This is a genomic window from Billgrantia endophytica (assembly GCF_002879615.1).
Taxonomy (GTDB): domain Bacteria; phylum Pseudomonadota; class Gammaproteobacteria; order Pseudomonadales; family Halomonadaceae; genus Halomonas; species Halomonas endophytica.
In genome coordinates this window covers 1-57,671 of the sequence record NZ_PNRF01000050.1, presented here as the reverse complement: position 1 = coordinate 57,671, position 57,671 = coordinate 1, and the positions used below count along the sequence as shown (strand labels likewise).

53 protein-coding genes and 1 pseudogene are annotated in these 57,671 nt (G+C 47.4%); 42 read left to right on the top strand and 12 right to left on the bottom strand.

The window, feature by feature from the left end; translation table 11 throughout:
- Positions 1 to 28: 28 nt before the first annotated feature.
- From C1H69_RS23395 to C1H69_RS23365, 20 genes are all read left to right on the top strand, one after another.
- The gene (locus C1H69_RS23395; protein WP_133155020.1) at positions 29 to 415 is read left to right on the top strand and encodes a hypothetical protein; all 387 of its coding nucleotides are present in this window, start codon (positions 29 to 31) and stop codon (positions 413 to 415) included.
- A gap of 27 nt (positions 416 to 442) precedes the next feature.
- Positions 443 to 943 carry a hypothetical protein gene (locus tag C1H69_RS23390; protein WP_133155019.1) on the top strand — a complete coding sequence of 167 codons (501 nt, stop codon included), beginning with the start codon at positions 443 to 445 and terminating at the stop codon, positions 941 to 943.
- Between the two features lie 65 nt (positions 944 to 1,008).
- Positions 1,009 to 1,278 (top strand): hypothetical protein, encoded by a 270-nt coding sequence (locus tag C1H69_RS23385; RefSeq protein WP_133155018.1) that lies wholly within the window; start codon positions 1,009 to 1,011, stop codon positions 1,276 to 1,278.
- Positions 1,275 to 1,985 (top strand): hypothetical protein, encoded by a 711-nt coding sequence (locus C1H69_RS23380; RefSeq protein WP_133155017.1) that lies wholly within the window; start codon positions 1,275 to 1,277, stop codon positions 1,983 to 1,985. The genes C1H69_RS23385 and C1H69_RS23380 overlap by 4 nt, the downstream gene beginning before the upstream one ends.
- A 2,031-nt stretch (positions 1,986 to 4,016) precedes the next feature.
- The gene (mobC, locus tag C1H69_RS22970) at positions 4,017 to 4,781 is read left to right on the top strand and encodes a plasmid mobilization relaxosome protein MobC (RefSeq protein WP_102655708.1); all 765 of its coding nucleotides are present in this window, start codon (positions 4,017 to 4,019) and stop codon (positions 4,779 to 4,781) included.
- Positions 4,771 to 6,666: a relaxase/mobilization nuclease domain-containing protein gene (locus C1H69_RS22965; protein ID WP_102655707.1), complete on the top strand. Its 1,896-nt coding sequence runs from the start codon at positions 4,771 to 4,773 to the stop codon at positions 6,664 to 6,666. The genes mobC and C1H69_RS22965 overlap by 11 nt, the downstream gene beginning before the upstream one ends.
- Before the next feature lie 617 nt (positions 6,667 to 7,283).
- A complete protein-coding gene (locus tag C1H69_RS22960; protein WP_102655706.1) occupies positions 7,284 to 7,547 on the top strand; it encodes a hypothetical protein in 264 nt (87 codons plus the stop codon).
- Positions 7,548 to 7,599: 52 nt separating this feature from the next.
- Positions 7,600 to 7,893 carry a hypothetical protein gene (locus C1H69_RS22955; protein WP_102655705.1) on the top strand — a complete coding sequence of 98 codons (294 nt, stop codon included), beginning with the start codon at positions 7,600 to 7,602 and terminating at the stop codon, positions 7,891 to 7,893.
- The gene (locus C1H69_RS22950; protein WP_102655704.1) at positions 7,877 to 8,215 is read left to right on the top strand and encodes a hypothetical protein; all 339 of its coding nucleotides are present in this window, start codon (positions 7,877 to 7,879) and stop codon (positions 8,213 to 8,215) included. Before C1H69_RS22955 ends, C1H69_RS22950 begins: the two co-directional genes overlap by 17 nt.
- 94 nt (positions 8,216 to 8,309) lie before the next feature.
- Complete coding sequence (locus C1H69_RS22945; protein WP_102655703.1) at positions 8,310 to 8,864, top strand: hypothetical protein; 555 nt, start codon at positions 8,310 to 8,312, stop codon at positions 8,862 to 8,864.
- 266 nt (positions 8,865 to 9,130) lie between these two features.
- On the top strand, positions 9,131 to 10,753 hold the full coding sequence (locus C1H69_RS24490; protein ID WP_102655702.1) for a flagellin N-terminal helical domain-containing protein: 1,623 nt from the start codon (positions 9,131 to 9,133) through the stop codon (positions 10,751 to 10,753).
- Positions 10,754 to 11,510: 757 nt separating this feature from the next.
- Positions 11,511 to 11,975 (top strand): hypothetical protein, encoded by a 465-nt coding sequence (locus tag C1H69_RS22935; RefSeq protein WP_102655701.1) that lies wholly within the window; start codon positions 11,511 to 11,513, stop codon positions 11,973 to 11,975.
- Positions 11,972 to 12,220, top strand: coding sequence for a hypothetical protein (locus tag C1H69_RS22930; RefSeq protein ID WP_133155016.1), 249 nt, complete (start codon positions 11,972 to 11,974; stop codon positions 12,218 to 12,220). Before C1H69_RS22935 ends, C1H69_RS22930 begins: the two co-directional genes overlap by 4 nt.
- A gap of 71 nt (positions 12,221 to 12,291) precedes the next feature.
- Entirely contained in the window at positions 12,292 to 12,531 is a 240-nt protein-coding gene (locus C1H69_RS22925; RefSeq protein ID WP_102655699.1) for a hypothetical protein, read from the top strand.
- A 179-nt stretch (positions 12,532 to 12,710) separates the two neighbouring features.
- Positions 12,711 to 13,061 carry a hypothetical protein gene (locus C1H69_RS23375; RefSeq protein WP_133155015.1) on the top strand — a complete coding sequence of 117 codons (351 nt, stop codon included), beginning with the start codon at positions 12,711 to 12,713 and terminating at the stop codon, positions 13,059 to 13,061.
- Positions 13,062 to 13,113: 52 nt separating this feature from the next.
- Entirely contained in the window at positions 13,114 to 13,554 is a 441-nt protein-coding gene (locus C1H69_RS22920; RefSeq protein ID WP_102655698.1) for a hypothetical protein, read from the top strand.
- Positions 13,555 to 13,767: 213 nt separating this feature from the next.
- Positions 13,768 to 14,355, top strand: coding sequence for a hypothetical protein (locus C1H69_RS23370; protein ID WP_133155014.1), 588 nt, complete (start codon positions 13,768 to 13,770; stop codon positions 14,353 to 14,355).
- A gap of 71 nt (positions 14,356 to 14,426) precedes the next feature.
- Positions 14,427 to 15,074 carry a hypothetical protein gene (locus C1H69_RS22915; RefSeq protein ID WP_133155013.1) on the top strand — a complete coding sequence of 216 codons (648 nt, stop codon included), beginning with the start codon at positions 14,427 to 14,429 and terminating at the stop codon, positions 15,072 to 15,074.
- Positions 15,075 to 15,138: 64 nt separating this feature from the next.
- Positions 15,139 to 15,867, top strand: a complete 729-nt coding sequence (locus C1H69_RS22910) for a hypothetical protein (protein WP_102655696.1) — start codon at positions 15,139 to 15,141, stop codon at positions 15,865 to 15,867.
- 250 nt (positions 15,868 to 16,117) lie between these two features.
- The gene (locus C1H69_RS23365) at positions 16,118 to 17,209 is read left to right on the top strand and encodes a hypothetical protein (protein WP_133155012.1); all 1,092 of its coding nucleotides are present in this window, start codon (positions 16,118 to 16,120) and stop codon (positions 17,207 to 17,209) included.
- 156 nt (positions 17,210 to 17,365) lie between these two features.
- Here the strand turns inward: C1H69_RS23365 and C1H69_RS22900 are convergent, their stop codons facing one another.
- Positions 17,366 to 17,755, bottom strand: coding sequence for a hypothetical protein (locus C1H69_RS22900; RefSeq protein WP_102655694.1), 390 nt, complete (start codon positions 17,753 to 17,755; stop codon positions 17,366 to 17,368).
- 192 nt (positions 17,756 to 17,947) lie between these two features.
- Here C1H69_RS22900 and C1H69_RS22895 point away from each other — a divergent pair, with 192 nt between their 5' ends.
- The 13 genes from C1H69_RS22895 to C1H69_RS22835 all read left to right on the top strand — a co-directional run bounded on the left by C1H69_RS22895 (position 17,948) and on the right by C1H69_RS22835 (position 30,522).
- Positions 17,948 to 18,265 carry a hypothetical protein gene (locus tag C1H69_RS22895; RefSeq protein ID WP_102655693.1) on the top strand — a complete coding sequence of 106 codons (318 nt, stop codon included), beginning with the start codon at positions 17,948 to 17,950 and terminating at the stop codon, positions 18,263 to 18,265.
- 231 nt (positions 18,266 to 18,496) lie between these two features.
- Positions 18,497 to 19,057: a hypothetical protein gene (locus tag C1H69_RS22890; protein ID WP_102655692.1), complete on the top strand. Its 561-nt coding sequence runs from the start codon at positions 18,497 to 18,499 to the stop codon at positions 19,055 to 19,057.
- Between the two features lie 114 nt (positions 19,058 to 19,171).
- Entirely contained in the window at positions 19,172 to 19,765 is a 594-nt protein-coding gene (locus C1H69_RS22885; protein ID WP_102655691.1) for a hypothetical protein, read from the top strand.
- A gap of 113 nt (positions 19,766 to 19,878) precedes the next feature.
- Complete coding sequence (locus C1H69_RS22880; protein WP_102655690.1) at positions 19,879 to 20,328, top strand: hypothetical protein; 450 nt, start codon at positions 19,879 to 19,881, stop codon at positions 20,326 to 20,328.
- Complete coding sequence (locus C1H69_RS22875; protein ID WP_133155011.1) at positions 20,297 to 21,166, top strand: hypothetical protein; 870 nt, start codon at positions 20,297 to 20,299, stop codon at positions 21,164 to 21,166. The genes C1H69_RS22880 and C1H69_RS22875 overlap by 32 nt, the downstream gene beginning before the upstream one ends.
- Positions 21,167 to 21,252: 86 nt before the next feature.
- On the top strand, positions 21,253 to 21,876 hold the full coding sequence (locus C1H69_RS22870) for an ATP-binding cassette domain-containing protein (protein ID WP_102655688.1): 624 nt from the start codon (positions 21,253 to 21,255) through the stop codon (positions 21,874 to 21,876).
- 312 nt (positions 21,877 to 22,188) lie between these two features.
- The gene (locus C1H69_RS23755) at positions 22,189 to 23,145 is read left to right on the top strand and encodes a hypothetical protein (RefSeq protein ID WP_165789570.1); all 957 of its coding nucleotides are present in this window, start codon (positions 22,189 to 22,191) and stop codon (positions 23,143 to 23,145) included.
- Positions 23,142 to 23,585, top strand: coding sequence for a hypothetical protein (locus C1H69_RS22860; protein WP_102655686.1), 444 nt, complete (start codon positions 23,142 to 23,144; stop codon positions 23,583 to 23,585). The genes C1H69_RS23755 and C1H69_RS22860 overlap by 4 nt, the downstream gene beginning before the upstream one ends.
- A 48-nt stretch (positions 23,586 to 23,633) precedes the next feature.
- Positions 23,634 to 24,587 carry a hypothetical protein gene (locus C1H69_RS22855; RefSeq protein WP_102655685.1) on the top strand — a complete coding sequence of 318 codons (954 nt, stop codon included), beginning with the start codon at positions 23,634 to 23,636 and terminating at the stop codon, positions 24,585 to 24,587.
- A 779-nt stretch (positions 24,588 to 25,366) separates the two neighbouring features.
- Entirely contained in the window at positions 25,367 to 26,212 is an 846-nt protein-coding gene (locus tag C1H69_RS22850; RefSeq protein WP_102655684.1) for a helicase RepA family protein, read from the top strand.
- Positions 26,209 to 27,117 carry a replication protein C, IncQ-type gene (locus tag C1H69_RS22845; RefSeq protein WP_102655683.1) on the top strand — a complete coding sequence of 303 codons (909 nt, stop codon included), beginning with the start codon at positions 26,209 to 26,211 and terminating at the stop codon, positions 27,115 to 27,117. Before C1H69_RS22850 ends, C1H69_RS22845 begins: the two co-directional genes overlap by 4 nt.
- A gap of 946 nt (positions 27,118 to 28,063) precedes the next feature.
- A complete protein-coding gene (locus C1H69_RS23360; RefSeq protein WP_133155010.1) occupies positions 28,064 to 29,929 on the top strand; it encodes a hypothetical protein in 1,866 nt (621 codons plus the stop codon).
- A 119-nt stretch (positions 29,930 to 30,048) separates the two neighbouring features.
- Positions 30,049 to 30,522, top strand: coding sequence for a hypothetical protein (locus C1H69_RS22835; RefSeq protein ID WP_102655681.1), 474 nt, complete (start codon positions 30,049 to 30,051; stop codon positions 30,520 to 30,522).
- 70 nt (positions 30,523 to 30,592) lie between these two features.
- Here C1H69_RS22835 and C1H69_RS22830 read toward each other — a convergent pair whose 3' ends face one another.
- The 3 genes from C1H69_RS22830 to C1H69_RS22820 form a co-directional block, all read right to left on the bottom strand.
- A complete protein-coding gene (locus C1H69_RS22830; RefSeq protein ID WP_338066191.1) occupies positions 30,593 to 31,099 on the bottom strand; it encodes a histone-like nucleoid-structuring protein, MvaT/MvaU family in 507 nt (168 codons plus the stop codon).
- 346 nt (positions 31,100 to 31,445) lie between these two features.
- On the bottom strand, positions 31,446 to 31,988 hold the full coding sequence (locus tag C1H69_RS23975) for a histone-like nucleoid-structuring protein, MvaT/MvaU family (protein WP_205738597.1): 543 nt from the start codon (positions 31,986 to 31,988) through the stop codon (positions 31,446 to 31,448).
- A 231-nt stretch (positions 31,989 to 32,219) separates the two neighbouring features.
- Positions 32,220 to 34,658: a DotA/TraY family protein gene (locus C1H69_RS22820; RefSeq protein ID WP_102655680.1), complete on the bottom strand. Its 2,439-nt coding sequence runs from the start codon at positions 34,656 to 34,658 to the stop codon at positions 32,220 to 32,222.
- 533 nt (positions 34,659 to 35,191) lie between these two features.
- Here C1H69_RS22820 and C1H69_RS22815 point away from each other — a divergent pair.
- Positions 35,192 to 35,428: pseudogene (locus C1H69_RS22815) on the top strand (type I phosphoribosyltransferase); the annotation flags it as partial.
- A gap of 450 nt (positions 35,429 to 35,878) precedes the next feature.
- On the opposite strand, the gene C1H69_RS22810 reads toward C1H69_RS22815, so the two are convergent.
- Both C1H69_RS22810 and C1H69_RS22805 read right to left on the bottom strand, forming a co-directional pair.
- On the bottom strand, positions 35,879 to 37,579 hold the full coding sequence (locus C1H69_RS22810) for an AMP-binding protein (RefSeq protein ID WP_102655679.1): 1,701 nt from the start codon (positions 37,577 to 37,579) through the stop codon (positions 35,879 to 35,881).
- Between the two features lie 105 nt (positions 37,580 to 37,684).
- On the bottom strand, positions 37,685 to 38,125 hold the full coding sequence (locus tag C1H69_RS22805; RefSeq protein ID WP_102655678.1) for a MerR family transcriptional regulator: 441 nt from the start codon (positions 38,123 to 38,125) through the stop codon (positions 37,685 to 37,687).
- A 195-nt stretch (positions 38,126 to 38,320) separates the two neighbouring features.
- Here C1H69_RS22805 and C1H69_RS22800 point away from each other — a divergent pair, with 195 nt between their 5' ends.
- The 5 genes from C1H69_RS22800 to C1H69_RS22780 all read left to right on the top strand — a co-directional run bounded on the left by C1H69_RS22800 (position 38,321) and on the right by C1H69_RS22780 (position 44,426).
- Entirely contained in the window at positions 38,321 to 39,487 is a 1,167-nt protein-coding gene (locus C1H69_RS22800) for an acyl-CoA dehydrogenase family protein (protein ID WP_102655677.1), read from the top strand.
- Between the two features lie 36 nt (positions 39,488 to 39,523).
- Positions 39,524 to 40,678 carry an enoyl-CoA hydratase/isomerase family protein gene (locus C1H69_RS22795; RefSeq protein WP_102655676.1) on the top strand — a complete coding sequence of 385 codons (1,155 nt, stop codon included), beginning with the start codon at positions 39,524 to 39,526 and terminating at the stop codon, positions 40,676 to 40,678.
- A gap of 69 nt (positions 40,679 to 40,747) precedes the next feature.
- Positions 40,748 to 41,650, top strand: a complete 903-nt coding sequence (gene mmsB / locus C1H69_RS22790) for a 3-hydroxyisobutyrate dehydrogenase (RefSeq protein WP_102655675.1) — start codon at positions 40,748 to 40,750, stop codon at positions 41,648 to 41,650.
- A 344-nt stretch (positions 41,651 to 41,994) separates the two neighbouring features.
- Positions 41,995 to 43,176 carry an acyl-CoA dehydrogenase gene (locus C1H69_RS22785; RefSeq protein ID WP_102655674.1) on the top strand — a complete coding sequence of 394 codons (1,182 nt, stop codon included), beginning with the start codon at positions 41,995 to 41,997 and terminating at the stop codon, positions 43,174 to 43,176.
- 29 nt (positions 43,177 to 43,205) lie between these two features.
- The gene (locus C1H69_RS22780; protein ID WP_102655673.1) at positions 43,206 to 44,426 is read left to right on the top strand and encodes a CaiB/BaiF CoA transferase family protein; all 1,221 of its coding nucleotides are present in this window, start codon (positions 43,206 to 43,208) and stop codon (positions 44,424 to 44,426) included.
- A 77-nt stretch (positions 44,427 to 44,503) separates the two neighbouring features.
- Here C1H69_RS22780 and C1H69_RS22775 read toward each other — a convergent pair whose 3' ends face one another.
- Both C1H69_RS22775 and ppsR read right to left on the bottom strand, forming a co-directional pair.
- Positions 44,504 to 45,283 carry a DUF3750 domain-containing protein gene (locus C1H69_RS22775; protein ID WP_102655672.1) on the bottom strand — a complete coding sequence of 260 codons (780 nt, stop codon included), beginning with the start codon at positions 45,281 to 45,283 and terminating at the stop codon, positions 44,504 to 44,506.
- A gap of 5 nt (positions 45,284 to 45,288) precedes the next feature.
- Positions 45,289 to 46,122, bottom strand: coding sequence for a posphoenolpyruvate synthetase regulatory kinase/phosphorylase PpsR (gene ppsR, locus C1H69_RS22770; RefSeq protein WP_102655671.1), 834 nt, complete (start codon positions 46,120 to 46,122; stop codon positions 45,289 to 45,291).
- Positions 46,123 to 46,369: 247 nt separating this feature from the next.
- Between ppsR and ppsA the strand changes: the two genes are divergently transcribed.
- Positions 46,370 to 48,742, top strand: a complete 2,373-nt coding sequence (ppsA, locus tag C1H69_RS22765; protein ID WP_102655670.1) for a phosphoenolpyruvate synthase — start codon at positions 46,370 to 46,372, stop codon at positions 48,740 to 48,742.
- Positions 48,743 to 48,902: 160 nt separating this feature from the next.
- Positions 48,903 to 50,675 carry a gamma-glutamyltransferase gene (ggt, locus tag C1H69_RS22760; RefSeq protein WP_165789572.1) on the top strand — a complete coding sequence of 591 codons (1,773 nt, stop codon included), beginning with the start codon at positions 48,903 to 48,905 and terminating at the stop codon, positions 50,673 to 50,675.
- A gap of 20 nt (positions 50,676 to 50,695) precedes the next feature.
- On the opposite strand, the gene C1H69_RS22755 is transcribed toward ggt, so the two are convergent.
- The 4 genes from C1H69_RS22755 to acnB form a co-directional block, all read right to left on the bottom strand.
- On the bottom strand, positions 50,696 to 52,579 hold the full coding sequence (locus C1H69_RS22755; RefSeq protein ID WP_205738596.1) for a glycerophosphodiester phosphodiesterase family protein: 1,884 nt from the start codon (positions 52,577 to 52,579) through the stop codon (positions 50,696 to 50,698).
- 69 nt (positions 52,580 to 52,648) lie between these two features.
- Positions 52,649 to 53,137 carry a ribonuclease E activity regulator RraA gene (rraA, locus tag C1H69_RS22750; protein WP_102655667.1) on the bottom strand — a complete coding sequence of 163 codons (489 nt, stop codon included), beginning with the start codon at positions 53,135 to 53,137 and terminating at the stop codon, positions 52,649 to 52,651.
- Between the two features lie 195 nt (positions 53,138 to 53,332).
- Positions 53,333 to 53,935: a porin family protein gene (locus C1H69_RS22745; protein ID WP_102655666.1), complete on the bottom strand. Its 603-nt coding sequence runs from the start codon at positions 53,933 to 53,935 to the stop codon at positions 53,333 to 53,335.
- Between the two features lie 308 nt (positions 53,936 to 54,243).
- Entirely contained in the window at positions 54,244 to 56,847 is a 2,604-nt protein-coding gene (gene acnB / locus C1H69_RS22740) for a bifunctional aconitate hydratase 2/2-methylisocitrate dehydratase (RefSeq protein ID WP_102655665.1), read from the bottom strand.
- 223 nt (positions 56,848 to 57,070) lie between these two features.
- Between acnB and C1H69_RS22735 the strand changes: the two genes are divergently transcribed.
- Positions 57,071 to 57,547, top strand: a complete 477-nt coding sequence (locus C1H69_RS22735; RefSeq protein WP_240610056.1) for a DUF1289 domain-containing protein — start codon at positions 57,071 to 57,073, stop codon at positions 57,545 to 57,547.
- The last annotated feature ends 124 nt before the right edge of the window (positions 57,548 to 57,671 follow it).

Below are 57,671 nucleotides of genomic sequence, written 5' to 3'. Positions count from 1 at the left end.
ACAAACAAAACAAAAAAGGAGAAAGATTATGAATACATTAACTAATATTTACAGCACAGCACTAGAAGCAAAAGCAACCAGTATTAAAATTGAAGGTAGCGAGAGAAAGCTATTCTCAACTAATACACCAGAAACAATATCATTCAACATAGATGGGCAATGGGTAAGACAGCAAGCTTTAGAAAAAGAATTAAATGGTAATGCTTTTAAAAATACCATTTCAGCCATTACAAACAACATATCTATTTCTAAAAGCGAAACAAAAGAAAAGGTTTTCTTTGAAAAAGCTATGTCTCTGGACAGTGTGGCTCTTTCAGTAACTAGATTGAATAAAAATCTGATTATTGAGCTTGATAGCAACAAAGAAGAAACAAGCGAAGATGATTCAATCCTATACTTTGCAAAAGCAGCTTAAACAACAATAATAACAAGGAGAAAAACAATGAGCAAACTACAATGCACAATACTAGCAATACCACTTATAGCAGGGATAACCCTATTTGGTTTCAAGTTCAATGAGTCACAGAGCCAAAGAGAAGCAGTAGATATCAGACAATCAATAGCTGAAACATTCAATAATGAAACATACAAGGATGCCGACATAGCTACTGTATTTGAAATAGGTAGTATAATAGGGTCATATCAAATAATGAATCGCCTTGTTGAAAAAGATGAAGTCATTGTTGAAAGCAATAAATTTCAAGAAGGCAACAATCTACATAACAGTATAGTTAGCTACAACAAAGAGTATTTCCAAGTTCATCAGGTTAGCGACAAAGCTTGCGACATAATGAAGAAAAGCAGTAAACCAATGGAAGGACTATATAGCTGTGAAGACAACACAGTTAAAATAAAAAATATTGATAATAAATGGGTATACGGAGAGGGAGCTAGTTTCCCAATGACAAAAGAAATAGTTAGAGTATATGCAGTAAATCAATAATATTATAGAAAATAAAGCCCGCACGGTTGCGGGCAATAAAGAAAACAAAAACAAGGAGCAAGACAATGAAAAACAAAATGATGAAAATAGCAGTCAATATAATAGGTTTAATGATATTACTAGCTATATTTTTAATCGCAAATACAGGTTTTTTTGAAGTTGGAAACTATATAATAACAACTTATGTAGATGCTACTGGTTCAGCAATGATTTTGGCGACTTTAGTGCTTTCAGTGTCGTTTACAGCTACATTTTTATTTTGTATATACAATATATTAAATATTTATTTTAGAGGAATAGATAGAATTTTTAATAAAAAAGGAGCAAGACAATGAAAAACAAAATGATGAAAACAGTAGGAATAGCTTTAGTATCAACTTCAATGTTGGTAGCAAATGGGGTGGTGGCACACGAAAATACTGAGAGTGTTACTAATAATGAGGAATCTTCAAAAGTTTATATTCTAGCAACACTTAATAAAGGTATGGGTGTTTTATCAAGAGGATTATCTTCTAATAGTTCTTCTAAAGATGAAAATTATAACTTTACGTTGCCGCCAGTCCCAGGCTTAATAACTTTGAGTTCAATTACAGTTTCAGCTACAAAATATATTGCTAGTTATTTTACTAGTGAGGATAATAATGAGATAAGTAGTATAGAAGGAACCCTTTTTAATTCAACAGAAGATTTTAAGATCAATGCTTCTAGTGTAAGTGTAACCACCATATCTAATACAAAAAACTATGAAGATTTATTTACAGATAAAGATAGTAAAGTCACCACTTTTACAAGCCAAGATGGAACACTTGAAATCAAAGTGACGGAGAGAGATGGTGGTAAAGAAAACACAGACCATGTAAATTTCAAAGTGACAAGAACTGTGCATCTTAGCACACAAGCTAATACTTTAGATGAAAGGATGAAAGAGCAAGGCTATAAAATATATGAGCCAGAAGGAAAGATTGAAAATTTCTTTCTTGGAAGAGGCACAGTTTATAAAAGTAAAGATGGAGCTAGAATAGTCAATGTTTTAGATAAGTGATACCAAGCCCGCTTATGCGGGCTTTTCTTTTGCCCGCAATCCAGCCACACAGCCACCACACGGCCTTTCAGTAGTAGAGCAGGGCAACGACAGCACTTAACCACCTGAAGCCAGTAGAGAGCTTCACAGGGAAGGGAATAGCAATCCCCTGGACATAGAGACACCCCCCCGTTGACGACAAAAGGATCTCGCACCGCTCACATCGAGGATACCCCCGCTTGATGACAGCCACGGCCACCAAGCCCGCTTCTCCCGCCTATGCTCGCAGGCTCGCAAGGGCAGGAACCCTAACCCATACTCACACACCAACAGGCTCACAGGCTCGCCACAGCTTCAGATAGATGCATCATAGGCTCTCGCCTTTCTTCGCTATTGTTTCGCCAAACCCCATGGCTCAACAAAAGCTCTGAAAGGCTCGACTTCTAAAAGCTCTGCTCGCAAGCTCGCATAAAACCTTTCTCCCCTTGCTCGCAAGCTCACAAAGGGAACCCCTACCACAATCGCTATATGAAGCTCAGGTTCGCAAGCTCACCACAGCTTCACATAGCTCCCAAAACACAAAGGCTAGGCTTCGCCCAGCCCACTTTATAAAACCCAGCAAAGAGCAAAATAGAAGCTTGTAGCAATGAAACCTAACACCATTGCTCTCAATATAACCCCTTTGTTGAAAGAAATTCAGTCATTCCCAAACCCATCACTTCAAGGAGATTAGAAGCCTACTTTAAGGAACAAGCAATAAACGTATATGCGACCTACAAGAAACTTGAGGCGACTGAAACCCTCTTATTGATAACAAAATTTCTGTTGTTGAAAGCAATATTATATTGATAGCAACGTATATATTTAACGAAAAGTATATGTGCCAGCAAGCACCATTATTGTCTTCAAAATGTATATTCATCTTGCTTACAGGATAGGGTAATGATTACAACCATATTGAATTCAATGAAGGGGAAAATTAAAAGACTTTCCAGAATGGATTCCAGACTTTCCAGAATTATTAGAAAGACTTTCCAGTTTTAAGATTCTCAAGGATTTTCAAAGATTCTTGGAAATCCTTGAAAATCTCTAGAAATCCTTGGAGCGGTTTATAAGAGACTTGAAAGCAATGAAAAGGAGAGGCTAGGGTATATATTTTAGGTTTGGTATACGTGTGTATTGAAAGCAATGATTTTGGTGGCAAGGGTATATATTTTACGAAAAGCATTATTCTATTAAACCGATCATCCGCCCTTCAATAACTAAAAAAGGCATTGTTTAAAGGTATATGTTTTGCAAACACTATATACAAGCATAAACCAGCGAACTCTCTTAAATGCTAGTATGGCAAGCTTACCTGCCTAAATGGTAATAATTCTTGAATATATCTAAATAGGGGATAATAAATATAGGGGATTTTTTCATAGCTAAATAGCACAACATACGGGCATTCAATTTTTAAGATAAAAACACAATTTACCGACTAATAGGCCAAATAGGGGAAGGTGGTATTTTCATATTGACTGGTAATTATCTATCAATGGTGTAAAACTGTTTTTCAGAAATAGCAGTTTACAGATAAGTTAGTGAATACTAACTAATTTTGTGACTATTTCTTATTATAACAAAGAGCAAGGCTATCTTTTTTCCCCTATTCGCTTCGCTCATAGTTGAAAAAAGAACCACTCGTTCGGCTCGCCACTTCGTGTCTTCACCTTCACTTCGTTGCCTTGCAAGGGGCTCTGCCCCGTTGACCCCGCAGCCTTCGGCTGGCTTCGTTGACCCCAAACCCAGACACATTCAGGGAATGTTCCACCGCCTAAAGGTTAGGCGGTATAAACCATGTTGCTAACAATCCGAGGCGGATTGTAATGCAACATCAATACTATATATGTGATATAATAGTGTTTAAAGTTGAGGCAACTTTATATTGCCACCAATAAATATTGAAGACAACTTTAAATTGCTTTCAATAAGTGACGAACTAAATAAGCTTTATATACTCTTATAATAAAGAGTAAACAATAACAACAATAAAGGAGAGCAAATCTGATGGAACAGATTGAAGAGAAAAACAAAGCCCCAAGATACAAAACAGTCAAGATAAGAGTCAGTCAAAATGAATATACATTGATTAAAGAGATTGCTGGCGAAACCAATGTGTCTACACAGATAAGAGATATGTTTCTTGATGAGCAAGAGTTTGCTTTCAAGAATATGCCAAAAATAAATAACCACCTGCTAAGGGAGGTGGCGATGATAGTTAATAACGTTAATCAGTTAGCAAGAGCCGTTAATGAAAATAAAGGTAGAGCTAGAGAAGAAGAGTCTTTGTATTCAATGGAGTTGTTAGCAACGATAGAAAAGCAGGTTCAGGAAATACTTGATTGTAATGTAATGAAGGTTAAGGGTCAGAGAGAATTTAAAAAGTTGATATCAAGTAATGAAACTATTAGAGAGTTTAGCCCAATCAATGAAAATAGAAAAAGAGAAATCAAGATATGTTTCAACCAAGAACAGTATGAGCAATTGATATCAAAGTCTGAAGAGCTTGGTGGCAAACCAGTTGCTAGGGTAATGAGAGAATATTTTATTTCACAGGCAGAGAGAGTTAAAAAAGCTATACCGCCAGCTAAGTATGAAATGGTATCAGAGCTTAATACAGCAGGCACCGCTTTAAACTATATAGCGAAGGGAGTTAACGAAAGAAGGAAGGCAGGGGTTAGCTTAGTTCTCCATTCCGTTATGGCTCAACTTGAAATGGTTCAAGGATTGATAGAGAAGATACACAACAAGGAGACTACAAATGATTTTTAGATACTTCCCATACGGCAGTAAAAAATTCGCACTAAAATGCAAGCTTACTGGTAACAAAGGTGGCTTGAATGCGATTAACTATGTTAGAGGCAACAAAGACCATGCTGGTGAATTCAGAAAGGTTCTTCCTGAGTTAATGAAAGGTGATCCAGAGTTGATGGCTCACATTCTCTCGGAAGGGAAATATGCCAATGAATATATATCTGGTGCATTGAGGTTTACAGAAAGAGATTTGAGTAAAGAGTTCCTGCATAAAATAATCGAAGAACACGAAAGAATGTCTTTACCAGGGCTGGAACGACACCAGTATGCAAGCCTATGGTATCTACATAGAGATAAGGATGATATTGAGCTTCACTTTATTTATTCAAAGGAAGAGTTAACGACAGGTAAGAAACTTGCACCTTATGTTTACTATAAAATGGGTAGCAAAGAGAAAAACTGGGATTACTACAAAATGGATCACTGGCAAAATGCTATCAATGCTGAATACAATTTAGGAGATCCAAAGCACCCATTGAATAGGCAAGCGATATCAGAAGCAGATATAAGACTTCCATTTGCATCTAAAAACTCGCTGGAAGCCATCAATGAAGAGGTTGAAAGGAGAATCAATAGAGGTCTTATTAAAGATAGGGCATCGCTTCTAACTGAGTTGGAAGGCATTGATGGAGTTATTGAGGTTAGCCGTATCACCAAGAAAGCAATCAGTGTGAAGGTGGAGGGCAGGAAAGCACCAATCAGGCTCAAGGGAACTGTTTATGAGGAAGGCTTTACATCGGAGAACTTTACTTCCACAGCCTTAGAGAAGGAGGCTGAAGCCTATGATGCTGACAGGGAAGATCGAGCTAAAAGAGAGAGAGCTAAGGCTGAGAAAATATATAGGTATCAAGCCAAGGAAAATAAAGAGAAGTTCAAGCCGAATGAAGGAAAGGTTTTGAAAGCTAAATTCTACACCCTAGTTGACGACAAGATCCTTTCTGGCGAGCTTACCAGCAGGAAAGAAATAGTGGAGTTCCTGAAGGACCAGGATAAGGTTATTGAGGTGGTAGACACACACAAACACCATATCAGTATCTACTATGAGGGTGGAGCAAGACCGTTCAGGATGGAAGGTGAGCCGTTCCAGAGAGAGGGTAGTATTGATAACTATCTAAATACCCTTCTTGGCAACAAGGCAGACAGTGATAAAAAAATAGAGGAAAGAAGAAGGCAAGAGGAAGAGTATTACTTTAGTAAAGAGTTTGGAAATCTTGATTTTGTAAGGCTGAAGGATACTCGCTGGAATGAGTTTGCAAAATCTTTCGATAATATGGAGAACTTAAAAGAACATTTGAGTTCAAATAATGATACAATAGCATGGAGTGAAAGAGAAGATAATATCAAAACCAGCATTGAAGCTGATAGCGATATGACGGAGTTTGATTTATCAATATTCAGAGCTTATGCAGAAGACCCGCATTTTGAAATCAAGGATGATAAAAACAACAATAAGGAGATAGAGAATGACAGAGATTACAAAGCAGATAGAGAAAGAACAGAAAGAATTATTAGAGAGCTTGTCACAAAGCGACCTAGCAGATCGCTTTCAAAATACTTTAAAGATACTGTTGACGGAATTAAAGACACAATCAGAGGTTTCGGCAGAAGTTATAGAAGAGGTCTCAAAAATATACGACAGCTTAGACAGCAGATTGAGTCAAGTAGAGAGAAATCAGAAAGACTTCAACAACAGATTGACTCAGATAGAGAGCAATCGAGAAAAAGAGATGCAGATTTTAAACAGTCTCTCTCAAACTTTGAAAGAGAAGTTTTAATAGTTCAAGAGAAGATGGCGACATACAAACCAGAGTCAAAGAAAAATTTCACCAGACCAAAGATTTAATTTGTTCCAATTGTCAATAACTAAAAGCCACCTTAATAGGTGGCTTTCTTTATGGTGGCTTCGCCACCTAGGTATTGAAGAACAGGGTATTTGCATGAGAAGTGTTAACGTATGTATTAAGTAATTGCCATCTTGGTTTAATATGATATAATGTATTTATAAATATCCATTTGATATTTTATTTTTAGTCAAGTAGTGAGTTTATATAAATCCTTACCGCTATTATTTGCTCGCTACGGAAAGGCCACCTGAAAGGGTGGCTTTTTTTATGCCTATATTTCAGATATATTTTAAATAATTTCATACTTCATTCATACATATAGCACTTTGGCTATATATAAAATATATATAATTATTTGCATTTATTTGTTATTTGTGATATAATAGTATTATAGTGAGAAATGAAGAGTTTCCATTATAACCCCTTTTAGTTTTGTTTAGGTATAAATTGTGGTAGCGATAATCAGCCTCCATCTATAACAAGAATAGTTGCCACAGTGTAGAAAATGACCACTTTAACGAGTGGTCATTTTTTTTGCCTGCAATCCTCAAAAAACTGGATCTCCACAGCATTTGTGATATAATATAAACATAGCAAATCAACAGGGGAAGCAACAATGTTCATTGTTCACAACGACAACCAAAAGCACATCTTCCAGACCTTCAGCCAGCTTGATACTGCTAAGTTAGGTGCCGTATCTCTCTTCGCTACAGAGGAAGAGGCGATGGAGAAGGTTTGTGCCAAGGCTGAAATCATCTTCCTTGAGAAGCTGGAAGCTATCGGCCACATGGCAGAAGAAACGAATGTCATTGATAGTTCAGGTTGCTCAGCGAACATGCCTTTCCCTATCGAAGAAGTGATTAACACCTTCCATCACTAAAATAAAAGGTCGCTGTCCAGCACGGCGACCAACTACTAAAAAGGAGTTCCAAATGTTTATCATCAACCAGTTCGGTCACTATTTTGAAATTGACTCCAATCTTGATGTTGACACCAATGCTTTCTATGATTGCCTTTTCTTCGATACAGAAGAAGCGATGTTAGAGAAGGTTTGCGAACAACAAGATTTAGAAATGGAAGAAGTAGAAGGTTCTACACTTTCTGTAGTTGAGAAAAAAGGTTCTATCTTCGTTATCAATGACCGCTGTGATAAGAAAGAGGTTGAGTTGAAGTATTTATCAGTGAATATCAGCTTTAAGGGGAATAATAATGGACATTCAAAATAAAGTATATTCCGTTCTTGCTAGCAACTCTTGGTATGTTGATATCAACAGCATTGAAGGCAATTTTGTAGAGTTTCAAATTACCTTTGAAGGTGTGGTATTCAATCGAGTGTTGAAGGTGAAGGAGATTGAAGGTAAAGACCTTGTTGCTTTCAAGAAGAAGGGGCTTACCTTCATCGAAGATATCACCGCAGATGCCAGTAACTCGCTTCGCTTCGAGAACCTGTCACAGCAGGACTTCATTAAGATGATAGATCTGGTGGCCACAGCCTTCATAGAAGCTCTAGAAGAAGCATACAGGGAGCGACAACAGGCAGTGGCCTAACACCATACCCACACGACGAAGACCCGCCAGAGAGCGGGTTTTCTAGCTTCTGGTGGTGCTGTATACTTCAGCCTTCATCAAAGGGGGGCAGGCAATGCAAAGCGAGTATGACGTTGAAGAAAATTTTGCTATCAATGTATCGGTTTGCGAAGTGGTTTCGCATAGCAAGAGAAAGGTAGCTGTTACAGTTGCTTCTAAAGACGATAAGCAATACGGCTTTGAAGATATTGTTGAAACAGATGGCACAAGCTTCAACTTCCTATCAGAAGAAACAAGCAATACCTTCGGGGGCAATTCCGCACAAGACAAAGTAGTAAAGGAATTACAAGAAGCTTTTGGAATTAACGAAGAACAAGCTGATGACCTTGCTTTTGAAATGCTTCAAGCAATGTCTTACCAAGAGACAGAAGAAAAGGTAAACGTCTTTTTTGAGAATGTTGAAATCAAAAGTATAGGCGATAAAGAGTCAATCATTTCATATGAAGGTAAAGACTACACGGTTAATAATGTTGGTGTAATGGAAGAAGATGAATGCTTCAAGCTATTTACAGACACATATGAAATTCGTGACATTGAGTTGATGGATGAAGGGCATGTTGTCTGGAACTACATACCCGCTATTCTGTCACGGCTCGCACAGATGCGGTGACACCCTACCTTTCTACAGCCTGAAGAGTTAGCCCGCCTAGAGCGGGCATTTTTGTAGCTATCTACCGCACAGAGAGGCCGACACAGGGCAGGCCACGGCTTACCCTATGGATAGGCACCCCCTGGAGCTTATCGGCCAGCACAGGGGCTTCTAGAAAGAAAATAGACGATCAAGAACAGTCACTTAGGGAAAAGTCAAAAAAAATCCTTAAGAAACAGCAGCATAAGCCGATACAGGAGGGATCATTCACATCTTTGGTTGCTGTCATGGTTGTTATCAACACAAACATTCTTTCGTCACAAGGACAACAGAACCAGCAGAGGGCAAATTCCAGCCTTTCTACAGCTATGGAACGGCTTTCGTCTGGTATGAGGGTCAACAGTGCCAAGGACGATGCTGCAGGGCAGGCTATCGGCAACAGGATGACAAGCCAGATCCGAGGTCAGGCACAGGCGATGAGGAATGCCAATGACGGTGTATCGCTCATACAGACCGCACAGGGCGGGCTTGACCAGATCAATAGCAATCTTCAGCGAGTTCGTGAGCTCACAGTTCAGGGCTTGAATGGCACTCTCAGCGACAGTGATAAGCAAGCTATCTTGAGCGAAATTGATAGCAATTTCAAAGTGATAGACCGACTAACTGATTCAACCGACTTCAATGGTATACCGTTATTAAATGGTGTAGCTGGTGAGGTAATGATTCAGGTAGGGGCGAACCAGGGCGAGAGCCTTCCTATAAGCCTTTCTGAGCCAGATTCTTCAGTGGAAGAGCTAGGGCTAGAGGGGTTCACCTTAGAGGGCATAGAAGGGGTTTTTGGCGATCCTATTGAAGTCAACCTTGATGACCCTTCTGTTTCCATTCAAATAGATGGTATTCCCGTTTCAGATCAAGCGACACTCCATAATCATAATGGAGGTTATATTGTTGCTGACAAAGAAAATGGACTTGAGCTCTATTATGCTAATGATTTTGAAGCTACTACTAATTCCACAACTGGCGAAACAATAGTTAATTTAAATGCTGGTGAGAAGTTATATAATGAATTTCAAAATGAAAATGGAAATATAATTACTGATCATATTGATACTCTTGATTTTTATGATATAGTAATGATACCTGGAGATAATACACCATTACCGGAAGAAAATTATACTTTTGTTAACGATAACGAAGGCAATATCTATATTAAAGAAGATGTAGGTGGTGATTTTATTTATCACTCAGCAGAAGTCAGCTTTAGAATTTCAGAAGATGGGTATACTGAAGTGGAAACTAAAATAGTTAACACAGTAAGTGATGTTGGCTCAACTTCAGAAATAACATCTTTAGTGGATTTAAATAATGATAATGATATACTAATACAATATTTTAGTAACCGTGCAGAAGTCACCGACCCACATCGGATAATGAAAGACACATCTAATGGCGACTTTATTATAGAAATTGAAGAGAGCGAAGATGTTTTTAATTATTATGTTTTGAGATCAACAGGTTATGCTCCCCCTGACGGAACCGTTGATAAAAGAAATCTTGTTGGTGATGTTGTGCCTTTCGAGTCTTTTGATCTCAATTCGCCAGTTGAGATATTAACGAGTGCCAGCTTTGAAGCGGGGCAGAGCCCCTTGGAAGCAATAGATGAAGCAATTGCTTTGATTGATAGCAAAAGAAGCTATCTAGGGGCAACAGAAAACCGTTTAGGTTCAGTCATTGAAAATCTTACTGTGACAAATCAAAACTTAACTGAAGCCCGTTCCCGTATTCTTGATGCCAACTATGCTATTGAAGTGGCGAATATGACGAAGGCTCAGATACTACAGCAAGCATCCACTTCGATTCTGGCACAAGCTAACCAAGTGCCAGAGGTGGCCTTGTCCCTTCTGGATTAACACAAGCTCGCACCCAGCAGGCTTCAACAAGGGTGAGCAAGCCAAGGCATAGGACGTATGAAGGTGTATATACCGTTATCTATCAAGTGGCCTTGTCAGTCACCACCTGGGGATCTTGAATCAGGGTCGAAGGTGTCGTTCCTGAGTATTTAATAACAATTCGTATTTCTATCTAGAGAAGTCTGCCATCGAGAGCAGGCTTTTTCGTTGCTGTCAACCACCACACACCTTTGAAGGCAACAATAGCTTTAAGCTTTTAAAGATATTGTGTTGATAGTAAGTGGCAATTAAACGGTTGATTTGGTTAAAAAACCATCAATCGAGAAGGGGGCTAGAAGACGTTTTCTCATGGCACCCTAAGCCTTACCCTTCCTAGGGGAGAAAATCGCTCACAGGCAATTTCTCGCAGTTCTGAGAGCATCCACGGTTTACTCTCTAGTAGGAGGGTAGGGAGCCGAACAGGGCCTTTAGTGCTTCATAGGAAGTAAATCAAGTGAAAAAACCTATTTCCGATTGTAATTTATGATCGTGATTTCACATATCAATAGTCTATGACGATCAATCATTTTATTTTGTAAAAATATCTGAAGCTAAGTGCTTGATAACAAATGCTTTAAATTCAAAGCTGGCACCGCTTCATAAAATAAGTGCTTTTCAGGGATTGACAGATCAGTTTTTAGCCGTTCCATAAACTTGACTTTTGACTTATAAACCGGTTTAATACTCACCAGTTCAACGACATTACTCAAGGAAGTATATGGAATACGAAGTTGATATTACGGAGCCAAAGAAGTTTGAGTTTGATATCAATATTCATTTTAACATTGATGGCAACCCGCACACGATCCGCATTGAAGATGTGTTAGGTGGTTATCCTTGGAAGAACTACCAAGAGATCGACACTTGTGCAGTGGTGGACTTGGCAAGCTATGGCCATTTACTAGGGTTTACTAGAAACCCTTTCAAAGTCGTTATTTCAGTGCTTGAGAAAGATAAAGAGAACTATGACTTTAGCTCGCTTCGCTCTGAAACACTTATTGATAGCGAATACAGCTACATTACTTTAAATAAGCTGAAAGGAAAGCTCCAGGGCGATGATAAAGAACTAGAGATATTCAAGCTTCTAAGAAGTGTTCTCCAAGTCGGCTTTAGCTTCTTGGAACAACATATCGAAAAGAAGAGGGTAGAAGAGCAATTTAACAAACAGGAGAATTTAAAGTGATGATTAAGCTGGATGGTGTTGCTATCAATATTGACCTTACCACCATAGAAGCGGTGGAGACTGAAGAGCTAAGAGATAGACATGCCCTAGAAAAGCTCACAAAGCAGGCTGTAGCCGATTGCTTCAGGCAGGAGGGTATAGAGTTTGATATCAATACAGAGAACCACCAGGAGGCTTACAGGCAGGCACTATTCAATAGCAACATAATAGCTGAGCAGGTAATTGCAGAGAGAGGGGAGGGCTAATAATAGAAGGTTAGGTAGGTAAGGTGTAGTAACATTGAAAATAAACTAAACCAAAAGAGAAGGAGATTGATATGGAGCTATCAAATGAAAGCATTGAGCAGTTGAAAAGTGTTGACTTCAACAAGGTCGTCGGTGTGCTACAGCATAGTATTATGGACACACTTGCAGGTTACTGCATTGAAGAAATGTATCTCCCTGATGATTTTGATACAGAAGAGGTGCGAGAGTGGATCGAGGAAAATCTTATTGATGGAGCCGTCGAGAAGCTAATCAAAGAGGCTGATGCACTTGGTGTGTTGGGCAACTCATAAAAGGAGATTGAATCTGTAGTCAAACAATTAAGTTTAGCTGTTGTTGAAAAAGCGATTGAAGAAACTAGCACACCACTAAATGATGAAGATTCACTAACAGCAAAAGAAGTGTTTCTAAATTTTTCAAATTACAGCAAGTAAGTTTAAGTATAAATTGAAAATAAAATAAGGGGAATATTATGAAGACCAAAAACAAAGGCATGTCATATCATAAGAAATTTAAAGCAATAAAGAAGATTATAGATAACATTGAGGTTACTGAAGCAAAAGGTTCGCTTAATAATATAAATGTCACCTGCAAATACAAAAAGGAAGATTTTTCTTTCACGTTAAAAAATCAGGAGGTTAATACATCATTAAACCCAAAAAAAAGTCTATTTAATGAAATACGGAAGATAGATAGTGATTATACGGCGGTTTTACAAGCTATCTTGGTTTATATATATATGAGTTTGTGCGAAGAGATAATTCCCAGTATTAAGCATAGAGATGATTACAGAAATGTTAGAATAAATTTAAGAGTTTGTTAGTAGAAGGTATAAGTTAAATTCTAAATTGAAGACAAAATAAAGGAGAGGCATTATGAAGATAACTGAAAGTATGGGTGTTTATTCCACAGATGTTAGTTCAATCACTAATGAAATCAAAGCCAATGCATTTGAGCTTCTTGATAGTGTTGATTTTGATGACAAAGTAAATGATGATTATGAAGACATAATCAGTTTCATTAGGCACGGCGATATTGAATACATCGCTAAAATAGAAGAGGGGCAGTTTAAATGTTATTTCTGCTACACAGAAGGGGAGTGCGAAATCATTGATCTCAATGAGAGGTTAACTGATAGTGATCCAGAATATAAACATTCACAGCAAGAGGGTTTGGAGATCTTGGGTTATTATGAGTTGTGGAAATCTATACCTGACGAGCATTTCCCTGAATATGCAAGAGGTGATTGTGACGAAGAGGCTTTTAATTACTCTTTAATGTTGTTTATGATAGGTGTTTATTATAAATACCTATAAGAAAACAAAAATGCTTGATAATGCTGATGAAGATATCTCTTTTGAAGACAATAAAGAGAGCCTTTAAAGTCCCTTGGTAGTGTGTTTTATAGTTACGTTATATTGCTTTTATAAGTAAAATATGATATAATGATGTTAATATTTAAATAGTAGAGAAAGCATTTAATTCTTTGCTGTTTGATATATAAAAACATAATAACAAAAGGAGAGTATATGAGTCATAGAATAAATAGAGACGTTGGTTTTTATGAAGGTAATGAGGGTTTACAAGCCAGAGTAACCGTTGACTACAAAACAGATACCGTAGCAGTTGATTACACGTTAACCCTTGGCGAAAGGGAAGATGGTTTATACGGAGTTACAGAAGCTAAACTAGATGGTGGTTTTATAGCAGATGAATACTATAAAAATAATCCAATCGGTGGTCCTGAAAATACACAGTCACCGGAAGAATATTTTGCTGACAACGGTATTGATATCAACGAAGTCAACCAAACAGCAGAAAAGTATATTCAAGCAGAAGCGAACCCTAATAAATTTTCATTTAAAGAAATAAAGGAAGATTTAAAACAAGGAGTTCGTGAGTATTTCAAAGGAAGTGAAGGCGAGAGTGTTAGCACATTAAAAACAAAGAAGTTTAAAGAGAAAGCACTTACAAGCTTTAATAACAGTGACAAGATATCTACTGTTATGATTGATATCAAAAACACGAAAGACCTAAATGATGTTTTCAATAAAGAGTTTAAGAAGTGTAAGAAGAGTGCTGTCAATAAAGAAGCATATAAAAGTTTGTCAATGTAAATAAAGATTAAGGAACTTCTTAGTCTTAAAGTTGTTTAATATATAACCAAAAATAATATAGGAGAATAATTATGAGAAAAGAATATAAAAGTGGTGATATGCAATATAATTTCAGTGAAGCCATTTCTGAAGATACAATAAAGGCAAATCTGTTTAATCCAAATGTTTTTGATTATGATAGAGATGTAGTTATTGAAAAGAATAGTTCTTTAACTAGTCTAGATTTAATGAATCAAGTTTCTGAAATCGAGTATTTTGAAGGTGTCGATATAAAAAAATTAGTAGATGATATTAACGAAGATCTTAAAAACCATATGCAACTTAACGAGCTTCAAGACTCTATAACAATTGAAATTAGGGACTTTGAGTACGATATCTCGAACGATAAGGTTATGCCACATACTAAATTTAATATTGTTTACGATGAAGAAATCTATAATATGTTCTTAACTATTCATCAAGAAGTTGATACTGATTTTAAATTCCATATTAACATGGATAAATTAGATGATATTTTAGGCTCTCATTCTGTTTTTGATAAACTTGCTGATAATATGGAAAATAAATATGGCGAGGATATCACCAGAGATACTTTACAATCTGTGCTTATAGAGATTGATAAATGTGTAGCGAGTGATACTTCTTTAATATTAGAAGAATATAACCAGAAACAAGAAGCGAAGCAGAAGAAAAGTAAAAGCCTTGGAATGTCAATGTAAACCAATCAGAACTCAAAGCCCGTAATTATGCGGGCTTTTTTTAACAACAAAACAGGAGAATACAATGGAAAAAGAATTTGAAATCAAAATAAAACAAGCTGATAAGCAAGCGATGAGAGCAATATTCAGGACAAAGCACAGCGACTTAGAACTAGATTTACCTTTAGATAATGGTGCCTTCGATTTTAATGTAATCGAGAATACTTCTAACTCTATTTTAAACCAAGATAAAGAAGGCCAAGAAAGACGTAGAGACTCCAATATGTTTATCGAGTCTGTTTCCACAATCATACACGACAGGTTCTATAAAGAGATTGAGCTACATGGAGAGCCTAGAACAGATCTTGCAGAACTTATGGAAAGTGTTCAAGATGATATCCAGAAAGGCTTCAATAACAAGCTGAAAGAACTAGGTGTGAACCAGAATGTTGATGATATTGAAGTCAAGTTTACTGACGGCTCCACTACCTTTAATGACTATTCTGGTGGAGACGTTCATCAATTCTGCTTTGAAGTTTCGCATCTAAATAAACTGAGTAAATTTGAAATCTTTGTTAGTGAAGAGAATCCTAGTATCAAAAGGGAAGGCTTGCAAAAAGACTATGGAACAATCTTTGGTAGCAATGAAAGGTTCAACTATGTAATGGATCAGATAGATGTTCAGATAGAACAGCAAATCAAAGAAGAACAAGAAATGGATTTTGAACCACACTTTGATGCTCCCGAAAAAGAGCCAGAGCCAAAATCCAAGAAGAGCAAAAAACGTGATAGAGGTCATGGGTTCTCTATGTAATACTAGCCCGCTACCAAGCGGGCTTTTATATTGCCTACAACCACCCTACAAGCAACGAAAAACTAGAAGGTGAGTGATGACACTACCCAGGGGCTAGAACGGCTCACAGAGCCTTACAGAAGCACCACAAAAAGGTTCCATACACTCATTCTCAATACCTAAGCGAGCAAAGCGAGCGACTTAAAGAGTAGGGAACTTAATAAATTAAAAATGGTATAATACTCACACTAATAATAAATAGGAGAAAAATATGGACAAATCAATACAAAACCTTAATCGTTTTTTAGACGATTCAGGCTATCAGATATCAACGACAATCACAGACGATAGATTATCTGACAAAAATACATTGAATGTATATCTATCGAATAAACTATCTGAAACAGCAGAAGCATTAGGTCACGAAGATCCATTCGAGACACACCACACAAAGCTTGAAGTTGAATTCAACGATACAGGCAAAATCAAAACCTATAATGAAGACTTGATAGTTCAAGATAGAGACTTCTTTGATAGGGTATCAGAGCTTGCAAACACAAGCCCTGAAGCAATTTTAGATACTGTCAGGGAGAGGGCAGAGTGGAGCTTTAACAACTTCATACGAAGCGATTTTAAAGACTTCAGTATGGAACAGTGGAATGAGCTTTTTGACGGAAGGGAAGATGGACTTGAAGTATTTTGTGAAGAAACAGGAGAAACCTATTTAAAAGAAGTTGATTCAACATCTATCCACTTTGCTGTATCCGTTAAGCAAGCAGATAAGCATTTAGAATTAGGTTATAATGTCGGTGATAACGAAAAGCAATTTGAAAAAGAGTTTTTCTTAGAACAGCACGGCGACACACTTAAAGAAAGTTTTAATGAAGAACAAATTGATTACATACTTTCTCAAGTTAATAATACTGTCAATGACCACCTTTATTTCAATGCTGATGCTCCTAGAATGACAAATGAAGAACATATGATAGCAACAGAATTCTTTGGTATCACTGATATTGAAATCAATAAAGTGAAAACTATTAAGAACGATAACGGAAACTATAACTGTATCACCACCGTAGACTATCAAAGTGATAAATACATTCTTAATCTTGAAGCCGAAAAAGAAGGCGATTCATACACTGTTGATATGAAGAGTTTAGAGAACGATAGCAAAGACAATAAAGCTTTCAAAGAAAAAGTATCGAATAATTTTAATGATGATTTTATTGCTGACAACTTCAACTTCGATGATATTGAGAATGCAATTAAAGAGAATCTGGAGAGAGGGATAGTGGAATTGAAAATGGATGAGAAATTATCAAAAAAGAAAAGTAGCCCTTGCCCTGACATTGACTTCTAACACCAGCCCGCTACTATAGCGGGCTTTAAACTGTATATCTTGACAGTGATAGGTAGGTTGGTATAATCCGCCACTCAGTTCCCAACTGACCTGACACCCCTAGTCAGGATTCGCCTAGCTTCCCCAGCTAGGCTTTTTTTTGGCTGGTAGAGTAGGTCACTTGAAGTAGAGAAAAAGCCCTGTGGTGTCTTCAAAGAGGCTTTGGAGCATATCGCAATACACATCATCATACTCTTTGAGAACAACAGCGGTATTCTCCACCGCACGGAAGAAAATCATACGGTAGGTGTCAGAACCAAGACAGTAGATGATCCGCACGACATTAGGGCGAACACCTTCAATCTCTTCTGCTTTACCTTCAAACTTGATATCAACAATAGTATCTCCTTCATTCCCCATATCCACCGCAGAGCCTTCAACTTTACCGCCAGCACCCATAGCAGGACGACCACCGATAAGTTTTAGTGCTACATGCCCGCCAAACTGGCTAAGGATGGTGTGAGCAATTTGTTTATGGTGAAGTTGTTCCTGTTCAAGCCGTTCCATGTTTTAACTCCCTTGCTGGTTTATGGTGCTATTATAGATCGAACCGTTAAGTGATGCAGCAGCCTAATACCAAATAAATCATCTTTCTTTTAGATGATATAGAAATAAAATTTAATACCTGCATACACAAAAAAGAATAAATGTGATATGATAATCTCATAGTTTAATTATAAAGTGCAGGAGAGGTTTTTAATGTCTAATTTTGAGATCAAAAAAATAAGTAAACCTGTTGTAATCAAGATAATGAAGTCAGGTAATAGCACCGACTACCTTATAAAACAGGCATACTCAATCAATCAGCTAGAAGTGGAAGTTCAACACAACTGTTATGCCTTCAATGATGGTTCTGTTGCTTTCAGTGATTTTGATACAAGAAACCTTAAATCGTTAAATGATGAAACAGAGAAGCAGTTGGCTTCTTATTTTGGTGACAAAGGTAAAGCATTTGAAGCTATGGAGCTAATAACTATGGAGGTTGATGAAGCCTTTGATAGCATTTTAAAAGATTAAGATTCTTCTCCTAGTAGTATCTATTCCCCTTCATACGGAGGGGTTTTTTATTACCTAACATTCATTTCTCAATAACTCTTGCGAAGCAAGATAAAAGATATATTCCTTTATGTATAACATATCAATTATAGGTTCTATTTAATGATATAATATATACTTTATAATTTGGAACTTTATAATATACATATAGTCATAATTATAACATTATTTATAATAACAAGGAGAATATATATGTCAATTTTTCACGGTAACAAAAGTAGAATAGCAAAAAGTCTTGGATATAACACTTATGGTGTTGGCATAAGGGTTCACAATAGAGATTACGAAAGAAGCATTGATAACTACTTTAAGAGAGGAAAGGGCGAGTTAGACATTAAAATGATTGAAAGAGATTCTGATTATGGTGTCTTTGAGCTTACGATGAATTCAAAAACAATGGATAAGCCAATCACCACACAGATAGAAACTAGAATAGATGGTTTACAATCAATAGATAAGCCTATGGAGCTAGTTAACCAGGTAACAGATTTTCTACAAGAAGCGACTAAAGATATTTTTGTTAAAAGTAGGGGAGCCAAAGCTGTTCTTTCACCTGATAATAGAAGCAATGATATCAAGAAAGACTTTATAAAAATGGAAGCAATGGCTACAAAGGTTCAAGAAAAAATCAGCAATGCATTAACCTACGGCTGTGAGCTATCAAATAAAATGGATAAAGAAAAGGTTCAAGACTATAAAGCCAAAAACCAAAACAATTTATCATACAGCTTAAATTTCAGACCTGCTATGTAAAACGATACCCCGCTAAAAAGCGGGGTTTGTGACCTAGCTTCGCCAAATTGAAATAATGATTTAAATGTGATATAATAATACGGTTAATAAAAACAAAAACAAGGAGAAAAATTTATGAAAAACTATGTTCTGTTTAAGTCTACGTATAGTAGAGACAAGATAGACGATATATTTGAAGAAAACATTGAGGTATCAGAGAAGAGCTTATACACAAAAGAAGACCAGAATGAAACTAATAATATGGTTTATGTTGATGGCTGGGATGTTTATCTCTACTTCGATGGCTTCAACATAGGTGTAAACGATGATCTAAATGAAATCATGTGGTCAAGAGTTGACGACGAAACAAAGCAATTGGTTGTTACTGTAAAAGGTGCAAAAAAAATACAAGTAGAGCAGGCACCGGAAGCTATTAAGCAACTTGAGAAAGGTGGTTCAGTTCTAGAGAAAATATATAATTTTGGAGTAGATGTTGAAAAACTTGATCCAGAAAACAAAGAACAAGCTAAAAAAATAGAGTTAATGAGAAAGGATCATGTCAATTATATAAATGAATTCACTGCTTTTGTGAAAAACCCTGATAACAGTTACACAAGTGTTTACTACAGAGTAATTCATCATGATGATGGTAAGCTTGCAGATCTAACAGATAAAGTGGATCTAACCAAGGAACAATACGAAAAGATAATCTATCTATTTAAGAAGTAATATAAGGCTCTTCGAGCCTAGGTATTGAATAAGGAATGCTTGGATTGCTAAGTCAGGCATTTTTATTGCTGGTGTGATATAATGACACAACAATAATAACAAGGAGAACATATATGAAACAGGAAGAATACTTAGTGGAAAGGAAATTAAAGAAAGAGTCGATTATTGAGCAAGTGCTATCAGGCATATCCATTCTTGATACCAAAACACTTAAAAGAAAGAACCAGGATGTAGGCTCGCAAGAAAGGCTTCTTAAAACCATCATTGACTTCAATAACGTCGAATACACTTTAATGCTAGATGCATACAAAGTTAGTGATATAGAAATTGTCTTGTATGCCGACCTTGATTCAGCTTATGAGCTATCTACTCAAGCAACGGCATTCACAGCAGATAACAAGAACTTCATTATTGATATCAAAAGCATTTGCCACGACCTCAATAATGGTGACTTACCTTCAGGAACAGTGATAAATGAAGTAGTCGAAGAGGCTCTTTTCAGGATTCAGGAGAAGATTCAAACCTTCATTGATGACAAGACCCAATACAAGCAGGCCAGTTGAGGCCACCAGCACCACCAGGAACCCGCTCAAAAGCGGGTTTCTTGCTCCTATGCCATCAAACCTTGACCATCGGCCACAGGACAGCCCAGGAAAGCCCCTAGGAGCCTTTTACAGGGATGCCGGCACGAACCCCCCTATGGTATGCTTCTGGCCTTTCATCGAGCAGGCAGGGGAAGGGTGGAGCCGTATGGACTACATGCAGGCGATGGAGATCGCTAACGGGGTTGTCATCAATGGTTTCAGACAGCCTAAGCCGGAGCTAATCCCTACACAGGAATGCTCAGGGGATCTCTACACCCTCAAGGTTGCTCTCAAAATCGAGGGCATGGAGTTCTTTATCTACCAAGACCTTCTTGATGATGGCAACAAGTTCTTCAGAAACCCATTCAATGAAGACAGCATAGATAAAGAAGAGAATACACCACTCTTCAACAAAATCATGCTTATCCTACGGATGAAAGGAGTGAGCGAACATCAATCAGCGATGTTCACTCCGATAGTCTATGATCTCATTGCCGACAAGGCTTATAAAAGCTATCTAGAAGACTATGCAAAGAAAGAGAAGGTCATGACCCTAGGTAAGTTCATTTCTTACTTTGGAATGGATGAAACCGAGGCTCAAAGTATTGCTTCACTTCTATCAGATAACACAAAAGAAGTGCAGGAACTTAAATCCGCTATCATGCAACTAACCCCGCATTCTCTTTTTCATGAGCCTATCGAGCGAAACCTAGGAAGCTGGCAGCTAAACACAAGTAAAGGCAAAATGAGTCCTGAAGAATTTAAACGAAGTCTTATACTCGATTACGGAAAACCACAGTCAGACTTATTTAGCTAAACTCTCAACATGCCTATATATCATTAAATGATAAAATGTGATATAATGATATAGATTGATAATAACAATAAAAGGAGATAGGCCAGATGGAAGATTATTCAAAGACTTTTATGAAAATAAAATTTATAAGAGATTATTTCACGTTTAAACAAGGACAGGAAATAGAGATAAGCCAGGGTAAGATAAACATCATCGTTGGAGACAACGGTGCTGGTAAAACCACTTTCAAAAATATATTCAAGAAACAGACCAGATTGCTGTCAGAAGGTAAATACTTTGCTTTTGAAAATATGATGAATCAAAACACAATAGAAAATACTGCTGAAGGTTTTAGGGTATCCAAAAGTGCTTTAGTTGACTCCAAAAGAGAAATATATCTAACCCACTTAAATCAAAAATCACATGGACAGGCTTGGAAGATAGAGCTATTCAGGCTTAGAAAAAAATGTAGTGATAATACCTTTATCCTACTGGACGAGCCAGAGACAGCACTTTCAGTTGAAGCTCAGATCGAGTTATGTAAAGCCATCACGGACATGAAAAGAAAATATAAGAACTTTGGTTGCTTAATAGCTACACACTCAATGCTGATAACAGAGCTAATAGGTGAAAGAGTTATTGAGATACCGAGTGGTGAGAATATTTCTACAAGAGAGTATCTTGATAAGAAGAGTAGGCTGATTGAAGAAGCAAGAAACTACTGCTTATAAATAAAAATGCCTTCACTCGTTAGAGTGAAGGCTAATTCCATTTATTTAATTCCTTTTACTTTTTATCATCCATCCTTGGATAGCAATTCCTTTTGCAGTAAATAAAGGGAAAACAACAACATTACAGCACAACATTACAAGGAGAAATTGTTTTATTGTTTAAACATTATAAGCTGCATTTAAAAATAAATAAAGTCTTCATTTGTTTTGATTGTTGTTGTTAACATAGTTCGTGCAAATAACTATATCTATTAGTTGATGACAAAAACGATAAATTGTGATATAATGATAATAAAAGACAAGGAGAATGGTATGTCATTTAAAAAATTGAATTCAAGGAAAAATCCGCAACATCGAGTTAAACTCTCTTCGCTTCAAGCAGAAGATTTAAGGGAGCTAGGTCTAACAAAAAAGGATCTAAATAATTTATGTTGGAGAGAGTTAAATAGAAGGCTTCGTGTTGAAGAGTATGATTACAAGAGAAACAAGAATATTTATAACTCATTGCGAGTTGTGGCTTGGGATATAGCTTTACTTATTAAGGGGCATTTTAAAGAGGTTGTCTTCAAAGGTGCTGAATACAACAAGCCTAGAGGTAAGGTAGAGCTTGCATTCAAAAGCATTGATGATCTACCGAGCTTCATGAGGAAAGAGATGGGTATTCAAGCTGGGCAAGAACAAGAATTGCCTTTTATTGATTTACTATTAGCAATTGAAACCTTCACGAAGATTAGAAGCGAGAAAAGGCTTAACCTACCTAACCATCTATCCATTTTTTACAGTGATAGATATCAGAAGCATGTGTTACCAATTAACATGATACAAGATCCACAAGAGAGAACAGATGCTATCCACTCGATAACCCATTTTGAGAGCAACATCGAGGGCATCGAGGGCATCGAGGGCATCGAGGGCATCGAGGGCATCGAGGGCATCGAGGGCATCGAGGGCGAGACTACAAAACAGCCCCTGGAGCCTAGGGAGGTTCAAGAGGGTATGGATGCCATACCTTACGAAAAAGAAGGCTCTGAGAAGCTTACAGAAGCCGTTCAGGAAGCACCTAGGCAAGAGCAAGGCAAGGAAGTAGCTGATGACCTACCAGAGTTCGACCTGCCGACAATAGAAGATATGGTTAACAAGAAGCCTGATACTAATGAAGAGCCAGACAGTATGGATATTCCTGTATTTATAAATAGAGATGAAATGGTAAATAAGCTACATCAAATGTCATCAAAATTACGTGGAACAACACAAGGAGAAAATGAATGAAAGGGAAGTTTAATGAGTTCGAGAATAAACAAATAGAAGCTGGCCTTGCTAAAAGATTTTTCCAAAGAAGGAAAAGAATGATTGTTGCCAATCTTGTAGGCAAGCCCGAATACAGAGAAACACAGGTTCTATCTAACATGACTTCTATTATACTGTCGTTAATCGAGCTTGAAGATAAATATGAAAGATACAAGATTAACCAGCTTGATAGCATTATGGACGTGTTAAGTAATAATGATCCAGAGTTTTATCAGGTATCAGGAGAGATTTTTAAGTTGACAGCAAAATCAAATGATTTACAGAAAGATATTTTCAGTAAAAAGAAATATGGTTGTATACCTGATGATCTAATCGGGAGGAAGGACGTTATTAACTTTAAACTCAATGCATTAAAAGAAGTTCAAAAAAGAGTATATAATAAATCAAATGAAGGGAATTAAATTAAATAGTTGCTGTCAATTAAATATCAACAATAAAAGGAGAATACTATGAGAGTAAATTTTACACCTAGAGGACTTGATGAAGATATCAACACTCCACACCAAAAAATAGCTGAAAGGTTAACTTTAACTGAATACAGTGAGTTTAAATCAATCAGTAAGGTGTATGACTTCGCTGAAAAGCACTATGAGAAAGCTCAGGAGCTTGAGCCAGGATTATCAGGCAAGAAGCCTGCTTCACAGACAAGGAAACCCCGCAGGAAGGCTATACCAGAGCTAGAGAGTGGCATATCAGGCTTTGACCCTGATGCACAGGAAGATATGGAGGAAGATAGCCCCCATAAGGTTTATAGGAAGTTCGATAAAAAGGGTGTCGAGCTACCGCTAGTTTTGCAACTAACCGAAGAAGAGTATATGAAGGAGCATGAGAGGGCTGTAGATAAGCTGATGCAGAGTGCTTCTATATCTAACGGCGATCCGAACCTAAAACCCTATGATACTATCATGAGAACTCTTCTTTCTATGATGGATCATAGAGGATACATAAACGACTATCTTACAATAGACCAAAATAGAAAAACTCTAGAGTTCGATAAATCTGAGCTAAAGAGAGATGCATTATACGTTAAGAAGGAAAAAGAGCATAAAAAGCAGATAGAACAAGATTACAAGGTGATATCTGGTGAGATGGATAGCATGGAGCTTGATAAGCCAAGCCAAGAGATCCTAAGAGATATCAATGCTATGACTGATTTTGCTGTCAACAATAATGGCAACAACGTAAGTGAAATGAATAAGGAGCAGAAGAGGTTCTTCACCGATATTCTAAAGCCTATGGAGCAGAAAATATCAAAGCATGAAAATAAAGGCATGGATTTAAGGAAGCCTGATGGTAGCCTAGACCCTAACAAGCTTGGACAGCTTTACGTTGAAACTAAGAAGCAAGCGATAGATAAGCACCAAAAAAAGGCAAAAAGAAAAGAAAACACCCTATCAATGTAGGGTGAGGGCTGATAAACGACAGGGAGGTTGTTATGAAAGAAACAGAAAGTAAAGTGGATAGTGAGTTATTGAATGAGGTGCTGGAAGGGTATGAAGGTGTGCTATTAAGACTTCAGAGCTTGATTCAAACAATCAAAGATAGATAAATATACCGCCTAGCTGGCGGTATTCTTTTTGTAAAATATATACGTTATTTCATAAAGACTGTATAAAGCTATTAGTGTCATACCGTAAAAGATAAAGTTATTAAAGTGTCCTGTCTTATAATACCAATACAGTGCAACAACTAAACCTATTAAAAAAAAGGAAGTGCCGATAATAATTTCACGATGCACTTTCTTTTTAAATTGACCACCTTCTATTGTCTTCAACTTTATTTAACTCCTTTATTAAAGTATGCCATAATCCTTTATAGCTTGGTGGTATTGTATCACATAGGGGTATAGCTAAATAATAAAGTAATCAGATTTTTAAAATAATGTAAAAGTTAACACTGTTCAAGCAAATTTATTGCTACCAACAATCTGTTTGTTATCAATATTATAGCATTTTAACTAGTAATATACGTTTTAATAATATCATGATAAAGCCTTTCAACTTGATTGCAATGTTTAGAAAAGTGCTTATATATGACACTATTTGAGTAAATAATTTATTTTTTTATAATTATATGCAAGACTTTCCATCTAATATGTGATATAATCATATTTAATCAATACAACTTATTCAAAATAATAAAAATCAACAAGGAAGTTGATAATAACAAACAGGAGATAACAATGAGAAAAGATGTAATAGAAAAAACAGGTTCATTACCTTACCTTGATATAAAAAATGTATTAGCTTCGGAGCCGGAGAAATTAGACTTTGTATTACCAGGGTTACTTGCTGGCACCGTTGGAGCCATCGTTTCTCCAGGTGGTGTAGGCAAATCCGCTTATGTGCTTGCTAAAATGAAAGAGATATCTCAACAGGGTAGAGCAGTATACTTATCCCTTGAAGACAATCTAGAAATGCTTAAGCATCGAATGCATGCATTACATTATAGTTCAACGGATGAAGAAAAAGCTTTAATAGAAGACCCTTCTAGGTTTTTCATAGCTCCATTAGAAGATCGTGCAGTTAAGATTGAAAATGATGACTGGTTTTCTATGATTAAAGAAATTGCTACCAATAGCAGAGCTATTTTCATAGACACTTTAAGAAAGTTTCACAATAGTAATGAAAACGACTCAAGCGAGATGACTCTTATTACAGACAGACTTTCTCAAATAGCTGTTGCTAGCAATTGTTGCCCGATATACATCCATCATACTAGCAAGAGTGGTCAAGGAGGCTCACAGCAAGCTTCTAGAGGCTCTTCGGTGCTAGTGGACAATATCAAGTGGCAACAGTATTTGGAGGCTATGACAGAAGCAGAAGCAAAGGTGTTTGGTATCAAAAATATGAAACACTATTTTAAAGTAGGAACAAGTAAAATCAATGCAGGAATACAGCCAGATCCTACTTGGTATAAAAGGGTTTCAGACCCAAGGCCAAATTTTGACGGTTACTATGCACAAGAAGTAAGTTTCAACAAGGAAGTTGAGGCCAATAATAACAAGGATGGAGAATATAGAATATGAATAAAATACAAAACCACAAGGAGATTACTTTTGCTATGCAGGACAGAGCATCAAGTTTAATGTCTATTTTTAAATATATACCTAAGATTAAGGCTAAAGAAGATAGGCCCAAGTATAGTGTTAAATCTGAATTCAATAATAGAAAAATTGAGATAACTTGTTTTGATATGCTTGATACAACGGATCAGGCAGTGTTGTTGGCAATAATAGCTTTGGCACCGATTAAGGATGAAGATAATAGAAGACCTATTATTGATATTATGACACCTGAAGATGAGAGAAGCGAGTTGGCATCAATTTTAATTAACGGCTTTAATTCTTCTTTTAATCCTTTTGGTGAGTTAATAAAAGAATATTCAAAATGTGCAGTCATAAATTGCTCTATAAACCGAATTGTAAATATACTTGGTATGTCGGAAGGTATAAAGAGCAGAGAAATAATAGCTAATTCTATTAAAAGGCTGGCTTTAACTAGTTATACAATTACTGCGAACTGCAATGATGGAGTTGATCTATCCGATGAATTTACACAACCTTTCATTTTTTACCATAAAGTAGGAAAACAATACACTATTTCTTTAAATGGAATTTTTACAAGTGCCTTTAATAAGCAGTATTCAAGAATACAGTTAGATGAAAGAAGAGAGATAGGCAGTAAAAACAGTTTAGCACAGCTTATACACTCTCATTTTTGTGCTACTGTTCCAAATGGAGAAAAAGGGCATAAGTTTTTCTGCACTACACTTATTGAGAGATTTATGCATAAAGACTATCTCGCCAAAGATGAAAAGAGAGTTAGAAGAACAGTTAAAGAAGCTATCGAAAAAATTGATAAATTGGATGGATGGAAAGTTGTAACGAAAGGAGAGGGGAAGAACCTTATCTTCCATGTCACTAGAACATAATTTATCGAGCCCTGTTGCCAGCAGGGCTTTTTTATACCCTTTATTCCAAGCCCGTTCTGAGAGCACCCCCGCCCGTTCTGAGAGCACCCCCGCCCGTTCTGAGAGCACCCTTATTTTAAAAATATCGTTATATTTAAAGCTCTTTTACTTCAAATATGAAAATCCTTAAAATGTCCCTTAAGAATCTATTAAGATTCTTTTAAGATAGCAATCAGGTTTTAAATGCCTTGCTTTCTTAAACAGCGAAGCAATATTATCTATTTAGCTCACTTTCAACTCATGATTTTGATGATATAAAATCCGCTAAAGTGGGAACCTTTAGCTTAGTCCTAGTAGATATACTTCGACACTCAGCAATAAATCTATTTTAATTATAAAGAATGTAATAACTAGAATAATTTAAACCCAAGCCCCTATAATCCCTTATTCAATGACCCGAGCGGAGCGAGCTAAAGCTATTAACCACTACTCTTTAATTAAATAATTATTTCAAATATTTGAGATTGTTTGGTTTGCTTCGCAAACATAGCTATTGAGAGATGAGAATTTGGCTTGGCTTTTGATTTGTTATAGTTTTTAGTTTTTATTAGAGCAAGGCTGGTTTGCTTCGCAAACGAGTTATTGAGTATTGAATTATTGTAGTGTTGAAGGGTAGGGTTAGTTTTCCACCACGATTGCTTCAAAAAGCCATCCTGGGGAGTTTTTATAGCTTGTGGCTAGGTAGGGAGGCTCAGAGTCTTATTCGCCCTGAGAGGCTGAATAGGAAGCTTTGATGGTAGGTTTTAGCTTGGTGTGTCAGGTTTTCAGTTCTCTAGCTTCATCGGAGTTTATTTAGATAGGTTTTTTGGAGATGTAGTATTTTGAAAAACTAACCTAATATAGCAAATAATATTTATTTGTGATATAATGACATGGTTGAATTTAACAATAATAATAGGAGATAAATATGAGGAAAATTCTTTTAAGTGCTATAGGGGTAGCTACCTTATCAGCACTATTCACAACACAAGTCTTAGCTCAACAGTATTACTTTAGATATCCAGTTTATGGTGTATCAGCATCAACAGATCCTTCTAATGGTGATACAACCAATCCTGATAATCCAGGCGATAGCTCAACTGACCTTTCTCTATATAACATTGAATTTACAACCGAAGAAATTTCTTTTACGGCTGAAGCTGATGGGGACGTAGATACTACTAGACAGTTTAGTATCACACTGACTAGTGATATAGATGAGATAAGCTTACCAAATAATGACTTTGAAAGCTCTTGGTTTGATAGAATGTGGAAAGACTTCATTGATATTGATTACTCTACTATCTACACAGAAGGAGAGTTAACTATTCTAATGGAGGCATTTGATACAGAAGGGAATCCAATATACACAACTCAAGCAGTTGATATGTCTGATGTAAGCTTTGACTCTTTTATTAAAAGTAGAGATGATTATTATGGATTATTGGTAAGAGGAAATAGGTATTCTAATGAGCTTTACTTTGAGCCTATTGGTGAAAATATTGATACTAACCAGCCTATAAATATTGAAATACAAACATCTAGGGATGGTGTAATAAATAACAGCGGTTCATTCGATGTGAATGGAAGCTTTTACTTTAATGAAAATGATCAGTTAGAAAATATTAGTGTTAGCAGTTCTTCTGGTTATAATTTACATTCTGTTGGTGGAACTAATGATAAAGGTTTAGGTGTTCTTTTAGATCACTTAGCATTAACTAAAGATGCTGAATACATTGTAATAAATTTTGAAGCTGTAGATACTCAAGGTGATATAGTTACTTCTCAAGGTTCTTTACTGAATAGCACTGCACTAAGTAATATCTTATGGTATCACTACTATCCTTATCCAGGTGATTCTTGTGATACAGGCTATACATCAAGAAATACAATGATTAATGGGCAGATAGAAAGTATGTGTTTTGTTGATGCTATTGATAGCAATACAATGGCTGACCAATATATAGATAAGTTCAACTGTCCCACTACTGAATACTATGAATATATCTATGTAGAGCCAGAAAATAGCGGTGTCACTTACAGCTATCCTTCAGGATCTAAATTCTATGATGCTTGTGTTCTTGATACTTATTATGAAGAACCACTGGAAAACGGCTATGTTGTAATCAACAATCAGTCATTCAACGACAACAGAGAATTGAGTTTCGATTATAGCTCAAGAGGCGATATCGCAATTGATGAAAATCAGCCAGTCGAGATATCACTTACAACGAGTGCTGGTAATGACAGCTTCAGCGAATACTTAGATGGTTCATCTAGCTCAGTTGTTGATTACGATGTTAGCTCTATCTACGTAAACGGAGAAAGCTTAGAAATACAGATATCTTCTACGGACATAAACGGAAACACTGAATCAAGAACTGTATTCGTTTTAATGCCTGAAATTCAAGAGGCAGGTGAGATAGCAATGATAGAAGAGTTTAGAAGGGTGGCACCAACAAACAGGTTTATGTTGACTCTTGATTCTCAAGATGTAGACACAAGTAACCCTGTTATGGTCACTGCTTACTTTAGTGACTATGAAGGTGCTATGGATGTTGGATTCAGTCAAAGTCAGGTCTACTTCAGTGGTGATTTATTCTTCGACACCATGGGTGATATTGAAAGCTACACTCATGATAATGTAACTATTTACAGCAACACTATTGAATTCAATGCTGGCAATATAGACTTGATTAGTGACTTTTCTAACTCTGATAGCTTCGACTTAATAATTGAAGCCACCGATAAAGACGGCAATATCATTCAATTGACCGATTCCGTTTCTATCTAATCTTGGAAGTAAATTCACCTAGCCCCGCTTTGTGCGGGGCTTTTTATCCCTATCAACCAAAAAGCCCGAATTTATGATATAATAGGTCATATGACTACAATTAAAAAAAGGAGAACACAATGTTATTGAAGATAAAGCTCTCAATTGCCCTTGCACTAGCATTAGGGGTTTCTAGCACGGCACAAGCTCAATCTATGGCAGGCGACTTAACTGATAACGAGTTGAGGCAAAATGCAATGCAAGTTAAGCAAAACAAAAATAGATACAACGTCAATAGAATGATGGAAGGGATAGAAGCAATGAGCCAAAGAGCAGGAGTTAGTAAGTGCTTAGATTGGGCTAAATATGCCCCTGACGACCATCCACAGCACAACCCATACATCTACAAGGCTCTAAGCGATATCAGCAGGTATGGCAGGTTATATATGGTTTCAAGAGGGCAGTTGCACCCAAACGATAAACACATGGAAGAGAAGGGATTGGAGGCAATTGATTTCTGCAACAGTATGATACCTCAACTCCCTTCACAGTATCGTGTTAATGCTAACCCCAACATCGCAGGAGGAAGGACACAGGGAAGCTTTGGATGGTAAATTGATGCATACCTACCAGATACTATAAAGCCCGCCTAAAAGCGGGCTTTTCATTGCCTCAAGAAGGGGGTTAGGCTTCAGCCTTATCCTTGCCTTTACCTTCAGTCTTTTCTTCCTTCTTCTGGCCTTTAGACTTAGGCTCAGATTTTTCTTCAGACTTGTTTTCTTCCTTGCCGTCAATAGGAGGGGTTACATCGGGAGTTTCTTGGTTGTCGGCATCATCGTTAATGAGCCATCCTTCAACCACTTCATCACCGTGTTCATCCTTCCAAATTTTCAACTGCTTTTGGTTTCCGCCTCTTGTTTCTACTACTTCACCAGTAATAGGGTTCTTGTAGATTTTCAGCTTGCGAGGCTTACGAGTGGATTTTTTCTTTGACTCAGGCTCAGCATTCGGGAAGAGCAACTCTTTCACTTCACTTGCAGACTTGCCATACTCTTTCATGAGCATTTCAAGCTGTTCTTTAAACTCAAGCTCTTTCTTCAGGTTATCATTGTTTTCAAGCTCAAGAAGTTCTTGCTGAAGTTGCTTGAGCATTTGTTCTTTCTGAGCATACGTATTGATAAGTGAAGACATTCTGCTTTCCTTCTTGATTTAGTAAATTAAGTGCCAACGATTAAAATATTAGCATCGTGGAACTAGCCATGCAACTTCTTTAAGAACTTTTTTACAACTTTTTTCTTCCGCTTTATATGTAGCCTTACATAATAGGTTTATCTATCGTTTACTGCGGGGCTAAAGTTCCAAATATTAACACCAGCTATTGATAACAATAAGCATCCTAATAAAAGTCCAAGCTTTCCATTAAGCGGAATCGTTTTTTGTAAAATATATACGTTTATCAGTTTAGTGATAGGGGAGAGGGGTAGGGCAGGACATAAGAAAGCCCGCACAATGGCGGGCTTTTGCTACCTTGTTGCTCTCAACGGTTGGCTTTAGCAGAAGGAGCAAACTGAAACTTCGGCTTATGACCTTTAGGCTTTGGCTTCATGCCTACTGGCAGTTCTCGCTTTGTCTCCCGTTTAGCAGGCTTTTTGGAGGCTTCCTTCTTGACTTCAGCCTTGGGTTCTTCAGGGGCAGGAGCCACTTCAGGAGCAACTTCTTTGGTGTCGTCTACCACCCAGCCTTCTACCGTATCGCCACCGTGTTCTTTTTTCCAGAGCTTCAGGACACGATGATTCATACCCTTGGTTTCTACCACTTCGCCAGTGTGTGGATTGTGATAAACCTTGAGCTTGCGAGGCTTGCGAGTTTTCTTTGTCTTGCCATCTTCGCTATAAGCTTCGGGAGCCACCACTTTGAGGACAAAGGCTTGATCCACACCATATTCAGCCATCAGGGCTTCAAGCTTGTCTTTGAATTCAAGATCCTTTTGAATCTCGCTATTCTCTTTCATAGAGAGAAGTTCGCCTTCGAGTTGCTTAAGCAGTTGTTCTTTCTTGATGTAAGAAATAAGCATAGACATAGTAGTTTCCTTCTTTCTTTTTTGGTGTTTGTGTTTGCTTCCAATGTTTAAATAATAGCATTGGTAGTTATGCTATGCAGCCCCTTAAATTTAAAAAATATAACTTTTTTAGTTAGTATTTAGTCGAGCACTGGTAATTAACTGGTTGTAAACGATGCTCATAGAAAAGCCCGCTATAAAAGCGGGCTTTTTTATACCTTAATAGGTGGCAACCATTGGTTGCCGACCTTTTTATTTACCTTTACTGAGCTTAGCTCCAATTTTACCACCAGCTTTCTGTCCGAATATTCCAACAGACTTGCCTATTGTATCAGCAGGGTTGTCTATGTGGCTTCTTCCTGATTGCTCGAACTTATCCATGGTATTGCCATCAAAATTATTGCCAAAGGTTCTAGTTAGACCACCTAGGAACCACTCTAATGCATCATCAGGGAAAGTCATAATAATCTTAAATATGTTGTGCATAAAAACAGTTATTATTGTAAACCAAGTGGTTATTAGCATACCAATAGCTAGTAGATTGCTTCCAAACGTGCTATCGGCAGCCATCCAGAATATCTGATTCAAGAAAACAAAGCCGACTGAAAGCATTACCATTGATAACAATAAACCGATAACCAAGAATACAGGCTTTAATATCAATGCTGCCAATAGTGCTATTTTCCTTTCCATTCTAGCACCAGCTATACCTTCACCTTCTGGTGTTGCCATCAATGTGACCGCCAGAGGTGAGGTAAATATAGCCTCAGAATACATTAGTAACCAGCTTAAGAATGCCATTGCCCATATTAACGTTGGTAGCAATGGTATTCCATAAGCCATACCTAGACCAGGAACAAATACAAGTGTTAATAGCTTATCAACGTGTGCCATAAAGCCTAGTGCCACAGTTCCTAATCCTGCTGCCACACCAGAAGCAATTGGTAATGCACCACCTGCATTTTTAATTCCTACAGCTATTCCTTCTAGTATGACCTTAGCTGTATCCCATATGGTTTTAATGTAAACAATGTTAATACCTAAGTTCATTGTTGTAGCAATCGGGTCAGGTAACAAGAAAGCTCCGCCTTGATAACCATTACTATCAACTCCATCGGCTATTTCAGTAAAGCCTAGGTTATCCCTTACATTGCCACCAAAACCTAATATTCTAAGACTTGTTATTGCGGCAGAAGTGGCTACCCCATCTTGAGAACCATCAGTGTTTATCATAAAACTGCTAGATACAGATCTCGCAACTACATTTTCTAACTCTTCAGGATTACAATTTCTAGTTCCTGTGCATATTGAATACACTGAATCTTGAAAATTATCACTTCCTTGTAGGCTTCTATCAGATATGGTTCTATCAAACCCAGAAGAAAGTATCTCTGTAACTGCAAATATATCATTGAATAAACAATCCTCTTCTTGATCTTGAGTTTGTCTACTCCAAGATCTTTCTGTAGTTCGTCTTTGGTTAAGCATTCTACAACCATCAACATTGTTATTAGATGAAGTTGCTTCAGATGCCACCTTGCTTAAATCGTTAATTCCTCTCATGGATGATGAAATAACAGAATAATAACCACCTAAATAAGCCCACCCAAGATCATTATATGCATCGACATTGATTCGAGCTAAAATATTTCCACCAGAATCATGCTCGAAGGTCACTAATTCTTTATCAGACTCCATGTGTCCAGCTACAATTTCAGCAATATCTACTCTATAGGTATCAACGAGTTCTAATTGTTTACTAACAACATTATAAAATCGTTCTCTTGTAGAATTGGAGTTATCATACGTTGAGTCATAACCTTCCAATGCTGATGCATATGCTTTATATCCAGCACCATAATCATATGGTGAAGAGCTATTATCACTATTGCTGGCAACAAGAGGTATTACAACTTCGTGAAAAACTCTATTCTGGTATTCAAGGTTTTTTGCCATCAACTCTCTTCGTAGTTCTTCGTTATTACTTTTAACCCTAATAGAGCCACAAGCACGATTTCTTCCGATATCTACTCTATCGTATCCAGCTAATGCTTGATTTAGAGGTAATGTATCGTATCCACCAAAGAAACTATCTGACGGCACAATGCCAGTAAGTTCAATGGTATTACCGTTTCCAGTCGGGTCTGCTCTTTCTAGAGCAAATGCACATACACCATTTTGAGTCATATCCTTCATAGCTTTAAAACCTGCTATTTGGGGATTTACTTGATTGATTCGCCTTGAAAGATTGTGGACGACAAACGTGGCTACTCTATCTGCTGCATTACTGCCCACCATGCCTAACCAAGCAACACTTACTTGTATTGAGGATATTGTTGATGCTTGACCTACCCCCACAGGGAATATTAAAAAACAGGCAAGGAATGTTCTTAATGGTAGCCATACAGTTGACCAACCATTACCCATTATCTTACCTTCCGATGCTGTTTTGATGACTGCTGCAATCATTACATAAGCCATTATAACAACGATTAAAAGATAAGCGAGGAAATTAACATAACCCGCTACTTCTACCATCATTGTGATATTACCAGAACCACCGCTTTCAAAGATTAGCTCTAACCAATCCCCCCATATAACTTTCGCCATATCCCAAGCAGCACCGGTTGGTGTGCCAAAGATATCGCCAGATATCCCACCCCCTAATCCAGGGCTATTATTTTCATCCATAAATAATTTCTCCTTTTTAATTATTATTGTTAACCTGTATCATTATATCACAATATGTAAACATTTGCCATGTTTAAGAGACACCTACATATATATATTGTTCAATATAAACATTTTGTTCTTATGACTTACTAGATGTTGAATAAGTTATTTACAAAGAGAGTGTTAAAGTAATAAGCCATATAATAAAATTTATTCATAGAATGCTTTATTGTAAAAATTGAAGCCACTTTTCGACGAAGATAGCTATTTATTGCCTACAGCCCCCTGTAAGCCGTTTTATGGCTTACCCTATGTCTTACCCCTACCTACCACCAGAAAGCCCCGCAGAAGCCAGCACAGAGCCACACCATTCCTTCTCAATCCCTTATTCAATAGCGAGTGAGCGACAGCGAACCAGAAGAGGGGAGGTAATCACCTTCTCATATGGTAATGAAAAAGGTGTTTGATATAACCTTTAGTTATTGAGGGGTGGATTGTCTCAGCCCGTATTGCAGGGGTATAGTGCGGTGGTGTCTATGTTATCTGCCATCATCCTCGACGAGGGCGCCACCCTGGCGGCCATTCTGGCCTATTGCCGCGAGGCGGGAGCGGCGAGTCTCTCCACCGCCGTGCTGGTGGACAAGCGACACGATCGCAAGGCCGTGCCTGGTCTGCGCGCCGACTACTGCAGCCTGGAAGTCGTCGACCGTTACGTCTTTGGCTTCGGTATGGACTACAAGGGATACTGGCGCAACGCGCCGGGGATCTTTGCGCCGAAAGGACTATAAAAGACAGAAGCCCCCCTGTTGGAGCACCCGGTTTGACGTCTCGACTCTGCGTCGCGACATTATTTTTTGTTTTTTCCCACCCTGTTGGAGCGCCGCTCCGCGTCGCGACTGGTGCCGCAGGCGCCTCGGCGGAGGCCGCTGTGCTGGCAGTTATCACCAACGCAAGGCAACCCCGCGGTCGTGCGATAAATCGTCCTCCTACAGGGTGGCCCATGTCTGCCTTGGAGAGAAAAACCACTGTGGGAGCGCTCGGTTCGACGCCTCGACTTCGCATCGCGACATCGTTTTTTCCCACCCTGTTGGAGCGCCGCTCCGCGTCGCGACTGGCGCCGCGGGCGGCCTTGGCGGAGGCCGCTGTCGTTGGTGGCTATCGCTAACGCGGGCAATCCCTCGGTCGCGAGCTGAGGCTATCTCCGACAGCCTGCTTTTTTCGTCTGTCGCCAGGCCGTATCAGGCCAGGCCCAGCTCGTGGGTCGCTTCCTCGCGCATCTTGAATTTCTGGATCTTGCCGGTGACGGTCATCGGGAATTCGTCGACGAACTTCACGTAGCGCGGCACCTTGTAGTGCGCGATCCTGCCCTTGCAGAACTCCTTCAGTTCGTCGGCGTTCATCTGCTGGCCTTCACCGAGCTTGACCCAGGCCATCACTTCCTCGCCGTACTTCTCGTCGGGCACACCGATCACCTGCACGTCGGAAATGGCGGGATGGGTATAGAGGAAGTCCTCGATCTCTCGCGGGTAGATGTTCTCGCCACCGCGGATGATCATGTCCTTGATGCGGCCGACGATGGCCACATAGCCTTCCTCGTCCATGGTCGCCAGGTCACCGGTGTGCATCCAGCCGGCTCCGTCGATGGACTTGGCGGTAGCCTCTTCATTGTTCCAGTATCCCAGCATCACGCTGTAGCCGCGGGTGCACAGCTCGCCGGTCTCTCCACGGGACACCACGGCGCCGGTCTCGGGGCTGACCAGCTTGACCTCCAGGTGCGGATGGATCGTGCCCACGGTGGTCACGCGCTTGTCCAGCGGGGCGTCGGTCTGGGTCTGGAAGCTGACCGGACTGGTCTCGGTCATGCCGTAGCAGATGGTGACGTCTTCCATGTTCATCTTGTCGATGACCTGTCGCATCACCTCGATGGGACAGATGGAGCCGGCCATGATCCCCGTGCGCAGCGTGGAAAGGTCATACTGCGTAAAATTGGCGTGCTCCAGCTCGGCGATGAACATGGTGGGTACGCCATACAGCGCGGTGGCCTTTTCCTCGGCGACGGCTCTCAGGGTGGCTTCCGGCTCGAAGCCACCTCCCGGATAGATCATGGTGGCACCATGGGTCACGCAGCCCAGGTTCCCCATCACCATGCCGAAGCAGTGGTAGAGGGGAACGGGAATCACCAGACGATCCTTTTCCGTGAACCCCATGGTGCGGGCAACGAAGAAGCCGTTATTGAGAATGTTGTGATGCGATAGCGTGGCACCCTTGGGTGCGCCGGTGGTGCCGGATGTGTACTGGATATTGATCGGATCGTCGAACTGCAGGGTGGCCTGGATGTCGGCCAGGTGTTCTTCCGATACCTCATCGGCATGGGCCAGCATGCTCTGCCAGCTGAACATGCCGGTCAGGGCCAGGTCGGCATCCAGGCAGATGATCCGCTTCAGCTCGGGCAGTGTCGCACAGGAGAAGGTACCGGGCGCGCCGTCGCGCAGCTCGGGTGCCAGTTCCGCCAGGGTACCCACATAGTCGGAGCTTTTGAACTTGCCCTGCAGCACCAGCGTAGAGGCACCCGACTGCTTCAAGGCGTATTCCAGCTCATGGGTTCGGTAGCTGGGATTGATGTTGACCAGCACGGCACCGATCTTGGCGGTGGCGAACTGGGTAATGGTCCACTCGGCACAGTTCGGTGACCAGATACCCACGCGGTCGCCGCGCCTGACTCCGATCGCCAGCATGGCGCGGGCCGCCTGGTTGACCGCCTGCTGCAGCTCTGTCCAGGTGTAGCGAAGGTCCTGGTGAAGGCTCAGCAGGGCGTCGCCGTCCGGAAAGCGTGCAACGGTTTCGTCAAAGCAGTCGCCAATGGTCTGCCCCTTGAGCGGGGTATCGCTGATGCCACTGACATAGCTGTTCTGTACGCGATTCTGAAGTTGGCGTGTCATGGTGTTACCCGTCTTGTTGTTGCAAGTATCGTTGCATGAGTTGACGCAAAGGTTGTCGCGAGGGTTGAGTCAGGTCGGCGGCCTGACAGCGAGGGCGCGCGGTTGTCAGTCCTGGTCCAGCCGGGCCAGAACCTCGCGAGCCCGCACTTCGACGTCATCGAGCTCGCGCTGCATCAAACGGATATCCTCGAGCTGTCGTTCCATGTTGGTACGCTTGTCCGCCAGGATTTCCAGGAGCCGCTTGAGCTGACGCGCATTGCCGTCGGGCATGGCGTCGTACATTTCGATGACTTCACGGATCTCGGCCAATGAGAAGCCCAGCCGTTTGCCGCGCAGGGTCAGCTTCAGGCGTACGCGGTCCTTCTCATGATAGATTCGGGTCTGGCCGCGGCGTTCCGGAGCCAGCAGGCCTTCCTGCTCATAGAATCGGATGGTGCGTGGCGTCACCTCGAACATGCGGGCCAGTTCGCCGATGGAATACGTGCGGCGTTGCCGCGGCAAGCTGCCGTTGGCCACCGATGTGGCTTCCGTATTGAGTGTGCTCATCGCTACCTTCCTGTGATCTGGATGGGGCCCGTCGAACGGTTCCTTCCACTTACCCGCAACACTAGACGACGTTGACGTTAACGTAAAGTGGTTGTAGACCAAGGGAGGTATGCGATAAAACCTAGCAAGTGCTAGGTTGGGTGCTACCACTACCCTTGATCGATGCTCGATCAGCGGGAAACAAGAGGACAACCGATGGACTTCTCCCTGACCGATGATCAGAAGGCGCTCGTTCAGGCGGCAGCCGATTTTACCAGGGCCGAACTGGCCGACCACGCCGCCGAATGGGACGCGACCTCGCATTTCCCTGTCGATGTCATTCGCCGAGCCGGTGAAGCGGGGTTCCTCGGTATCTACACACCCGAAGAGCGCGGTGGGCTGGGGTTGTCTCGCCTGGACGCCTCGCTGATCTTCGAGCAACTCTCGCAAGGCTGCGTCTCGACGACCGCCTATCTTACCATTCACAACATGGTCACCTGGATGGTGGCCAGTTGGGGCAGTGAGGCGTTGCGAGAAAAGTGGGTGCCCCGCCTGGTCAGCGGCGAATGCCTGGGTTGTTACTGTCTCACCGAACCCGGTTCCGGGTCGGACGCGGCCAGCTTGCGGACGAAGGCCGTACGGGATGGCGATGACTATGTCATCAGCGGTTCCAAGATGTTCATCTCGGGTGCTGGCGCCAATGACGTGCTCATCGTCATGGCACGCACCGGTGGGGCCGACAGCGGGGCCGGCGGGGTATCCACGATTCTGGTGCCGGCGGTTGCCGCGGGCATCGACTATGGCAAGAACGAGGAGAAGATGGGCTGGAAGAGCCAGCCGACCCGGCTGGTGAGCTTCGATGAGGTGCGGGTTCCCGTCGGCAACCGCCTGGGGGTCGAAGGAGAGGGCTTCAAACTGGCCATGAAGGGGCTTGACGGCGGGCGGCTGAATATTGCCAGCTGTTCGCTGGGAGCGGCCCAGCAGGCGCTGACGCTTTCCCGTGACTATATGACGGACCGCAAGCAGTTCGGGCGGGAGCTGTCGAGCTTCCAGGCGTTGCAGTTCAAACTTGCCGACATGGCCACCGAACTGACCGCAGCGAGGCTGATGGTGCGTCAGGCAGCGTGGCGTCTCGATCAAGGCGACCCCGAAGCCACGGCCCACTGCGCCATGGCCAAGCGCTTTGCCACCGACGTGGGGTTCAAGGTCTGCAACGAGGCCCTGCAACTGCACGGTGGTTACGGTTATCTCAGGGAGTTCCCGCTGGAGCGTATGGTTCGCGACACGCGAGTCCATCAGATCCTCGAGGGTACCAATGAGATCATGCGCGTCATCATCGCGCGTCGCCTGTTGGCGGATGGTGTGATCGAAGGGCTGCAATAAGCGACAACCTATCATGGCAATCGGGAGAACATTCGCATGACGGATCTTGCGGTCATCTTCGATGAACTGCCCACCCGGGATGGCGGACGAATCGGTGTGGCAACGCTCAACGCACCCAAGTCACTCAACGCCCTCTCGCTGGAAATGGCCCAGCAACTGGCCGCCAAGCTCGACGCCTGGGCGGTGGATCGTAGCGTGGTAGCGGTATGGTTGGAGGGGGCGGGAGAGAAGGCCTTTTGCGCCGGAGGCGACGTCGTGGCGCTGTATCGCTCCATGAGCGAGGAGGGCGAAAACCGCGGCTCAGGCCGCGACAGTGTCTTTGCCGAAACCTACTTCACCACCGAATATCGCCTGGATTACCGTATCCACACCTACCCCAAGCCGCTGTTGCTCTGGGGTGACGGGATCGTCATGGGGGGTGGCCTGGGGCTGATGGCCGGGGCCTCCCAGCGCCTGGTGACCGAAACCACGCGCATCGCCATGCCGGAAATCTCCATCGGGCTTTACCCCGATATTGGCGCGAGCTGGTTCCTCAACCGCATGCCTCCCGGTGTCGGCACCTACCTGGGGCTGACCGGAGCACAGCTCAATGCCCGGGATGCCCTCGACCTGGGCATGGCCGACCATTTCGTGCCCCGCGAGCGCCGCGACGCACTCCTCGAAGCGCTGGGAGAGGCCGATTACGGCAGCCGTAGCCCGCGGGATCTGCGTGCCGGCGTGCAGTCGGTACTCGACGACATGGAGGAGCGGAGCCCAGCGCCCGATGCTCAGGTCTGGCCACATCTCGACCATATCCAGGCACTGGTAGGCCAGGTCGACGCGCCCACGGCTGTGAAGCGGATCCTGCGGGATACCCGAGACGATACCTGGCTTGCCGCCAATCGCGCCCGGCTCGAGGCGGGCAGCCCACTGAGTGCTCATCTGGTTTGGCTCATGCTGGATCGTCATCGTCACACCAGCCTGGCGGACGCCTTCCGCGACGAGTTGAACCTGTCGGTACAATGTTGCCGTCAAGGCGATATCGCCGAGGGTGTTCGTGCCCTGCTGATCGACAAGGACAAGAATCCCCGTTGGCAACACGCCGATGTCGATAGCGTATCCGAGGCTGACCTGCAGGCATTGATGATGCCCATGTGGGGCAGCGAGGAACACCCGCTGCGCGACCTCGGGCTTGGCCAGCGGGTCAACTGAACGCTTGCCGGCACCGGGTGCGGCAAGTCGTGATCAAGACACAATAATGAGAACTCAGGAGCTAGTCGCATGAAAATCGCCTTTATCGGTCTGGGTAACATGGGCGCCCCAATGGCCGCCAATCTGGTCAAGGCTGGCCACGAGGTCAGTGTCTTCGACCTGGTGGACGCCGCCATGAAGAGCCTGGAAAGGGCCGGGGCCCACGCCTGTGCCAGCGCCCAGAGCGCAGCCAACGGCGCTGAAATCGTCATTTCCATGCTGCCGGCGGGCCAGCACGTGCGTCGTCTGTACCTTGGCCGCGAGAATTCACCGGGTCTGTTCGAGGCCCTGGATGGCAAGCCGCTGATCATCGATGCCTCCACCATCTCGCCGGAGGATGCCCGCTTCGTTGGTGATGCCGCCGCCGAGCGTGGCCTGACCTATCTCGATGCCCCCGTTTCCGGTGGTGTGGGCGGCGCCCAGGCAGGCACCCTGACGTTCATCGTCGGCGGCACCGAGTCCGGTTTCGAGCAGGCCAGGCCCGTTCTCGAAGGCATGGGCAAGAATATCTTCCATGCCGGCGAAATCGGCGCAGGCCAGGTCGCCAAGATCTGCAACAACATGCTGCTGGGTATCCTGATGAGCGGTACCGCCGAAGCCTTGGCGCTGGGGGTGAAGAACGGACTCGACCCGGCGGTCCTCTCCGAAATCATGAAGCAGAGCAGTGGCGGCAACTGGGCGCTCAACGTATACAACCCCTGGCCCGGCGTCATGGAAGGTTCTGCGGCCTCACGGGATTACCAGGGCGGTTTCCTGACCGACCTGATGGCCAAGGACCTGGGCCTGGCCTGGGAACTGGCACTGGACAGCAAGGCCGCGGTGCCGATGGGTTCACAGGCGCGCAACCTGTTTGCGCTTCACTCCGCACAGGGCCATGGCGGCAAGGACTTCTCCAGTATCCAGAAGCTCTATCGCGCCGGCGAGGAGGAATGACGCGCAGCAGCCCCCCGGTCGCGAGCTGACGCTGGTTCCGAAGCCTGTTTTTTTACCCTGTGAGAGCGCCGCTTGCGTCGCGACTGGCGCCGCCAGGCGCCTTGGCAGAGGCCGCTTCTTCCTCCCTGTTGGAGCGCCGCTCCGCGTCGCGACTGGCGCCGCCAGGCGCCTTGGCGGAGACCGCTTTTTCCACCCTGTTGGAGCGCCGTTCCGCGTCGCGACTGGCGCCGCCAGGCGCCTTGGCGTCGTTCCAGTATGAGGAAAACCCTCGGACAGGGGTTGGCAGCGACCCCTCTATGGTCTACATTCTCTTAAAATGTAGAAATTTATCGAGGAGAGCCGCCATGAGTCAGATTACCCCCGTCACCTGGGAAGACCCGTTCCGCCTGATCGACCAGCTCGACGAAGATGAGCGCATGGTGCTGCAGACGGCCCACGACTACTGCCAGGACAAGCTCCTGCCTCGCGTACTGGAGGCCAACCGGCACGAACGCTTCGATCGCGAGATCATGAACGAGATGGGCGAGCTCGGTCTGCTTGGCGCCACCCTCGATGGCTATGGCTGCGCCGGCATGAACTACGTGAGCTACGGCCTGATTGCACGTGAGGTGGAACGCGTCGACTCCGGATACCGCAGTGCCATGAGCGTGCAGTCCAGCCTGGTGATGTACCCGATCCACGCGTTCGGTACCGATGCCCAGCGTGAGAAGTACCTGCCAAAGCTGGCCACCGGCGAGTGGGTCGGCTGCTTCGGTCTCACCGAGCCGGACCATGGCTCCGACCCGGGCAGCATGTCCACCCGTGCGGTGCGTACCGACAATGGTTGGCGCCTCAACGGCACCAAGACCTGGATCACCAACTCGCCGATCGCCGATGTATTCGTGGTCTGGGCCCGGGACGAAGAGGGGGTGGTTCGTGGCTTTATCCTCGAGAAGGGCATGGCCGGGCTTTCCGCGCCAAAGATCGAGGGCAAGTTCAGCCTGCGCGCTTCCATCACCGGGCAGATCGCCATCCAGGACGTGGAAGTCTCCGACGACCAGCGCCTGCCCGGCGTCACCGGCCTCAAGGGGCCGTTCTCCTGCCTCAACCGCGCCCGCTTCGGCATTGCCTGGGGCAGCATGGGAGCCGCCGAGGCCTGCTGGCACGCGGCGCGCGAGTACACCCTGGACCGCAAGCAGTTCGGTCGTCCGCTGGCCGCCAACCAGTTGATCCAGAAGAAGCTGGCCGACATGCAGACCGAAATCGCACTCGGCCTGCAGGCGGCGCTGCGCGTGGGCCGCATGATCGACGATGGCCAGTTGGTACCCGAGGCCATTTCGCTGATCAAGCGCAACAACTGCGGCAAGGCGCTGGATATCGCCCGGGTGGCCCGCGACATGCATGGCGGCAACGGCATCTCCGACGAGTACCACGTCATCCGCCACATGATGAACCTCGAGGCGGTGAACACCTACGAAGGCACTCATGATGTTCACGCCCTGATCCTGGGCCGCGCCCAGACCGGCATCCAGGCCTTCGCCAACTGAAGGCGGTTGCCGCAAGGAAAGGAGTCGTCATGAGTGGACCCCTGTCAGGCATCGTGGTGCTGGACATGTCGCGGGTACTGGCCGGCCCCTGGGCCGGTCAGATGCTGGCGGACCTGGGCGCCCGGGTAATCAAGATCGAGCACCCCGGGCGTGGTGACGACACCCGCGGCTGGGGCCCCCCGTGGTTGGCCGGCGACCTGGAAGAGGGACGGGAAGAGGTCGAGCGGGTAGCGGCCTATTACCTGTGCGCCAATCGCGGCAAACAGTCGCTGGCGGTGGATATCGCCAGCGAGAAGGGCCAGGCGCTGATCCGCCAACTGGCCCAGGGCGCCGATATCGTGCTCGAGAACTTCAAGGTTGGCGGCCTGGCCAAGTACGGGCTCGACTACGCCAGCTTGCATGCCCTCAATCCCAGGTTGATTGGCTGCTCGATCACCGGTTTCGGCCAGGACGGGCCCTATGCCCACCGTGCCGGCTACGACTTCATGATCCAGGCGATGGGAGGGCTGATGAGTGTCGGTGGCGAGCCGGACGGCATGCCGATGAAGACCGGTGTGGCCATCACCGATGTCACCACCGGGCTCTACGCCACCATCGGCGTTCTGGCGGCGCTGCACGAACGTGAGCGAACGGGGCTCGGCCGCCATGTGGACGTGGCGTTGCTCGACGTTCAGGTCGCGACTCTGGCCAACCAGTCGCTCAATGCGCTGGTCAGCGGTCGGTCACCGCAGCGCCACGGCAACGCCCATCCCAACATCGTACCCTACCAGGCGTTTGCCTGTGCCGATGGGCACCTGGTCCTCACCGTGGGCAACGACAGCCAGTTCGCTCGGCTCGCCGACCTGTTTGGCCATCCCGAATGGGCCGAGGACCCCGCCTATGCGACCAACGCAGCCCGGGTGGGCAACCGGGACCAGCTGGTGCCACTGATCCAGGCCATATTCCGCACCCGCAAGCGGGACGAGTGGCTGGCCGAGCTGGAAACGCGGGGCATCCCCGCCGGTCCCATCAATACGATCAGTGAAGTCTTCGATGACCCGCAGGTTCGCCACCGGGGCATGCGGCGCCTGTTGAAGCGCGGCAATCTCGAGGTGCCCCAGGTGAGCAACCCGCTGCGTTTCGATGGCGAACCCGCCACCAGCGACGTGGCCCCGCCCAACCTTGGCCAGGACAGCGACACGATACTGGCCGAGATGGGGCTTACGGCGGACGATATCGCCAAGCTGAGGCGGGAAGGCGTGGTGCGTTGATGTGGGAGCGCCCGGTTCGACGCCTCGACCCTGCATCGTGACCGGTACCGCAGGCACCCTGGCGGAGGCCGCCGGGGTTATTCTGCCGCTCGTGGCGGACATTCGGCAGGATCGTTGGTTCCCCGCGCCCCAAGAAGACTCAGCGTGCCCACGCCGGGCAGCTTGGCCCCCAGCGTGCCGGGGTCGATGCCGACGACCAGCCCGCCCAGGTGAACTTCCACGCCGTCGCGCACGCCGGCGGTACCGCCGATATACCCGCCCAGCGAAACTTGAAACCCGGTGCCACCGGGGCTCGGCGCCACGATGCGATCACCCAGGTAATCCTTGCCGATGGCCGTCGGTGGCAGGCTGACGGCGAGGGCGGGCACTTCACGAATCAGCCAGGCAACGAAGGTATTGCTGTTTGGCCCGGGCCACGCTCGATAGCGATCCTGGTACGGATAGTGGGGCAAGGCCTCCTCGATCTGTTCGATGGCCTGCTCGGCCGGGGCACCACAAAGGGTGGCATGCACCTCCGGCGGGCTGCCGAACCAGGCCCTGTCCGGGATGCCTGTGCGTGAAGAGAGGGTGGGGCGCCCCCATCCGGTGACCTGATGAACGGTGTATTCCACGGCTCCCTTCGGCTTGGTGACGACCCAGGCATGCACGGCGAAAATGCCGCGCCAGCCGAACGCCCGCGCGGAGTAGACCTGCACCACGGCGTCTGGAGTCCGTTCCAGATCCGGTGCCAGCCCCGCACTGGTGCGGTCGGCGTTGCGCCAGTCTCCCCGGGGGTCGATATCCCCAAGCCACCACATGAACAGCGGCCCTCCGCCAAGAAGGGCCAGTATCACGGCGATACCAAAGAGACATCGCATGTCGTTCAGCGCGGCGAGAAGCGCCGGCTCAGCCCCGTTTCGGCAATCATTCGAGTGGAAATTTCCTCGACCGAGAAGCGCGTCGTATCGATATAGGGAATATGCATCTGCCGGTAGAGCCCTTCGGCCTGCTCGACCTCCTGGACGCACTGATCCATCGAGCTGTAGCGGCTGTTGGGGCGGCGCTCATGCCGGATGGCAGCCAGCCTGCGCGGGTCGATGGTCAAGCCGAAGAGCTTGTGGCGATGCCGGGCCAGTGCCTTGGGCAGTTTCAGGGAGCCATCCTCGTCGAGATCGTCCTCGGTGAGAGGGTAGTTGGCGGCTCGAATCCCGAACTGCAGCGCCAGATAGAGTGACGTGGGGGTCTTGCCGCAACGCGAGACGCCAACCAGGATCACATCGGCCTTGTTGTACTGGTGGGTGCGTGCCCCATCGTCGTTGTCCAGGGCGAAGTGCACCGACTGGATGCGGTCCATATAGGCTTCATCCTTGCCGATGGAGTGTGTCCGGCCAACGCTGTAGCTGGAATGGGTGCCCAATTCCTGTTCGAGCGGCTTGAGGAAGGTCGAGAAAATGTCGACCTTGAAGCCGATGGCCCCTCGAATCACCTCGCGAATCGCCTCGTCCACGATGGTATCGATGATGATGGGCTGCTCATCGTCGCGCATCGCGGTGGTCGCGATGATGTCGGCCAGTGCGCGTGCCTTCTCGACCGTGTCGATGTAGGGCTTGGTGATCATGCGAATCTCGACGTTCTCGAACTGGGCCAGCAGACTGCGGCCCAGGCTCTCGGCAGTGATGCCGGTGCCGTCGGAAATGAAGAAGGCGGTGCGTGGCATGTGGATCGGCTTCCGTGGAGAGGGATTGCCTCATTGTCAGGGCTGGTGCGATCCCGGGCAAGGCGTCGTATCGTTGGCGCGGCGGCCTTCGTTCACTACAGGAACAGGACAAAAAGGCCAACTGTTGTAAAAATCCACCACTGACTTCGATGTTAGACCAATGGCGAATATGGAAGCGAGAGGGTAAGGTAGCCACCATCGCTTTTTCTGGCCTGGTCATTAGGCATCGAAGTTTCAAGGGGGTCTCGTGGAAGATTACATCCTGTGGTTCGATCAGCTCGGCATGGACGACGTGGATCGTGTCGGTGGCAAGAACGCCTCGCTTGGCGAGATGATCTCCAACCTGTCGGGAGTCGGGGTCACCGTACCTGGCGGCTTTGCCACCACCGCCCACGCCTACCGTGAATTCCTGGCCCATGAAGGCCTCAACGAGCGCATCAACCAGGCACTTGCCCGACTCGATGTCGACGACGTCACCGAACTGGCGAGGGTGGGTGCCGAGGTTCGGCGGTGGGTGATCGACACCCCGCTGCCGCCGGCCTTCGAGGCCGCCCTGGGCGAAGCCTACGACAGGCTGGCCACCCAGCATCCGAATCTCAAGGCGGCGGTGCGCAGTTCCGCCACCGCCGAAGATCTGCCCGACGCCTCCTTTGCCGGCCAGCAGGAAACCTTCCTCAATATCGAAGGCTTCGACAACATCAAGCGTGCCGTACACGAGGTATTTGCCTCGCTGTTCAACGACCGCGCCATCTCCTATCGCGTGCACCGCGGCTATGCCCACGAGAACGTCGCGCTGTCGGCGGGCATCCAGAAGATGGTGCGCTCGGAGACCGGTGCCAGCGGCGTGATGTTCACTCTGGATACCGAATCCGGCTATCGCGATGCCGTTTTCGTCACCGCCTCCTGGGGCCTGGGCGAGACCGTAGTGCAGGGCGCCGTGAACCCCGACGAATTCTACGTGCACAAGCCGACCCTGGCCGCCGGCCGCCCGGCGGTGCTGCGCCGCAATCTCGGCTCCAAGCTGATCAAGATGGTCTACGGTCAGGATGCCAGCGCCGGCAAGTCGGTGGATACGATCGACGTGCCGCTCAAGGACCGCGCCCGTTTCTGCATCAACGACGAGCAGGTGATGGCCTTGGCCCGTCAGGCGATGACCATTGAAGACCACTACGGTCGCCCCATGGATATCGAGTGGGCGCTCGACGGCGATGACAACGAACTCTATATCGTGCAGGCTCGCCCCGAAACCGTGGTATCCCAGCTCGAAGGCGGCAAGCTGGAACGCTTCCACCTCAAGGAGAAGGGCCGCACCCTGGTCACCGGGCGCGCCATCGGTCAGCGCATCGGTCGCGGCGCCGTCAAGGTCGTCTTCAGCCCGGACGACATGGGCAAGGTCAAGCCGGGCGATATCCTCGTCACCGACATGACCGACCCGGACTGGGAGCCGATCATGAAGCGGGCCTCCGCGATCGTCACCAACCGGGGCGGGCGCACCTGCCATGCGGCCATCATCGCCCGTGAGCTGGGCATTCCGGCTGTCGTGGGCTGCGGTGATGCCACCGATATCCTGGAAGACGGCCGCGACGTGACCGTTTCCTGCGCCGAGGGCGATGCCGGCCATGTCTACGAAGGGTTGCTCGATTACGACCGTCGTGTCTCCACCGTCGACGCCATGCCCGACATCCCCTTCAAGATCATGATGAACGTGGGCAACCCGGATCGTGCTTTCGGCTTCGCCGGGCTGCCCCATGCCGGTGTTGGCCTGGCACGGCTCGAATTCATCATCAATCGCATGATCGGCGTGCATCCCAAGGCACTGCTGGAATACGACACACTGCCGCTGGAACTGCAGCAGACCATCGACATGCGCACCGCGGGCTACGCCGATCCGGTCGGTTTCTACGTCGACAAGCTGGTGGAAGGCATCTCCACCCTGGCCGCCGCCTTCTCGCCCCAGCGGGTCATCGTGCGCCTGTCGGACTTCAAGTCCAACGAGTACGAAAACCTCATCGGCGGCAAGCTCTACGAGCCCGGTGAAGAGAATCCCATGCTGGGTTTCCGTGGCGCCTCACGCTATATCTCCGACGCCTTCCGCCCCTGCTTCGAGCTCGAATGCCAGGCACTGAAGCGGGTGCGCGACGAAATGGGCCTGAACAACGTGGAAATCATGGTGCCTTTCGTGCGCACCACCGACGAGGCCCGTGAGGTCGTCGAGCTGCTTCAGGCCAACGGCCTGAAGCGGGGCGACAATGGCCTCAAGGTGATCATGATGTGCGAACTGCCGGCCAATGCGCTGTTGGCTGACGAATTCCTGGAGTATTTCGACGGTTTCTCCATCGGTTCCAATGACCTGACCCAACTCACTCTGGGCCTGGACAGGGACTCCGGCATCGTGGCGCACCTCTTCGACGAGAGGAACCCGGCGGTGCTGAAACTGCTTGCCATGGCGATACAGGCCTGCAAGTCCCAGGGAAAGTATGTCGGCATCTGCGGCCAGGGGCCGTCGGACCACCCCGATCTGGCGAAATGGCTGATGGAACAGGGCATCGACTCCGTCTCACTGAACCCCGACGCGGTGCTCGAGACCTGGTTCATGCTGGCGGGTGAAACGATCGACTGATGAGTCGGCCAACGTGTAGGCATGGCCCGGCTGGCAGTCGTCAGCCGGGTTTTTTTTGCCTATGCTGTATAGCTCTTACATGGAGTTACCGAGGGCCCTTGTTATGGATTTCCAGTCAGTTACTGTACGTCGATGTTGGTTCGTGAGTGTTACCTCGGCGATGGTATTAGGGCTGCCATTGCTGGCCCAGGCCAACGTTGCCTTTCAGTATCAGGACCCCGCTATCGCACCGGAAGTCGCGTCCGGTTACACCGAAAAGCCCGGCTGGGCGACCGAGCGGTTTGCGGTGGCTGCAGCCAACCCCCTGGCCACCGATGCGGGCTATCAGGTCCTCAGGGCCGGGGGCTCGGCGGTGGACGCCGCCATCGCCGTACAGATGGTGCTGACCCTGGTGGAGCCCCAGTCGAGCGGGATTGGTGGCGGGGCCTTCCTGATGCACTACGACGGCAGCGATGTCACGGCCTTCGACGGTCGTGAAACGGCACCCAAGGCCGCCAGCGAGTCGCTGTTGATGGACGGGGAAGGAGAGTCGCTGGCCTTCATGGACGCGGCAGCCAGCGGCCTGTCCGTTGGCGTGCCGGGAACCGTTCGCATGCTCGAGCTGGCCCATGCCAAGCATGGCAAGCTTCCCTGGGCGGATCTGTTCGCACCGGCGATTTCCCTCGCCGAACAGGGGTTCGAGGTGAGCCCGCGGCTGGCGACCAGCCTGGCTGGCGAAGACTACCTGCGTGACGACCCCCTGGCATCCGCCTTCTATTACGACGAGAACGGCGAGCCCCTGCAGGCAGGCCACCGGCTGCAGAACCCGGCTCTGGCAGCCATCCTGCGTGAGATCGCCGGGCATGGCAGTGAGGCACTCCACGAGGGCAGCATTGCCGAAGACCTGGTAGCACGGGTCCAATCCCACGAGCGGCGCCCCGGCGCCATCTCACTGAATGATCTGGCCAGCTACGAAGCCAAGGCACGGGATCCGCTATGCAACGACTGGCAGGCCTATCGGATTTGCGGCTTCCCGCCCCCGTCTTCGGGCCACCTGACCATCATGCAGATACTCGGGACCATGGAGCATCTGCCAGCGATCGACCAGCCCCTGGTCGACGGCCGGCCGAGTGACGAGTGGCTGCACCAGTTCCTCGAGGCGTCGCGTCTCTCCTTCGCCGATCGCGGGAGGTACATCGCCGATCCCGACTTCGTCACCCCCCCGGGAGGCGACTGGTCGAGCATGCTGGATTCCGACTACCTGGCCAGCCGCGCCGAACTGATCGGCGAGCGGAGCATGGGGCCCGATGGGGCGGAGCCCGGCAACCCCGGCGATCTGGAAGTCGCCTGGGCCGTGCAGCCCAGCCAGCCGGAATACGGCACCAGCCATATCAGCATCATCGACGAGCATGGCAATGCCCTGGCCATGACCACCACCATCGAAGCGGCGTTCGGCTCACGGATTCTGGTCGACGGAGGCACCGGCCTGGCCGGCGGGTATCTGCTCAACAACGAGCTCACCGACTTCTCGTTTCTACCGCTTGATGCCGATGGCACGCCCATCGCGAATCGCGTGGAGCCAGGGAAGCGGCCGCGTTCCAGCATGAGTCCGACACTGGTGTTCGACAGCGACAGCGGTGAGCTGATCGCCAGCCTGGGTTCTCCGGGCGGAGCGGCCATCATTCATTACACCGCCAAGGCGCTGGTCGCCATGCTCGACTGGGGGCTGGACGCCCAGGAAGCGCTGAACCTGCCACACGCCATCACACTGGGTGGGCCGGTGGTGCTGGAAGAAGGGCGGTTCCCCGACTCGACGCTGCAAGCCTTGAACGAGCTGGGTCACGACGCCAGTGAGGGAGAGCTGACCAGCGGCCTCCAGGCGATCGAGCGGACGGACGACGGCTTTTTCGGGGGCGCCGACCCGCGCCGCGAAGGCGTCGTGATGGGAGAGTGAGGCAAACACCGTGGTTCGTGTCAGCCGCGCAACCAGTTGCGCAGCTTGACCAGCAGTAGCGCACCATCACCGAGCTCACGGCGGTCGTCGATGAGCTCGGTGAGCCGTTCCGGATAGTCCGTGATGATGGCATTGGCGCCCAGGTCGATTATCTGGGACATTCGCGCGCTATCATTGACTGTCCAGGCATGCACTTCATAACCGAACAGGTTGGCCAGACGGATCTCGTTCTCGGTAATGCGATTATGACGCAGGCCCAGCGCATCGAAGCCGCGCCGCTCCAGGGTACCCGGCATGACCAGCTGCGCCAGCAGGGTGACACGCAGCTCGGGCTCCCGCCGCTTGACTTCCTCCACCACCCAGGGGGACATGACCGCCAGCCGTGTCTCACCGATGACATCCGGATCTCCGCAGTGGCCCGTCGACCAGCCCGGGGCGGTCAGGTCGTGACAGACCCGCCGGGACGCCGCCTCGTGCCTGAGCGAGGCGATGACGGCCTCGACCAGTGCCACCTCTTCACCGGGATTGGGCTTCATGTCGATCATCAGCGCGTTGCGCCCTCGAACCGTGGCCAGGGCCTCGTCCAGGGTGGGAATGCGCTCGCCAACGTACGCATCGCCAAACCAGCTGCCCACATCGAATTGCTGCAATTCGTCCAATGTCAGCTCATGAACGTTGCGCGGATCGCCGGTCAACCGCTGAAGGCTGCGATCATGGTACACCACCACCTCGCCATCGCCGGTCAGGCGTACGTCGATCTCCACATAGTGGGCACGGTCCTCAATGGCCCGCTCGATGGCGGACAGCGTATTCTCGGGAGCCGCCATCGAACTGCCCCGGTGGGCAATGATGGTCACGTCATCACGCAGCTCGAAGCTGTTGACCACCCACCACGCCTGTACCAGGGCGAAAAGCACCACCGCCATTTCCACGCCCCAGGCAAGTCGTCCCGGATGGGCATCCGGCGGCGGTGGGGCCGGACGTGGCTCGCGGTGGGCCAGCCGTAGATAAAGGCACGCCGACAGCAGGGCGTTGGCGGCGATACCAATGAACGCAATGGCGAGCGTCACCAGCACATAGCCGGTGACGTAGGCCAGCATGGCCGGTATCAACACCGCATTGCGTTCCGGTAGCCACCACAGCATGGGGGTGAAGAGACGGTCGAATATCCCGCTGGCAACGAACGGCAGGGCGATGATCACCAGCAGCATGACGATAACGGTCATCGCGACCTGGCCCTTGCGGCCCCGGGTCAACTCACGGCTGCGGGCCAGCGCCGCCATGGGCGACAGATTCTCCAGCGTCACGATCGGTAGCGCCAGTATCCAGCGGAAGTAGAGCATGGCCGCCACGAAGGCCCAGCCTGCGGCCAGGGGGACGGCAACGCCCAGGTATTGCCACAGTGCCGGCGGGCGAACCCGCAGCACATAGTAGGGGTCCAGGCCGCCGATGAAGACACCATGGAGCCAACCGAGCAGAAGGGCGACAGGTATGACCAGCAGCAGGTGAGCCCCGACCTGCACCACTACCAGGCCAGAGAGCGCGGGCAGCCGCCTCAGGGTCTGCCACAGCGCCACGAAGGCAAGCTGGTAATGGTTGTCGCGGCGCCGAATCGCCACGAGGATCATTCCCGCCTGCTGCAGATAGAGCACCAGAAATGTCAGCCCGATGGCCGCCAGCAACCAGAATATGCCGCCGGGGCTGAGCAGCAGGTTCATCAGTTCGGCATTGGTAATGACCGGCCTGTCGAAGCGTCTCAACAGGCCGGTCAGCGTCCAAGCCACCGCGGGCAACAGCAGGCTGGATGCCAGCAGGGTGAAGAACAGGTGGTAGGCCACCAGGGGCCGCAAGTGCTCGCGCAGCGTGTGCAGCACGTCCACGCCGAGCGTCCTTGGGGTTAGCACGATGGTGAGTCGTTCCGTATCATACCGTTAGAGTGGCACTGAAAATGCGAATAGGGCAAGACCATCGCCTCACCCCTCCAGGTCAAGACGCTCCTCGGCCACCACGATGCCGTTGTTATCCGCATAGAGCCACTGCCCGGGTGTCAGGGTCACTCCCGCGAAGGTCACCGCCACATCCCGCTGACCTTCACCGCGCTTGTCGCTCCTGCGCGGATGGGAGCCCAGCGCCTGGACTCCCAGGTCGGTTTCGGCCAGCACGTCCACATCGCGAACACAGCCGTACAGCACCACGCCGGACCAGCCATTGTCGACGGCCTGCTCGGCGAGCATGTCGCCCAGCATCGCACAGCGATGCGAACCACCGGCGTCCACCACCAGCACGGCTCCGTCCCCCGGTTCTGCTACCGCCTCCTTGACCAGCGAATTGTCCTCGAAGCACTTCACGGTCCGCACGGGACCACAGAAGGCCTCATGGCCGCCGAAATTGACGAATACGGGGTCCAGCACCTGGACCTCGGGGTAGGCATCGCAGATATCGGGAGTAACGATGGCGCTCATGGTGTGCTCCTTGCTCGAGTGATCGAAACCCGATGATGCCACAGATCCCAGCGAGTAGGAGCCGGCGTCAGCTCGCGACCGCTGTTGGAGCTGGAGTCAGCTCGCGACTGCGGGGTCGCCTGCGCTGGCGACAACTGCCAGCACTGAGGCCTCCGCCAGGCGCCTGATGGCGCCAGTCGCGACGCACAGCGGCGCTCAGAAACGCAGCCCCACCGAGGCGGTGAAGGTGTCGATGGTGTAGTCGCTGTCGAAGTCGTAGCGCTCGTACTCGGCCCGGATCATGACGGGGTTGAAGTTGAACTGGGCGCCGAGGCCATAGACCGGGTCGAAACCGTCGTTGTCCTCCAGGTCGACGCTGGCATCGCCCAGGTTGCCTTCGACATTGGTTTCCCAGCTGGCCGCACCTATCTTGGCGAAGGGGGTGAACCAAGGGGTGACCGGTAGCTGACCGACCAGGCTGGCGCCGTAGGCGGTGGATTCCAGGTCGGCACTGGCGCCGTCATCGCCGCGCAGCCGTACCTTGCCCAGGTCGGCATAGAACGCTTCGGCGGCCAGGTAGCGGTTGAACTGATAGCCGACAAACCCCTTCCAGACGTTGTCGTCATCGTCGAGGCTGAAGTTGCGGCCGCCACTCTCGATGAAGTTGTCGACGTCCTCGCGATCATTCTCCAGCGAGCTGAAGCCCGTGGCGACGCCGAGATAGGCATATTGGTTGACGTTGGGGTTGGCGAGAGTGGCATTGGCTGCCAGCAGTGTGGTAGTTGCAAACGAAGCCGTCAGTAATGGTCTGAATAACATGTTTTTTTTCTCCTTGATGCTTCTTGCCTTCCTGTCCCTGGCTTTTCGCATCATGCGGCCACGCGACGAAACGTCGCTATCATCACATATGACATCATTAACGTAGTCTCGTGGCATGTAGCCCTCAAGCCGACTTCGGTAACGAAGGGTGCTTTGCCATCGAGTTCATGCCGCCACCTTTCGGCGACGCATAAAAAAAGCGCCCCGAGCGGGGGCGCTTTGGTCATCGGCTCCGGCCGCCACCGCAGTGGGGACCTTCGATGTTGCGAGCATCGGAGTCGAAAGGTGGATTCCGGAACCGCAGCCTATCAGGCTTCCTGGGCTACGGGAATCACATTCGAGGCGGCTTTCTGATACTCCTCGATTTCATGGAAGTTCATGTAACGATAGATCTCGCCGGCCATCGCGTCGAATTCCCCCATGTAACGCTGGTATTCCGCGACCGTCGGTAGGCGGCCTTCAACGGCGGCCACCGCGGCAAGCTCGGCAGAGGCCAGATAGACGTTGGCGCCATCGCCCAGACGGTTGGGGAAGTTGCGGGTCGAGGTGGAGACGACGGTGCTCTTGGCGGCGACACGCGCCTGGTTACCCATGCACAGGGAGCAGCCCGGCATTTCCATGCGTGCACCGGCGCGACCGTAGATGCCGTAGTAGCCTTCCTCGGTCAGCTGGTGCTGGTCCATCTTGGTTGGCGGTGCCAGCCACAGGCGGGTCTTCAGGCTGCCGGCCGGCTGCTTCTCGAGCAGCTTGCCCGCGGCGCGGAAGTGGCCGATGTTGGTCATGCACGAACCGATGAAGACCTCGTCGATCGTCTCGCCGGCAACCTCCGAGAGCAGGCGGGCGTCATCCGGATCGTTCGGCGCACAGAGGATCGGCTCCTTGATTTCGTCGAGGTCGATCTCGATGACTTCGGCGTACTCGGCGTCGGCATCGGCACGCATCAGGCTCGGGTTGGCCAGCCACTCTTCCATCGCCTGGATACGACGGCTGATGGTGCGCTCGTCGCCGTAGCCGTTGCTGATCATCCACTTCAGCAGGGTAATGTTGGAGTTCAGGTACTGGGCCACGCTCTCTTCGGAGAGGGTGATGGTACAGCCGGCGGCGGAACGCTCGGCGGATGCATCGGAAAGCTCGAAAGCCTGCTCGACGGTGAGGTCGTCGAGGCCTTCGATCTCCAGCACGCGGCCGGAGAAGGCGTTCTTCTTGCCCGCCTTGGCCACGGTCAGCAGGCCGTGCTTGATCCCGTAGTAGGGAATGGCATGGACCAGGTCGCGCAGGGTGACGCCCGGCTGGCGCTTGCCCTTGAAGCGAACCAGAACCGACTCCGGCATGTCCAGCGGCATGACGCCAGTGGCGGCGGCGAAGGCCACCAGGCCGGAGCCCGCCGGGAAGGAGATGCCCATCGGGAAGCGGGTGTGGGAGTCGCCGCCGGTACCCACGGTATCGGGCAGCAGCATGCGGTTCAGCCAGCTGTGGATGATACCGTCGCCCGGGCGCAGCGAAACGCCGCCGCGGTTCATGATGAAGTCGGGCAGGGTGTGGTGGGTGTCCACGTCGACCGGCTTCGGATAGGCGGCGGTGTGACAGAAGGACTGCATCACCAGGTCGGCCTGGAAGCCCAGGCAAGCCAGGTCCTTCAGCTCGTCACGGGTCATCGGACCGGTGGTGTCCTGGGAGCCCACGGTGGTCATCTTCGGCTCGCAGTACATGCCCGGACGCACGCCGTCCATGCCGCAGGCGTGGCCGACCATCTTCTGCGCCAGGGTATAACCCTTGCCGGTGTCCTTCGGCTGCTCGGGCAGGCGGAAGACGTCGGACGGAGCCAGGCCCAGGGACTCGCGTGCCTTGGTGGTCAAGCCGCGTCCGATGATCAGCGGAATGCGGCCGCCGGCACGCACTTCGTCGAGGATCAACTGGGTCTTGAGCTCGAAGGTGGACACGACCTCATCGGTGCCGTGCTTGCACACCTTGCCTTCATAGGGATAGATGTCGATGACATCGCCCATCGCCATGTTGGAGACATCCATCTCGATGGGCAGGGCGCCGGAATCTTCCATGGTGTTGAAGAAGATGGGCGCGATCTTGCCACCGAAGCAGAAGCCGCCGGCACGCTTGTTCGGAACGAACGGAATGTCGTCGCCGAAGAACCACAGTACGGAGTTGGTCGCGGACTTGCGCGAAGAGCCGGTGCCGACCACGTCGCCCACATAGGCGACCGGGAAGCCCTTGGCCTTCACCTCCTCGATCTGCTTGAGCGGGCCGGTGGTGCCGGGCGCTTCCGGCTCGATGCCGTCACGCTCGTTCTTGAGCATGGCATTGGCATGCAGCGGGATGTCAGGGCGCGACCAGGCATCCGGGGCGGGGGAGAGGTCGTCGGTATTGGTCTCGCCAGTCACCTTGAACACGGTCAGGGTGATCTTCTCGGCCAGCGCCGGCTTGGAGAGGAACCACTCGGCCTCGGCCCAGGACTGCATCACATCCTTGGCCACGGCGTTACCGGACCGGGCGCGTTCTTCCACGTCATGGAAGGCATCGAACATCAGCAGGGTGTGCTTGAGCTGCTCGCCGACTTCCTTGGCCAGGTCGGCATCGTCCAGCAGCTCGACCAGCGAGACGATATTGTAGCCGCCCTGCATGGTGCCCAGCAGCTTGACGGCATGGACCTTGTCGATCAGCGGGGATGCTGCTTCGCCCTTGGCGACAGCGGTGAGGAAACCGGCCTTGACATAGGCCGCTTCGTCCACGCCCGGGGGAACGCGATTGGTCAGCAGGTCGAGGATGAACTCCTCTTCGCCGGCAGGCGGGTTCTTCAGCAGGTCGACTAGCGCAGCGGCCTGTTCGGCGTTCAGCGGCTTCGGTGGGACGCCCTCGGCGGCGCGTTCCTCGACATGCTGGCGATAGGCTTCAATCACGTGGGGGCCCTCATCTGTTGTGGTGGTCGAAGCGCGCCGATACGACGACGAAAATCGGCGAAATGGCCGCTTTGACTCGTGAAACAACCGTAATCATTGGGTGCCGCGATTCTACGTCAAACTGTCGACAATGTTAAGGCGGCCCCGCGACGGGAACCTTGAACTTTGGTCGGCGGGATGTCGGCTCGGCTACAGGATGCCATCCGATGTCAGGCGCGTTACCATGGCAGCCCAACTGGATCGAGGGAGCGAAATGGGCGCCATCATCACGTCGCCATGCGTGGGGCTCTGTTCGACGACGCTGGGCGATTCCGTGTGTCGCGGCTGCCAGCGGGGCGATGTCGAGATATGCGACTGGTTCGGCCTGTCAGCCGATGAAAGAGCGGTGCGCATGGCCGAGCTGGATACGCTGCGAGCCACCGTTGCCGCTCGCTACCTGCGTGTGGTCGACCCCGGCTGCCTCGAAGAGCAACTGCGCCGCCACCGCATTCGCTTCCGTCCCGAGCAGCCACCGCTCTCGCGAGCCATGGAGCTGCTGCGAATAGGGCGGGGAAGAATACAGGAACTGTCGTGTTACGGCCTTGAGCCGTGCGAACCGGTTGCCGGGCTGCGGGTGGGCGAACTGCACGACCTGTTGATCGTTGCCTTGAACGAGGCCGCCGAAAACAGGCGACAGGCGCAACTGACGGCGAATGGCTGACGATCTCACCATTTCCTGCAACTTGCGCTGCTAGGCTTTGTACGAAAAGTCGACGAGCGATGGTCAGACAAGGCAAAAATCGGCGACAAATCGGCAGGAAAGCCGATTTGGGCAGCTCCGCTGC

Excerpts from the sequence above, each read along its gene's own strand:
- C1H69_RS23395 (WP_133155020.1), top strand. The coding sequence starts at position 29 with ATGAATACATTAACTAATATTTACAGCACAGCACTAGAAGCAAAAGCA.
- C1H69_RS23390 (WP_133155019.1), top strand. The coding sequence starts at position 443 with ATGAGCAAACTACAATGCACAATACTAGCAATACCACTTATAGCAGGG.
- C1H69_RS23385 (WP_133155018.1), top strand. The coding sequence starts at position 1,009 with ATGAAAAACAAAATGATGAAAATAGCAGTCAATATAATAGGTTTAATG.
- C1H69_RS23380 (WP_133155017.1), top strand. The coding sequence starts at position 1,275 with ATGAAAAACAAAATGATGAAAACAGTAGGAATAGCTTTAGTATCAACT.
- mobC (WP_102655708.1), top strand. The coding sequence starts at position 4,017 with ATGGAACAGATTGAAGAGAAAAACAAAGCCCCAAGATACAAAACAGTC.
- C1H69_RS22965 (WP_102655707.1), top strand. The coding sequence starts at position 4,771 with ATGATTTTTAGATACTTCCCATACGGCAGTAAAAAATTCGCACTAAAA.
- C1H69_RS22960 (WP_102655706.1), top strand. The coding sequence starts at position 7,284 with ATGTTCATTGTTCACAACGACAACCAAAAGCACATCTTCCAGACCTTC.
- C1H69_RS22955 (WP_102655705.1), top strand. The coding sequence starts at position 7,600 with ATGTTTATCATCAACCAGTTCGGTCACTATTTTGAAATTGACTCCAAT.
- C1H69_RS22950 (WP_102655704.1), top strand. The coding sequence starts at position 7,877 with ATGGACATTCAAAATAAAGTATATTCCGTTCTTGCTAGCAACTCTTGG.
- C1H69_RS22945 (WP_102655703.1), top strand. The coding sequence starts at position 8,310 with ATGCAAAGCGAGTATGACGTTGAAGAAAATTTTGCTATCAATGTATCG.
- C1H69_RS24490 (WP_102655702.1), top strand. The coding sequence starts at position 9,131 with ATGGTTGTTATCAACACAAACATTCTTTCGTCACAAGGACAACAGAAC.
- C1H69_RS22935 (WP_102655701.1), top strand. The coding sequence starts at position 11,511 with ATGGAATACGAAGTTGATATTACGGAGCCAAAGAAGTTTGAGTTTGAT.
- C1H69_RS22925 (WP_102655699.1), top strand. The coding sequence starts at position 12,292 with ATGGAGCTATCAAATGAAAGCATTGAGCAGTTGAAAAGTGTTGACTTC.
- C1H69_RS23375 (WP_133155015.1), top strand. The coding sequence starts at position 12,711 with ATGAAGACCAAAAACAAAGGCATGTCATATCATAAGAAATTTAAAGCA.
- C1H69_RS22920 (WP_102655698.1), top strand. The coding sequence starts at position 13,114 with ATGAAGATAACTGAAAGTATGGGTGTTTATTCCACAGATGTTAGTTCA.
- C1H69_RS23370 (WP_133155014.1), top strand. The coding sequence starts at position 13,768 with ATGAGTCATAGAATAAATAGAGACGTTGGTTTTTATGAAGGTAATGAG.
- C1H69_RS22915 (WP_133155013.1), top strand. The coding sequence starts at position 14,427 with ATGAGAAAAGAATATAAAAGTGGTGATATGCAATATAATTTCAGTGAA.
- C1H69_RS22910 (WP_102655696.1), top strand. The coding sequence starts at position 15,139 with ATGGAAAAAGAATTTGAAATCAAAATAAAACAAGCTGATAAGCAAGCG.
- C1H69_RS23365 (WP_133155012.1), top strand. The coding sequence starts at position 16,118 with ATGGACAAATCAATACAAAACCTTAATCGTTTTTTAGACGATTCAGGC.
- C1H69_RS22900 (WP_102655694.1), bottom strand. The coding sequence starts at position 17,755 with ATGGAACGGCTTGAACAGGAACAACTTCACCATAAACAAATTGCTCAC.
- C1H69_RS22895 (WP_102655693.1), top strand. The coding sequence starts at position 17,948 with ATGTCTAATTTTGAGATCAAAAAAATAAGTAAACCTGTTGTAATCAAG.
- C1H69_RS22890 (WP_102655692.1), top strand. The coding sequence starts at position 18,497 with ATGTCAATTTTTCACGGTAACAAAAGTAGAATAGCAAAAAGTCTTGGA.
- C1H69_RS22885 (WP_102655691.1), top strand. The coding sequence starts at position 19,172 with ATGAAAAACTATGTTCTGTTTAAGTCTACGTATAGTAGAGACAAGATA.
- C1H69_RS22880 (WP_102655690.1), top strand. The coding sequence starts at position 19,879 with ATGAAACAGGAAGAATACTTAGTGGAAAGGAAATTAAAGAAAGAGTCG.
- C1H69_RS22875 (WP_133155011.1), top strand. The coding sequence starts at position 20,297 with ATGACAAGACCCAATACAAGCAGGCCAGTTGAGGCCACCAGCACCACC.
- C1H69_RS22870 (WP_102655688.1), top strand. The coding sequence starts at position 21,253 with ATGGAAGATTATTCAAAGACTTTTATGAAAATAAAATTTATAAGAGAT.
- C1H69_RS23755 (WP_165789570.1), top strand. The coding sequence starts at position 22,189 with ATGTCATTTAAAAAATTGAATTCAAGGAAAAATCCGCAACATCGAGTT.
- C1H69_RS22860 (WP_102655686.1), top strand. The coding sequence starts at position 23,142 with ATGAAAGGGAAGTTTAATGAGTTCGAGAATAAACAAATAGAAGCTGGC.
- C1H69_RS22855 (WP_102655685.1), top strand. The coding sequence starts at position 23,634 with ATGAGAGTAAATTTTACACCTAGAGGACTTGATGAAGATATCAACACT.
- C1H69_RS22850 (WP_102655684.1), top strand. The coding sequence starts at position 25,367 with ATGAGAAAAGATGTAATAGAAAAAACAGGTTCATTACCTTACCTTGAT.
- C1H69_RS22845 (WP_102655683.1), top strand. The coding sequence starts at position 26,209 with ATGAATAAAATACAAAACCACAAGGAGATTACTTTTGCTATGCAGGAC.
- C1H69_RS23360 (WP_133155010.1), top strand. The coding sequence starts at position 28,064 with ATGAGGAAAATTCTTTTAAGTGCTATAGGGGTAGCTACCTTATCAGCA.
- C1H69_RS22835 (WP_102655681.1), top strand. The coding sequence starts at position 30,049 with ATGTTATTGAAGATAAAGCTCTCAATTGCCCTTGCACTAGCATTAGGG.
- C1H69_RS22830 (WP_338066191.1), bottom strand. The coding sequence starts at position 31,099 with ATGTCTTCACTTATCAATACGTATGCTCAGAAAGAACAAATGCTCAAG.
- C1H69_RS23975 (WP_205738597.1), bottom strand. The coding sequence starts at position 31,988 with ATGTCTATGCTTATTTCTTACATCAAGAAAGAACAACTGCTTAAGCAA.
- C1H69_RS22820 (WP_102655680.1), bottom strand. The coding sequence starts at position 34,658 with ATGGATGAAAATAATAGCCCTGGATTAGGGGGTGGGATATCTGGCGAT.
- C1H69_RS22810 (WP_102655679.1), bottom strand. The coding sequence starts at position 37,579 with ATGACACGCCAACTTCAGAATCGCGTACAGAACAGCTATGTCAGTGGC.
- C1H69_RS22805 (WP_102655678.1), bottom strand. The coding sequence starts at position 38,125 with ATGAGCACACTCAATACGGAAGCCACATCGGTGGCCAACGGCAGCTTG.
- C1H69_RS22800 (WP_102655677.1), top strand. The coding sequence starts at position 38,321 with ATGGACTTCTCCCTGACCGATGATCAGAAGGCGCTCGTTCAGGCGGCA.
- C1H69_RS22795 (WP_102655676.1), top strand. The coding sequence starts at position 39,524 with ATGACGGATCTTGCGGTCATCTTCGATGAACTGCCCACCCGGGATGGC.
- mmsB (WP_102655675.1), top strand. The coding sequence starts at position 40,748 with ATGAAAATCGCCTTTATCGGTCTGGGTAACATGGGCGCCCCAATGGCC.
- C1H69_RS22785 (WP_102655674.1), top strand. The coding sequence starts at position 41,995 with ATGAGTCAGATTACCCCCGTCACCTGGGAAGACCCGTTCCGCCTGATC.
- C1H69_RS22780 (WP_102655673.1), top strand. The coding sequence starts at position 43,206 with ATGAGTGGACCCCTGTCAGGCATCGTGGTGCTGGACATGTCGCGGGTA.
- C1H69_RS22775 (WP_102655672.1), bottom strand. The coding sequence starts at position 45,283 with ATGCGATGTCTCTTTGGTATCGCCGTGATACTGGCCCTTCTTGGCGGA.
- ppsR (WP_102655671.1), bottom strand. The coding sequence starts at position 46,122 with ATGCCACGCACCGCCTTCTTCATTTCCGACGGCACCGGCATCACTGCC.
- ggt (WP_165789572.1), top strand. The coding sequence starts at position 48,903 with ATGGTATTAGGGCTGCCATTGCTGGCCCAGGCCAACGTTGCCTTTCAG.
- rraA (WP_102655667.1), bottom strand. The coding sequence starts at position 53,137 with ATGAGCGCCATCGTTACTCCCGATATCTGCGATGCCTACCCCGAGGTC.
- C1H69_RS22745 (WP_102655666.1), bottom strand. The coding sequence starts at position 53,935 with ATGTTATTCAGACCATTACTGACGGCTTCGTTTGCAACTACCACACTG.
- C1H69_RS22735 (WP_240610056.1), top strand. The coding sequence starts at position 57,071 with ATGGCAGCCCAACTGGATCGAGGGAGCGAAATGGGCGCCATCATCACG.